General features: G+C 70.3%; 52 protein-coding genes (1 of these 52 only partly in view). 15 read left to right on the top strand and 37 right to left on the bottom strand.

Annotated features, from left to right (window positions below; all coding sequences use genetic code 11):
* From ACZ5NH_RS11815 to ACZ5NH_RS11740, 16 genes are all read right to left on the bottom strand, one after another.
* On the bottom strand, window positions 1–73 hold the beginning of the coding sequence (locus ACZ5NH_RS11815) for a cytochrome P450 (RefSeq protein WP_468774542.1). It extends 1,412 nt beyond the left edge of the window; the window shows 73 of its 1,485 coding nt (coding positions 1–73); it begins with the start codon at window positions 71–73; the stop codon falls past the left edge of the window.
* 46 nt (window positions 74–119) lie between these two features.
* Complete coding sequence (locus ACZ5NH_RS11810) at window positions 120–740, bottom strand: GTP-binding protein (protein ID WP_468774540.1); 621 nt, start codon at window positions 738–740, stop codon at window positions 120–122.
* Window positions 721–1,143, bottom strand: a complete 423-nt coding sequence (locus ACZ5NH_RS11805; protein ID WP_468774538.1) for a DUF742 domain-containing protein — start codon at window positions 1,141–1,143, stop codon at window positions 721–723. Before ACZ5NH_RS11805 ends, ACZ5NH_RS11810 begins: the two co-directional genes overlap by 20 nt.
* Window positions 1,140–1,544 carry a roadblock/LC7 domain-containing protein gene (locus ACZ5NH_RS11800; RefSeq protein ID WP_351242683.1) on the bottom strand — a complete coding sequence of 135 codons (405 nt, stop codon included), beginning with the start codon at window positions 1,542–1,544 and terminating at the stop codon, window positions 1,140–1,142. The genes ACZ5NH_RS11805 and ACZ5NH_RS11800 overlap by 4 nt, the downstream gene beginning before the upstream one ends.
* On the bottom strand, window positions 1,541–3,208 hold the full coding sequence (locus ACZ5NH_RS11795) for a sensor histidine kinase (RefSeq protein WP_388626358.1): 1,668 nt from the start codon (window positions 3,206–3,208) through the stop codon (window positions 1,541–1,543). The genes ACZ5NH_RS11800 and ACZ5NH_RS11795 overlap by 4 nt, the downstream gene beginning before the upstream one ends.
* Before the next feature lie 344 nt (window positions 3,209–3,552).
* A complete protein-coding gene (locus tag ACZ5NH_RS11790; RefSeq protein WP_468774535.1) occupies window positions 3,553–6,405 on the bottom strand; it encodes a DEAD/DEAH box helicase in 2,853 nt (950 codons plus the stop codon).
* Between the two features lie 84 nt (window positions 6,406–6,489).
* Window positions 6,490–7,434, bottom strand: coding sequence for a twin-arginine translocase subunit TatC (gene tatC, locus ACZ5NH_RS11785; RefSeq protein ID WP_388626362.1), 945 nt, complete (start codon window positions 7,432–7,434; stop codon window positions 6,490–6,492).
* Between the two features lie 47 nt (window positions 7,435–7,481).
* Window positions 7,482–7,766, bottom strand: a complete 285-nt coding sequence (gene tatA / locus ACZ5NH_RS11780) for a Sec-independent protein translocase subunit TatA (RefSeq protein WP_388626364.1) — start codon at window positions 7,764–7,766, stop codon at window positions 7,482–7,484.
* Window positions 7,767–8,005: 239 nt separating this feature from the next.
* Window positions 8,006–8,200 (bottom strand): hypothetical protein, encoded by a 195-nt coding sequence (locus ACZ5NH_RS11775; protein WP_388626366.1) that lies wholly within the window; start codon window positions 8,198–8,200, stop codon window positions 8,006–8,008.
* Window positions 8,201–8,210: 10 nt separating this feature from the next.
* On the bottom strand, window positions 8,211–8,471 hold the full coding sequence (locus tag ACZ5NH_RS11770; RefSeq protein ID WP_388626619.1) for a hypothetical protein: 261 nt from the start codon (window positions 8,469–8,471) through the stop codon (window positions 8,211–8,213).
* Window positions 8,472–8,614: 143 nt separating this feature from the next.
* Complete coding sequence (locus ACZ5NH_RS11765; protein WP_388626368.1) at window positions 8,615–9,604, bottom strand: helix-turn-helix transcriptional regulator; 990 nt, start codon at window positions 9,602–9,604, stop codon at window positions 8,615–8,617.
* A 14-nt stretch (window positions 9,605–9,618) separates the two neighbouring features.
* Window positions 9,619–10,572, bottom strand: coding sequence for a helix-turn-helix transcriptional regulator (locus ACZ5NH_RS11760; RefSeq protein WP_451551906.1), 954 nt, complete (start codon window positions 10,570–10,572; stop codon window positions 9,619–9,621).
* 180 nt (window positions 10,573–10,752) lie between these two features.
* Window positions 10,753–11,124, bottom strand: a complete 372-nt coding sequence (locus tag ACZ5NH_RS11755) for an FKBP-type peptidyl-prolyl cis-trans isomerase (RefSeq protein WP_228618670.1) — start codon at window positions 11,122–11,124, stop codon at window positions 10,753–10,755.
* A gap of 111 nt (window positions 11,125–11,235) precedes the next feature.
* On the bottom strand, window positions 11,236–12,237 hold the full coding sequence (locus ACZ5NH_RS11750; RefSeq protein ID WP_468774531.1) for an FKBP-type peptidyl-prolyl cis-trans isomerase: 1,002 nt from the start codon (window positions 12,235–12,237) through the stop codon (window positions 11,236–11,238).
* Between the two features lie 144 nt (window positions 12,238–12,381).
* Window positions 12,382–13,743, bottom strand: a complete 1,362-nt coding sequence (gene pafA / locus ACZ5NH_RS11745) for a Pup--protein ligase (protein WP_055709514.1) — start codon at window positions 13,741–13,743, stop codon at window positions 12,382–12,384.
* 9 nt (window positions 13,744–13,752) lie between these two features.
* Window positions 13,753–15,012 (bottom strand): MFS transporter, encoded by a 1,260-nt coding sequence (locus tag ACZ5NH_RS11740; RefSeq protein WP_468774529.1) that lies wholly within the window; start codon window positions 15,010–15,012, stop codon window positions 13,753–13,755.
* Between the two features lie 93 nt (window positions 15,013–15,105).
* Between ACZ5NH_RS11740 and ACZ5NH_RS11735 the strand changes: the two genes are divergently transcribed.
* Window positions 15,106–16,122, top strand: coding sequence for a LacI family DNA-binding transcriptional regulator (locus ACZ5NH_RS11735; RefSeq protein WP_388626375.1), 1,017 nt, complete (start codon window positions 15,106–15,108; stop codon window positions 16,120–16,122).
* A gap of 86 nt (window positions 16,123–16,208) precedes the next feature.
* Here ACZ5NH_RS11735 and prcA read toward each other — a convergent pair whose 3' ends face one another.
* The 6 genes from prcA to arc all read right to left on the bottom strand — a co-directional run bounded on the left by prcA (window position 16,209) and on the right by arc (window position 22,341).
* Window positions 16,209–16,964, bottom strand: a complete 756-nt coding sequence (gene prcA / locus ACZ5NH_RS11730) for a proteasome subunit alpha (RefSeq protein ID WP_388626376.1) — start codon at window positions 16,962–16,964, stop codon at window positions 16,209–16,211.
* A gap of 62 nt (window positions 16,965–17,026) precedes the next feature.
* Complete coding sequence (gene prcB / locus ACZ5NH_RS11725) at window positions 17,027–17,872, bottom strand: proteasome subunit beta (protein ID WP_468774526.1); 846 nt, start codon at window positions 17,870–17,872, stop codon at window positions 17,027–17,029.
* Window positions 17,824–18,057 (bottom strand): endonuclease VII domain-containing protein, encoded by a 234-nt coding sequence (locus ACZ5NH_RS11720; protein ID WP_468774524.1) that lies wholly within the window; start codon window positions 18,055–18,057, stop codon window positions 17,824–17,826. Before ACZ5NH_RS11720 ends, prcB begins: the two co-directional genes overlap by 49 nt.
* Window positions 18,058–18,440: 383 nt before the next feature.
* Window positions 18,441–18,659, bottom strand: coding sequence for a ubiquitin-like protein Pup (locus tag ACZ5NH_RS11715; protein WP_023551933.1), 219 nt, complete (start codon window positions 18,657–18,659; stop codon window positions 18,441–18,443).
* A 172-nt stretch (window positions 18,660–18,831) separates the two neighbouring features.
* Window positions 18,832–20,343, bottom strand: a complete 1,512-nt coding sequence (dop, locus tag ACZ5NH_RS11710; protein ID WP_450982415.1) for a depupylase/deamidase Dop — start codon at window positions 20,341–20,343, stop codon at window positions 18,832–18,834.
* 231 nt (window positions 20,344–20,574) lie between these two features.
* Window positions 20,575–22,341 (bottom strand): proteasome ATPase, encoded by a 1,767-nt coding sequence (arc, locus tag ACZ5NH_RS11705; RefSeq protein WP_468774521.1) that lies wholly within the window; start codon window positions 22,339–22,341, stop codon window positions 20,575–20,577.
* Window positions 22,342–22,862: 521 nt separating this feature from the next.
* On the opposite strand from arc, the gene ACZ5NH_RS11700 reads away from it, so the two are divergent.
* On the top strand, window positions 22,863–23,165 hold the full coding sequence (locus tag ACZ5NH_RS11700; RefSeq protein ID WP_351206632.1) for a ferredoxin: 303 nt from the start codon (window positions 22,863–22,865) through the stop codon (window positions 23,163–23,165).
* 19 nt (window positions 23,166–23,184) lie between these two features.
* Here the strand turns inward: ACZ5NH_RS11700 and ACZ5NH_RS11695 are convergent, their stop codons facing one another.
* The 3 genes from ACZ5NH_RS11695 to ACZ5NH_RS11685 all read right to left on the bottom strand — a co-directional run bounded on the left by ACZ5NH_RS11695 (window position 23,185) and on the right by ACZ5NH_RS11685 (window position 26,765).
* The gene (locus tag ACZ5NH_RS11695) at window positions 23,185–23,766 is read right to left on the bottom strand and encodes a hypothetical protein (protein WP_388626383.1); all 582 of its coding nucleotides are present in this window, start codon (window positions 23,764–23,766) and stop codon (window positions 23,185–23,187) included.
* Window positions 23,767–24,010: 244 nt separating this feature from the next.
* Window positions 24,011–24,910 carry a tRNA (adenine-N1)-methyltransferase gene (locus ACZ5NH_RS11690; protein ID WP_450982413.1) on the bottom strand — a complete coding sequence of 300 codons (900 nt, stop codon included), beginning with the start codon at window positions 24,908–24,910 and terminating at the stop codon, window positions 24,011–24,013.
* Window positions 24,911–24,986: 76 nt separating this feature from the next.
* Window positions 24,987–26,765 carry a site-2 protease family protein gene (locus tag ACZ5NH_RS11685; protein ID WP_468774518.1) on the bottom strand — a complete coding sequence of 593 codons (1,779 nt, stop codon included), beginning with the start codon at window positions 26,763–26,765 and terminating at the stop codon, window positions 24,987–24,989.
* Window positions 26,766–26,949: 184 nt separating this feature from the next.
* Here ACZ5NH_RS11685 and ACZ5NH_RS11680 point away from each other — a divergent pair, with 184 nt between their 5' ends.
* Together ACZ5NH_RS11680 and ACZ5NH_RS11675 are read left to right on the top strand one after the other, a co-directional pair.
* Window positions 26,950–27,981: a RecB family exonuclease gene (locus ACZ5NH_RS11680; RefSeq protein WP_468774516.1), complete on the top strand. Its 1,032-nt coding sequence runs from the start codon at window positions 26,950–26,952 to the stop codon at window positions 27,979–27,981.
* A 14-nt stretch (window positions 27,982–27,995) separates the two neighbouring features.
* Entirely contained in the window at window positions 27,996–28,667 is a 672-nt protein-coding gene (locus tag ACZ5NH_RS11675) for a response regulator (RefSeq protein WP_228618649.1), read from the top strand.
* 75 nt (window positions 28,668–28,742) lie between these two features.
* On the opposite strand, the gene ACZ5NH_RS11670 is transcribed toward ACZ5NH_RS11675, so the two are convergent.
* The 4 genes from ACZ5NH_RS11670 to metH form a co-directional block, all read right to left on the bottom strand.
* Window positions 28,743–30,320 carry an ABC transporter substrate-binding protein gene (locus ACZ5NH_RS11670; protein WP_468774514.1) on the bottom strand — a complete coding sequence of 526 codons (1,578 nt, stop codon included), beginning with the start codon at window positions 30,318–30,320 and terminating at the stop codon, window positions 28,743–28,745.
* 98 nt (window positions 30,321–30,418) lie between these two features.
* Entirely contained in the window at window positions 30,419–32,023 is a 1,605-nt protein-coding gene (locus ACZ5NH_RS11665) for an ABC transporter substrate-binding protein (protein WP_468774512.1), read from the bottom strand.
* A 432-nt stretch (window positions 32,024–32,455) separates the two neighbouring features.
* The gene (locus ACZ5NH_RS11660) at window positions 32,456–33,157 is read right to left on the bottom strand and encodes an HAD family hydrolase (protein ID WP_468774510.1); all 702 of its coding nucleotides are present in this window, start codon (window positions 33,155–33,157) and stop codon (window positions 32,456–32,458) included.
* Window positions 33,158–33,370: 213 nt separating this feature from the next.
* Complete coding sequence (metH, locus tag ACZ5NH_RS11655; protein WP_468774508.1) at window positions 33,371–36,886, bottom strand: methionine synthase; 3,516 nt, start codon at window positions 36,884–36,886, stop codon at window positions 33,371–33,373.
* Window positions 36,887–37,161: 275 nt separating this feature from the next.
* Between metH and ACZ5NH_RS11650 the strand changes: the two genes are divergently transcribed.
* The 7 genes from ACZ5NH_RS11650 to ACZ5NH_RS11620 all read left to right on the top strand — a co-directional run bounded on the left by ACZ5NH_RS11650 (window position 37,162) and on the right by ACZ5NH_RS11620 (window position 44,932).
* On the top strand, window positions 37,162–37,926 hold the full coding sequence (locus ACZ5NH_RS11650; protein ID WP_468774506.1) for an IclR family transcriptional regulator: 765 nt from the start codon (window positions 37,162–37,164) through the stop codon (window positions 37,924–37,926).
* A gap of 356 nt (window positions 37,927–38,282) precedes the next feature.
* Entirely contained in the window at window positions 38,283–39,077 is a 795-nt protein-coding gene (locus ACZ5NH_RS11645; RefSeq protein ID WP_388626402.1) for an MIP/aquaporin family protein, read from the top strand.
* A 63-nt stretch (window positions 39,078–39,140) separates the two neighbouring features.
* Window positions 39,141–40,679 (top strand): glycerol kinase GlpK, encoded by a 1,539-nt coding sequence (gene glpK / locus ACZ5NH_RS11640; RefSeq protein WP_388626404.1) that lies wholly within the window; start codon window positions 39,141–39,143, stop codon window positions 40,677–40,679.
* 48 nt (window positions 40,680–40,727) lie between these two features.
* Entirely contained in the window at window positions 40,728–42,344 is a 1,617-nt protein-coding gene (locus ACZ5NH_RS11635; RefSeq protein WP_451006979.1) for a glycerol-3-phosphate dehydrogenase/oxidase, read from the top strand.
* 167 nt (window positions 42,345–42,511) lie between these two features.
* A complete protein-coding gene (locus tag ACZ5NH_RS11630; protein ID WP_468774502.1) occupies window positions 42,512–43,057 on the top strand; it encodes an SMI1/KNR4 family protein in 546 nt (181 codons plus the stop codon).
* 45 nt (window positions 43,058–43,102) lie between these two features.
* Window positions 43,103–43,774, top strand: coding sequence for a FadR/GntR family transcriptional regulator (locus tag ACZ5NH_RS11625; protein WP_468774500.1), 672 nt, complete (start codon window positions 43,103–43,105; stop codon window positions 43,772–43,774).
* Window positions 43,775–43,948: 174 nt separating this feature from the next.
* Window positions 43,949–44,932, top strand: coding sequence for a PAC2 family protein (locus tag ACZ5NH_RS11620; protein ID WP_388626410.1), 984 nt, complete (start codon window positions 43,949–43,951; stop codon window positions 44,930–44,932).
* Between the two features lie 65 nt (window positions 44,933–44,997).
* Here the strand turns inward: ACZ5NH_RS11620 and mshC are convergent, their stop codons facing one another.
* The 4 genes from mshC to ACZ5NH_RS11600 form a co-directional block, all read right to left on the bottom strand.
* The gene (gene mshC / locus ACZ5NH_RS11615; protein WP_388626412.1) at window positions 44,998–46,227 is read right to left on the bottom strand and encodes a cysteine--1-D-myo-inosityl 2-amino-2-deoxy-alpha-D-glucopyranoside ligase; all 1,230 of its coding nucleotides are present in this window, start codon (window positions 46,225–46,227) and stop codon (window positions 44,998–45,000) included.
* A 102-nt stretch (window positions 46,228–46,329) separates the two neighbouring features.
* The gene (locus tag ACZ5NH_RS11610) at window positions 46,330–47,169 is read right to left on the bottom strand and encodes an SCO1664 family protein (protein WP_468774497.1); all 840 of its coding nucleotides are present in this window, start codon (window positions 47,167–47,169) and stop codon (window positions 46,330–46,332) included.
* Window positions 47,133–47,723 carry a DUF3090 domain-containing protein gene (locus ACZ5NH_RS11605; protein ID WP_388626415.1) on the bottom strand — a complete coding sequence of 197 codons (591 nt, stop codon included), beginning with the start codon at window positions 47,721–47,723 and terminating at the stop codon, window positions 47,133–47,135. Before ACZ5NH_RS11605 ends, ACZ5NH_RS11610 begins: the two co-directional genes overlap by 37 nt.
* A 97-nt stretch (window positions 47,724–47,820) precedes the next feature.
* Complete coding sequence (locus ACZ5NH_RS11600) at window positions 47,821–48,507, bottom strand: histidine phosphatase family protein (RefSeq protein ID WP_451556904.1); 687 nt, start codon at window positions 48,505–48,507, stop codon at window positions 47,821–47,823.
* Between the two features lie 62 nt (window positions 48,508–48,569).
* On the opposite strand from ACZ5NH_RS11600, the gene corA reads away from it, so the two are divergent.
* Window positions 48,570–49,565, top strand: a complete 996-nt coding sequence (gene corA / locus ACZ5NH_RS11595) for a magnesium/cobalt transporter CorA (protein WP_468774494.1) — start codon at window positions 48,570–48,572, stop codon at window positions 49,563–49,565.
* Window positions 49,566–49,577: 12 nt separating this feature from the next.
* Here the strand turns inward: corA and ACZ5NH_RS11590 are convergent, their stop codons facing one another.
* Entirely contained in the window at window positions 49,578–50,366 is a 789-nt protein-coding gene (locus ACZ5NH_RS11590) for a ferritin-like domain-containing protein (RefSeq protein ID WP_468774492.1), read from the bottom strand.
* A 165-nt stretch (window positions 50,367–50,531) separates the two neighbouring features.
* Entirely contained in the window at window positions 50,532–51,587 is a 1,056-nt protein-coding gene (locus ACZ5NH_RS11585; RefSeq protein WP_388626421.1) for an LLM class F420-dependent oxidoreductase, read from the bottom strand.
* 163 nt (window positions 51,588–51,750) lie between these two features.
* On the opposite strand from ACZ5NH_RS11585, the gene ACZ5NH_RS11580 reads away from it, so the two are divergent.
* Window positions 51,751–52,734, top strand: a complete 984-nt coding sequence (locus ACZ5NH_RS11580; protein ID WP_388626423.1) for an aldo/keto reductase — start codon at window positions 51,751–51,753, stop codon at window positions 52,732–52,734.
* On the top strand, window positions 52,731–54,974 hold the full coding sequence (locus ACZ5NH_RS11575; protein WP_468774489.1) for a helix-hairpin-helix domain-containing protein: 2,244 nt from the start codon (window positions 52,731–52,733) through the stop codon (window positions 54,972–54,974). Before ACZ5NH_RS11580 ends, ACZ5NH_RS11575 begins: the two co-directional genes overlap by 4 nt.
* Before the next feature lie 98 nt (window positions 54,975–55,072).
* Here ACZ5NH_RS11575 and ACZ5NH_RS11570 read toward each other — a convergent pair whose 3' ends face one another.
* Window positions 55,073–55,777: a hypothetical protein gene (locus ACZ5NH_RS11570; protein ID WP_468774488.1), complete on the bottom strand. Its 705-nt coding sequence runs from the start codon at window positions 55,775–55,777 to the stop codon at window positions 55,073–55,075.
* Window positions 55,778–55,824: 47 nt separating this feature from the next.
* On the opposite strand from ACZ5NH_RS11570, the gene ACZ5NH_RS11565 reads away from it, so the two are divergent.
* Window positions 55,825–56,013 carry a DUF5703 family protein gene (locus ACZ5NH_RS11565; protein WP_014671721.1) on the top strand — a complete coding sequence of 63 codons (189 nt, stop codon included), beginning with the start codon at window positions 55,825–55,827 and terminating at the stop codon, window positions 56,011–56,013.
* A gap of 77 nt (window positions 56,014–56,090) precedes the next feature.
* Here the strand turns inward: ACZ5NH_RS11565 and ACZ5NH_RS11560 are convergent.
* Window positions 56,091–56,808 (bottom strand): chaplin (locus tag ACZ5NH_RS11560; RefSeq protein ID WP_468774487.1); only part of this gene is annotated, 718 nt, incomplete at its 5' end.

Raw genomic sequence — 56,808 nt, 5'->3', positions numbered from 1 at the left:
GGTGCGCGGGGCAGCCCGGCGGAGGTCCGGGGGTGGGGTCTGTGTCGGTCAGGGACGGGGATTCAGACGTCACGGTGTCGCTCCGGAACGAAAGGGGGTGGGGGTCGGTCGGCCGGGGATCAGATCAGGGCGCGGGACAGGGCGATCGAGTGCAGGAAGCGCATCAGGGTCATCAGCACGTCCTTGCTGGAGGCCCGCCGGCGTACGTCGCACTCCGTGATCGGGATCTCCGGGGTCAGGTCGAGCGCGGTGCGCAGTTCCTCCACGGGGTAACGGGGCGCGTCGGGGAAGGAGTTGACGGCAACGACGAAGGGCACGCCGCGCTCCTCCAGCCGGCCCATGACGTCGAAGCTGACCTCGAGACGCCGGGTGTCGACGAGGACGACCGCGCCGAGCGCGCCCTCGAACAGCCCGTTCCACAGGAACCAGAAGCGTTCCTGGCCGGGGGTGCCGAAGAGGTAGAGCACCAGCTTGTCGGTGATGCTGATGCGGCCGAAGTCCATGGCCACGGTGGTGGCCGTCTTGGACTCGGAACCGTAGTTGTCGTCCACGCCGATGCCGGCCTGGGTCATGGTCTCCTCGGTGGTCAGCGGTCTGATGTCGCTGACGGAACCGACCATGGTGGTCTTGCCGACGCCGAAGCCGCCCACGATCACGATCTTCACCGCGGTCTCGGCCGTGTGCGGCAGATGATCCTCGGTGCGTGGTCCGGGGATGGTGTCAGAGCCGTTGAAGTCCATGCATCACCGCTTCGAGGAGTGAACGGTCGGGGAGCGCCCGGCGGACGATCGGGGCGCGCACCTGCACCAGTTCGGCCGTGATCAGCTCGGTGATCAGGACGGTCATCGCGCTGAACGGCAGATTCAGGTAGGCCGAGAGCTCGGCCACGGACAGGGGGTTGGCACACAGCCGCAGGACGGCGGCCTGCTCCGGTGAGGCGGCCATGTGCGGCGCGTCGCGCGCCACGATCAACGTCACGAGGTCGAGCTCGGCGCGTGCGCCGTCCTCGGATCCGGCGACGGTGTACAGCCGTTCGGGGTTCTTGGGCTCGGCCTCGCCGTCGGCCGGCCCCGGTGCCGGTGGCTGCGGGGGTGGAGGCGGTGGGGGCTTCGGCTCGCGCCGTTTGCGTCGTGGAGGAGTCATACGGTCTGCCCGTTCCGCCGGGGCGGACTGGTGAGGTGGGCTCCGATCCGGACGACCAGGTCGCGCATCATGCCGCTCATCCGGCCCGGCTCGCAGGTGACGTCGGCGAGTACGGCGAGGTAGGCGTTGTCGCCGGCGTTCATGAGGTAGAAGTAGCCGCCGTCGATCTCGAAGACGACGACCTGCATGTCGCCGGCGCCGGGGAGTTCCTTGATGATGGCGCCGGCCAGGCTCTGCACGCCCGCGCAGGCGGCGGCCACCCGGTCGGCGGCGTCGGGGTCGCCGCCGTAGCGGGCGATGCGCAGTCCGTCCGCGGAGAGGACCACGATCATCTCGATGCCCGGCACGCCGTCGTTGAGCTGCTTGAGCATCCAGTCGATGTTGCCTCGCTGCTGGATCACTTGAGGTCCCCCTCGTCGTCGGCCTCGGTGGTGCCCTCGACGGGCTCGTCCGCATAGTCGTTGAGCAGGTGCACGTACTTTTCCGGGTGCCTCGTGAAGTCGGTCAGCTCGGGCCCGGTGGCGCCCTCGGGCATGCCCTTGCGCAGGCCGTTCCAGAAGTCCTCGATCCCCTGGCCGAGCGGCCGCTCCATGAGCTTCTTGCGCACGGGGTCGATCTCGGGCTCCGGTTCCGGCTTGGGCTGCGACCAGATGGTGGGCCTGCCCTCGCGCTCGGCCTGCTCGATCTCGGCCTGCTCGGCGAAGCGCTGGCTGATCGGGGTCTTCATCCGGCTGCGGCGCTGCGGCAGGCCGCCCGCCGTCCACTCGGTGACCACCGGGACGTCGTCCTCCATGGAGATCCCGGCCGGGATCTTGGGGCTGGTGGGGCGGCGCCGCTTCGGCGGGCGCTTGGGTCCCTCGACCGCGCCGAGCGCGGGAATGGGGGTGCCGGTGGCACCGATGCCGTGGGCGGCGCCGACACCGGGCTCGGTGGTCGTCATCACGCGCGGCACGACGAGGATCGCGCGGCAACCGCCGTAGGCGGAGGCCCGCAGCGAGACCTCCATGTCGAACATCTTGCACAGGCGGCCGACGACCGCGAGGCCGAGGCGCGGGTTGTCGCCGAGGTTGTGGGCGTCGTCGAGGTTCTTGGCGTCCTCGATCATCTTCTCGATGCGGGCGCGGGACTCCTCGGTGAGGCTGACCCCGGCGTCCTCGATCTCGATGACGATGCCGGTCTGCACCTCGGTGGCGGTGACGTGCACCTTGGCCGTGGGCGGCGAGTAGCGGGTGGCGTTGTCGAAGAGCTCGGCGGCGGCGTGGATGACCGGCTCGACGGAGGTGCCCTTGATGTTGATGTTGACGATGGAGTTCAGCTGGATGCGGCGGTACTCCAGGATGCGCGACATGGCACCGCGCAGCGTGCTGTAGAGGGAGACCGGCAGCGGCCACTGGCGGCCGGGACGACCACCGCCGAGGACGGAGATGGTGTCGGCGAGCCGGCCGATCAGCGAGGTGCCGTGGTCGATGCGCAGCAGGTCGTCGAAGACCTCGGGGTTGCGGCCGTGGTCCTCCTCCATCTCCCGCAGTTCGTTGGACTGCTGGTGGACGATCGCCTGGACGCGGCGGGCGACGCTCACGAACGACTGCTCGGTGGCGTCACGCATGATGATCTCGCGCTCGGCTCCGCGCATCGCGGCGCGGAACATCTCCCGGTAGGAGTCGGGCAGGCTGCGCAGTCCGGGGTCGACGTCGTAGCCGTTGACCATCACGTCCCGCAGCGGTTCTCCGGCCCGCAGGCGCAGATGGCCGTGCGGGATGATGTCGCTCGCGAAGCGCCCGATCAGTTCGTCGTGGGCGGCGAGCCGGTGCTCCAGATACGCGGTGTGACGGGCGTGCTCGGCCTGTTCCTCGCGTAGTCTGCGGCCGCGGCGGGCGGCTTCCGCGCCTGTGACGAGGACCAGCAGCAGGGCCACGGCCCCGACCACGCCGACGACGATCCGGGCCGACGCCGGCCCCAGGGCGATGGCCGCACCGGTCGCGGCGACCATCAATATGGCCGGCGGCAACAGCACGCGAGCGTAAGGCCGTTCACGGCCACCGGGAGGCTTCTGAACACTCACCATGGATGCCTTCTGGGATGAATCGGCTGGGTGTCGGGGGAGCTTTTGCGGGGAAGGTTCATGGAACTGTCGGGATCTATCGCATGATTGGGAACAGGCGCACGAATTCACCTCAACTCGGTGCGCCGCGGGCGAGCTTAGTCCGACCGGATCATCGCCGTGTCATATTCAGCAAGCACCTGAAATCGCCCGTGCGACGGGAGTACGCTCGCTCCATTTACACGCTCAGCACGTATTCGAACACGTTTGGTCACGGCGTACGGGCGTGCGAAAGTGACTCACCGTGATAGGCGAATGGGGGCCCGAAAGGGCCCCCAATGCAGTCGTCCGCTCCGGCGAACCGGAGATCACCCGACCGACGAGTAGGCGACGACTCCCCGCAGCAACTGATCAACGGCCTTGCGCGCGGCCTTCGCCACGGTCGAGCCCTCGAAGGGGGCCGCCGCGGAGACCTGGCCCAGCACGTCGATGACCTGCTTGCACCAGCGCACGAAGTCTCCCGCGGGCATGTCCGCCTCGCGCAGCACCTCGTCGAGCCCCTTGCCCGAGGCCCACATGTACGCCGCCCAGGCGAAGCCGAGGTCCGGCTCACGCTGCCCGACGCCCTCGGTCTGGTTGATCCGGAACTCCTCCTCCAGAGCGTCCAGCCGGCCCCAGATCCGGACCATCTCAGCGAGCGCCGCCTTGGCCTTGCCCGAGGGCAGCTTGGGCGCCATCGCATCGTCGCCGACCCGTGCCTCGTACACCAACGCCGAGACGCAGGCGGCGAGTTCGGCGGGGCTGAGCCCCTCCCAGACCCGCTCGCGCAGGCATTCGCTGGCCAGCAGGTCCAGTTCGCCGTACAGCCGGGCCAGGCGCTTGCCGTGTTCGGTGACCTCGTCGGCGCGCAGATAGTCCAGCTCGGTCAGCAGGGCCACGATCCGGTCGAAGGTCCGCGCGATGGTGTTCGTACGGCCCTCGATGCGGCGCTCCAGCTGCGAGGTGTCGCGCAGCAGCCGGTGGTAGCGCTCGGCCCAACGGGCATGGTCCTCACGGTCGTTGCAGCCGTGGCAGGGATGCGCGCGGATCGCGGTCCGCAGGCGGGCGATCTCGCGGTCGTCCGCGGCCTGCGAACGCTTCTTGCGGGCCCGCTCCGGCGGGATGTGCCCGGCCTTGGTGCGCAGCGCGGAGGCGAGGTCCCTGCGGGACTGCGGCGAGCGCGGGTTGAAGGACTTCGGGATCCGCATCCGGTCCAGCGGCTCGACCGGCACCGGGAAGTCCATCGACGCCAGCCGCTTGACCTGACGTTCGGCGGTCAGCACCAGCGGGCGCGGGCCGTCGAGGTGGTCGAGGCCGCGGTGGCCGTTGGACCGGCCGGCGGGCAGGCCGGGGTCCAGCACCAGGGCCAGGCCGGCGTACTTGCCCGTGGGGACGTGGATGACGTCGCCCGGCCTGAGCCGCTCCAGGGCGCTGGCTGCCTCGGCGCGCCGCTGGTTGGCGCCCTGCCGGGCCAGCTCGGTCTCGCGGTCCTTCAGCTCGCGGCGCAGGCGCGCGTACTCCTCGAAGTCGCCGAGGTGGCAGGTCATGGAGGCCTTGTAGCCGGCCAGGCCCTCCTCGTTGCGCTGCACCTGGCGGGAGATCCCGACGACCGACTTGTCGGCCTGGAACTGCGCGAAGGAGGTCTCCAGCAGCTCGCGCGAGCGGTGCCGGCCGAACTGCTCGACCAGGTTGACCGCCATGTTGTACGACGGCTTGAAGCTGGAGCGCAGCGGGTACGTGCGCGTGCCCGCGAGACCGGCCAGGTGCTCGGGGCTCATGCCGCGCTGCCACAGCACGACCGCATGGCCCTCGATGTCGATGCCCCGGCGGCCGGCGCGGCCGGTCAGCTGGGTGTACTCGCCGGGCGTGATGTCGGCGTGCTGCTCGCCGTTCCACTTGACGAGCTTCTCCAGCACCACCGAGCGGGCGGGCATGTTGATGCCGAGGGCGAGGGTCTCGGTCGCGAACACCGCCTTGACCAGGCCGCGGACGAACAGCTCCTCGACAACCTCCTTGAAGGTCGGCAGCATGCCCGCGTGGTGGGCGGCGATACCGCGCTCCAGGCCCTCCAGCCACTCGTAGTACCCGAGGACGTGCAGATCCTCCGGCGCGATGTGGGCGGTGCGCTCCTCGACCAGGGCGCGGACCTGTTCCCGCGCATCCTCGTCGTTCAGCCGCAGGCCCGCGTACAGGCACTGCTGGACGGCGGCCTCGCAGGCGGCGCGGCTGAAGATGAACGTGATGGCCGGGAGCAGGCCCTCGGAGTCCAGGCGCTCGATGACCTCGGGCCGGCCCGGTGTCCATACCCGCGAGCGCTGTCTGCGCTCCCGCTCCCGGTCGGCCTCGCGCATCGCACGGCCGCGTCTGCGGTCCTGGTACGACGGCCGGGTCGCCTCCATGCGGGCGAGGCGGGCGAGGTCGGGGTTGACGGCCTTCTTGTGGCCCTCGCCCTCCTCGAACAGGTCGTACATCCGCCGCCCGGCGAGGACGTGCTGGAACAGCGGCACGGGCCGGTGCTCGGAGACGATCACCTCGGTGTCGCCGCGGACCGTGTCCAGCCAGTCGCCGAACTCCTCGGCGTTGGAGACGGTCGCCGACAGTGACACCAGGGTCACCGACTCGGGCAGGTGGATGATCACCTCTTCCCAGACGGCGCCGCGGAAGCGGTCGGAGAGGTAGTGCACCTCGTCCATGACCACGTAGCCGAGGCCGAGGAGGGTCTGGGAGCCGGCGTAGAGCATGTTCCGCAGGACCTCGGTGGTCATCACTACCACCGGGGCGTCGGAGTTCACGCTGTTGTCGCCGGTGAGCAGGCCGACCTTGCCGGTGCCGTAGCGGCGGCACAGGTCGGCGTACTTCTGGTTCGACAGCGCCTTGATGGGTGTCGTGTAGAAGCACTTCTTGCCCTGCTGCAGGGCGAGGTGGACGGCGAACTCGCCCACGATCGTCTTGCCCGAGCCGGTGGGGGCGGCCACCAGTACGCCCTTTCCCTCCTCGAGTGCCTGGCAGGCCTCGATCTGGAAGGGGTCGAGGCCGAAGTCGTACATCTCGCGGAAGGACGCGAGCGCGGTGGCCTGCTCGGCTGCCCGCCTGCGGGCTGCCGCGTACCGCTCGGCCGGAGAGAGGTCCTCTGTCATCGTGCTTTCGAGCGTACCGGGCCCCACTGACAACAGGACGATCATTATCCGGAACGTGCGCTGATCGGCAAAGCCGGATGCCCCCGACCCTGGGGGCGGGGGCATCCGGCGCGGTTGTGGTGCGGCGGCTCAGGTCACGTCGTCGTAGCCGTTGACCCGGTCCGTGCCCGTCTGCTCGGGCAGCGCCCGGCTGGCCGCGACGGGCTCGATCTCGCCGATGTCCTCGGGGGTGAGGTCCAGCTCGGAGGCCTCGTCGTCGGCGGGGCCCTCCGCCTCGCGTCGGGCCCGGCGGCGGTCGTTGAGCAGCGAGAAGCCCACAGCGATGAAGAACAGTCCCCAGATCGGCGCCGCCAGCGCCAGCATCGTGCCCGGGTCGGGGCTGGGCGTGGCCACGGCCGCGAAGGCGGCGATGCCGACGATCATGCCCCGCCACCAGCCGAGCATCCGCCGGCCGGACAGGATGCCGGTGAGGTTGAGCATCACCAGCAGCAACGGCATCTCGAAGGCGAGGCCGAACACGACCACCATGCGCGTGACCAGGTCGAGGAGCTCGTCCAGCGGGAGCAGGTTCTCCGTACCGCTCGGCGTGAGGTCGACCAGGAACTTCGCCGTCACGGGCAGCACGTGGTAGGCGAGGTAGCCGCCGACCAGGAAGAGCGGGAAACCGAGACCGACGAACGCGTAGGCGTACTTCTTCTCGTGCCGGTGCAGGCCCGGTGCGACGAACGCCCACAGCTGGTAGAGCCACACCGGCGCCGCCAGCACGACGCCGGCCGTCAGCGCGGTCTTCAGGGCCAGAGTGAACGGCCCCAGCAGACCGCTGACCGTGATGTGCGCGCAGTGGGCGTTCTTGGTCTTGACCAGCTGCCCGAAGGTCTGCCCGCAACCGACCGAGTCGAGCACCGGCCGGGTGATGAAGTTGATGATGTCCTTGTAGAAGAAGGCCGAGATCACCGCGACAACGACGATCGCCAGGACGCCCTTCGCGAGCCGGTTGCGCAGCTCACGCAAGTGATCCGCGAGCGGCATCCGCCCCTCGGGATCCTTCTCCTTGTTGCGGGCAGACTTGGGCAACCCACATCCTCATCTCGTGCAGCGGACCGGATGCCCCGGTCCTCGCGTCAGCGCTGGGTCGTGTCCGTCGGCTCGTTGACCGGCCGGGAGCTGGTCACATCGCCGGGCGCGGCCTGGATCGTGCGCTGAGCCGGGGACTGCTCCTCGGCGGGCTGGGCAGAGGTGGCGGGCTGCTTGCCCTCGTCCTTCATCGCCTTGGCCTCGCTCTTGAGGATGCGCGCGGACTTGCCGAGCGAGCGCGCCATGTCCGGAAGCTTCTTCGAGCCGAACACGAGAACGATCACCAGAACCAGGAGCACCAGGTGCCACGGCTCAAGTGCGTTGCGGAACATAGTCTTCACCTTCTCACTGAGGCGGGGCGGCGGGCTGTGTCCGGCCGGTCGGACATGTGTCCGAGCATCGTGCTGGCAGCGATCGTAACGCCCGGGGGTGAACACAGGACAATCCCCGTGCGTACTACCGCTCCCTCTGCGGACCGCGCCTTGTCATCCGGGCCGCGATCACCAGCGTACCTGGACGGGCCGGTCGGGTGACAGGGCGAAGTGACCCAAAGCGCACGGTCCTGCGGGTATTACAGCGCGTCCACCGCAGAGGCCGCGCTGACCGCGGCCCGCTCCAGATCCTCGGCCGCCCTGCTGATCCGGCGCGCGGAGTCCGCGACCTGCTGCCCGAGACGCCGGGCCTCCAGGAAGACCCGGACGGCGAGCACCCCCAGCACCGCGAGACCCAGGAAACCCATCGCTACCGCGAACATCGGCCAGAACATGACGTCGAGACTAGACGGTGCTGTGCAGCCGCAGCGTGCGCACCCCGCCACCGGTGAGCAGCTCGACGATGCGCTCCCCGGCGGGCTTGCGGACGGCGGCCCCGCACTCGGGGCAGGTGAAGGAGTAGAACGTCGTCCGGCTGGTGGCGCCGATGGCCAGGCGCAGCGCGCTCGCGGCGAGCTCGAAGCGGCCCCGGCAGTCGGGACAGCCCGCCTTGAACACCACGGGGACCACTCTCCGCATCCCGGCGAAGGCGGCCGCCACCGTCATCTCACCCGCACGCTCGCTCACAGCCCTCGCTCCTTCTTCTGGTCGTGCAGCGATCGCCGGCTTCGCCCGCGACGCCGTCGTGGCTGCGCCCACGCGGCAAAGCCGCATGTCCGACACAGCTCTGCGCCCTCGGGGGCGCTGCCTCACTGCGACGCCGTGTCGTACGCCGCCAGTGCCTCCGCCGCCGCTCTGCGGGCGCTGTCGGCCAGCTCCGGTGGGGAGACGATCCGGCCGTCGCGGCCGAGGCGCAGTGCCAGGCGGCGCAGGGAGGCCGGATCGGGGGTGCGCAAAGTGATACGGAGCCCGCCGTCGGGAAGCTCATCGGCGCTGTCGTGCGGGTAGTACTCGGCCACCCAGCGGCCGCCCGGGCCGACCTCGACCACCACCTCGGGGTCCTCGGCGGCCGGCTGCACCAGGGCCTCGGAGAGGTCGCGCAGCTCCACCTCGGGCGGCGCGGACGGCTCGTCCAGGATCCTGATCTCCGCGACCCGGTCGAGCCGGAAGGTGCGCCGGGCCTCGGAGCGGCGGCACCAGGCCTCCACATAGGTGTGGCCGACGCTGACCAGGCGGATCGGGTCGATCTCACGCTCGGTGACCTCGTCGCGGGCCGGGGAGTAGTAGCGGATCCACAGCCGGCGGCGCTCGGAGATCGCCCGGTCGACGTCGGCGAAGACCCCGCCCTCGGACTCGAAGGTCACCGACAGCCGGGCGCTGGCGCCGGCCGCCTCACCGGCAGCGGCCTCCACCTTGGCGGTGGCCCGCAGCAGCGCCTGACGGTCGCCCTCGCGCAGGCCCGGCAGGGTCGACACCGCGCGGGCGGCCACCAGCAGCGCGGTGGCCTCGTCGGCGGCCAGTCTGAGCGGCTCGGCCGCCTCCTCGCCGAGCGCCGCCGGGTTGTGCCACCAGATGCGCTCGCCGTCGGTGTCGATGTCCAGCAGATCACCGCCGCGGAAGCTGGTGCCGCACATGGGCAGCAGATCGAGGTCGGCGACCAGCTCGTCCTCGGTGATGCCGAAGGCACGCGCGACGTCCGCGATCCGGGCGCCGGGGCGCTCCCGGAGATAGGTCACCAGGGAGAGCATCCGCCGGGTCTGGTCGATGGCGTTCACGGGCCTGACCGGTTTGCCTGCCACAGTCCTGCTCCCCCTCAGCCCTTGGCCACGGCACGCAGCCGGTCCACCACGTCCGCGCGCAGCTCGGCCGGCTCCAGAACCACCACGTCCGGCCCGAACTCCACCAGCCAGGCGTCCAGGCCGTGCCCGTACGGAATCTCCAACTCGTCCCAGCCGTCGCCGAGTTCCCGCACCATGGAGGCCTTCGCCCGAAGGGGGTAACCGGCCCCGGAACGCAGCCGGATCAGCGCCGTACCGTCGGCGACCTCCCCCGCCCAGCTCGCCACGGTCTCGCGCACGGTGACGACATCGGGCACGGGCGCGGTGAAGCCCGTACCGCGCGAGCGGACCCGGCCGGTGATCCGGGACAGCCGGAAGACACGCTCGGCACCCCGGTCCCGGTCGAAACCGGCCAGGTACCAGTGCCCGCGCCAGCACTCCAGCGCCCACGGCTCCACATGCCGGGGCTCGGGGCGGGCCGCGGAGGCCTTGCGGTAGTCGAAGACGACCGGGCGGCGGTCCCGGCAGGCCAGCATCAGCGGCTCGAAGGCGGCCTCGTGCACCGGGATGCGCGGCTCCAGCGCGCCGTGCGCCTCGTACGGGTCGACGTCCTCGGGGAGGCCTGCGGCGCGCAGCTTCTGCAGGGCACCGCTGGCCGCGCCGGCGAGACGGGCCTGCTGCCACACCTTCGCGGCGAGACCGAGCGCCGCGGCCTCCTCGGCGTCCAGGGTGATGGGCGGCAGCCGGTTGCTGTCGCGGCGGGCTAGGTAGCCGACCTCGCCGTCGACGTTCTCCACGGTCGCGATGACCAGGCCCAGCTCGCGCAGATCGTCCTTGTCCCGCTCGAACATCCGGTTGAAGGAGTCGTCGGAGCCCGCCTCCAGGTAGGCCTCGATGGACTCCCGCAGCTCGCGCTTGCTGAGAGGCCGCCGTGTGCCGAGCAGACACAGCGCGAGGTTCATCAGCCGCTCGGCCTTGGCAATGGCCATCGACGCCCTTCGCCTTTCCTATGGTGCTTCCGACCGATGACCGTACCGCTCCCGGGTGCGGTGACAAAAGCCGAGGGCCCATGCCCGAACAGGCATGGGCCCCAGGTGATCGGAACCGGTCGGACACGACCGGTCGATCAGGTGTGGATCACGTGTGGATCACAGGGGACCGGGCGGGGATCAGACGCCCAGCAGGTCCACCACGAAGATCAGCGTCTCGCCGGGCTTGATCGCCGGGGTCGGGCTCTGGTTGCCGTAGGCGAGGTGGGCGGGGATGGTCAGCTGGCGACGGCCGCCGACCTTCATGCCCTGCACGCCCCGGTCCCAGCCCGCGATGACCCGGCCCGCACCCAGCGGGAAGCGGAACGGAGTGCCACGGTTCCAGCTGGCGTCGAACTCCTCGCCGGTGCTGAAGGCGACACCCACGTAGTGGACGGTGACGGTCTGACCCGCCTGCGCCACCGGCCCGTCGCCCTCCCAGATGTCCTTGATCTCGAGGTCCGCCGGGGGCTCGCCACCAGGGAAGTCGATCTCGGGCTTCTCGATGCTCACGTCAAAAGCTCCTGCTTGTGTACGACACGAAACGTGGACAGTCTTTCATCTCGGCAGCCCCGAAGCCCGCCACGGACCACCGGCGTCCCCACGGGCCACGGACACCACCGGCTACATCGCCGCGAGGATGTCCACCGTGTAGACGAGTGTGGAGTCCTTCTTGATGACCCCGCCGGGCGGAGTGGTGGCGTAGCCCAGCCCCGGCGGTACGACGACCAACACGCGGCTGCCCACCTTCTTGCCGGTCAGGCCCTGCGCCAGGCCAGGGACCACCTGCTGGATCTGCGCCAGCGAGAACTGGCTCAGCCGCCCCGAGCCGTACGTCCGCTCGAAGGTCTTGCCGCTCTCCCAGACCAGCCCCTGGAACTGGCACAGGACCGTCTGGTCCGCCTTGAGCTCGGGACCGTCGCCCTCCAGGACATAGGTGGACACGAGCTTCTTCGGCGGGTGCGGCTGCCGGATGGTGACCTTGGGAACCTTGCCGTCGGTGTTCGTGGCGACCTCCGGCAGCGCCGTGTCGGTCTGCGGGACCGGCTTGCCCTGGGAGGAGCTCTTGGAGTTGAAGACATCGATCAGGTCGACGACGAAGACCATCGTGTCGGTGCCCTTGATGCCCGCCTGCGGTTCACCCGACTTGCCGTAGCCCCAGGTGGGCGGCACCGCCATCAGGACACGGCTGCCGGCCTTCTTGCCCGCCAGCCCGTACCGCCAGCCGTCGATGCTGCTGCCCTGGGCGAGTTGAATGACCAGCGGGCTCTTGCGGTCGTAGGAGTTGTCGAAGACCTTGCCCGTGTTCCAGATCTGACCCAGATAGTTCGCCTGGACGAAGTCGTTCTCCGCGACCGTACGCCCACCGCCCGCGATCACCGTCTTCACCGTCAGGTTCTCCGACGGCTCGCCCGGCCCCTTGGCCACGGTCGGCTTCTCACCGAACTTGGTGCCCGCCGTGATCGCCGGCAACGGCCCCTCCACGATCTTCGGCGGAGGCACCGTAGACACCGACGGCGACGGCGAGACACTGGTCTTGCTCGAGCCGGACTTGCCGCCACCGCACCCGGCGAGCGTGACCAGTCCTGCGGGAACGGCGGCGAGGAGAAGTGAACGTCGGCGCACGGGAGAGCCTCGTAATCGATCGATCTTGCGGATGGCGTGCGCGCAACTCTACGACGCGAGAAGGGCGCCGTACGGGAAACGTACGGCGCCCGTGTGGCGTTCCGGCATTTCACCACCCGAAACGCTTGACTCACCCGCTTTCCGCTACATCCCGGCGATCAGCTTCTCCACCCGGTCGTCCACCGAACGGAACGGGTCCTTGCACAACACCGTGCGCTGCGCCTGGTCGTTGAGCTTCAGATGCACCCAGTCGACCGTGAAGTCCCTGCGCTGTTCCTGTGCCCGCCGGATGAAGTCACCGCGCAGCCGCGCCCGAGTCGTCTGCGGCGGGACCGACTTGCCCTCGAAGATCTTCAAGTCGTTGCAGACCCGGGCCGCCTGACCCTTCTTCTCCAGCAGGTAGTACAGGCCACGACGACGATGGATGTCGTGGTAGGCGAGGTCTATCTGCGCGACCCGCGGATGCGACATCGTCATGTTGTTCTTGGCCCGGTACCGCTCGATGAGCTTGTACTTCATCACCCAGTCGATCTCGGTGGCGATCCGGTCCAGTTCCTCGGTCTCGATCGCGTCCAGGGTGCGGCCCCACAGCTCCAGGACCTGCGCGACCGTACCGGTACGGATGCCCCGCCGGTCACAGAAGTCCACGGCCTTGTCGAAGTACTCCCGCTGCACCTCCAGCGCGGAGGCCTCCCGGCCGCTGGCCAGTCGCACCTTGCGCCGGCCCGTGATGTCATGGCTGACCTCACGGATCGCCCGGATCGGGTTCTCCAGCGTGAGGTCGCGCATCACGGTGCCCGCCTCGATCATGCGCAGCACCAGGTCCGTCGCGCCGACCTTCAGCAGCATCGTCGTCTCGGACATGTTCGAGTCACCGACGATGACATGCAGCCGGCGATAACGCTCCGCGTCCGCGTGCGGCTCGTCGCGGGTGTTGATGATGGGCCTCGAACGGGTCGTCGCCGAGGACACACCCTCCCAGATGTGCTCCGCGCGCTGACTCACGCAGTACACGGCACCACGCGGTGTCTGCAGCACCTTGCCCGCACCGCACAACAGCTGCCGGGTCACCAGGAACGGGATGAGGATGTCCGCGAGCCGCGAGAACTCCCCGTGCCGGGCCACCAGATAGTTCTCGTGGCAGCCGTACGAGTTGCCCGCCGAGTCGGTGTTGTTCTTGAACAGGTAGACGTCGCCCGCGATTCCCTCCTCGTGCAGGCGTCGTTCCGCGTCCACCAGGAGTCCTTCGAGAATGCGCTCGCCGGCCTTGTCGTGGGTGACCAGTTCGATCACGTTGTCACATTCGGGGGTCGCGTATTCCGGATGTGAGCCCACGTCGAGATAGAGCCGGGCGCCGTTTCGCAGAAAGACATTGCTGCTGCGGCCCCATGACACGACACGGCGGAAGAGGTACCGCGCCACCTCGTCAGGAGACAGGCGCCGCTGTCCCCTGAACGTGCACGTGACGCCGTACTCGTTCTCCAGCCCGAAAATGCGGCGGTCCATGACTGAACATTACGCCCGATCCCCTGAGCTGAAACGGGGTTCGACAGCACGATTTGGATCATTTTCCGATGAAGACGCAACGACCCCGCCCCGCGCGGGAGCTGCGAGGACCCGCCCCGTGGCGAGCAACACCAGCAACGACACGGCTCCCGCCGCCCCCGGAACCGCGAACCCCCACACCGTGCCACCCGCCTGGACCACGGGCCCCGCCACACCCGTGCCCACCGAGGCACCCACGGTGAACGTCGTCACAAGCCAGGAGAACGCCTCGGTGACCGTCCCGCTCGGCGCATGCCGGTCCACGATGATGAACGCACAGGCGATACACGGCGCGAGAAACACCCCCGAGACCACCGTGAGCAGCACCATCGCCGGCGCACCCGGCGTCAGCAGCAAAGGCAGGTAACACACCGCCAGAAGGGCCACGAGCACGCTCAGTCGCCGCTCGGGCGAACCACCCCACCGCCGCGCCCCGTACACGGTGCCGCCGACCAGCGCGCCCAGGCCCAGCCCCGCCATCATCCAGCCGTACACCGCGTCACCGCCATGACCGTCGGCGTACGACACCGACGCGACCGTGATCGAGCCCAGCGCGATCCCCACGAACAGGAAGGCACTCAGCAGGGCCAGCAGCCCCGGCGAGCGCAGCGCACCCAGCCAGTGCGCCTCACGCGGCGCCGACCGCCACGCGCGCGAGGGCGGCGACACGACCACGGAGAGCGCACCCAGCACCCCCAGCAGGTTCAGCACCAGCAGAGCGGCCCGCTCGTCCCACAGCGACACGCACAGCGTCACCAGCAGCGGCCCCACCGTGAACATGATCTCCTGCGCGACCGCGTCCATGGCGTACGCCGTGTGCACCTGCTCCCCCCGGCGCAGCACCGACGGCCACAGCGCCCGCAGGCCCCCCTCCAGCGGCGGCGCGAACAGGCCGGCCGCCGCCACGGCCGCGTACGCCAGCGGCAGCGGATCCGTGCCGAAGAACGCGAAGACCGCCATGGACAGGGCCGCGAGGACCGCCGCCGGCAACTGGACGCGCGGCTGGCCGTACAGATCCACGAGCCGGCCCAGCACCGGCTGCCCCACGGCGTTCGCGACGCCATAGACGGCGGCGAGGGCACCGGCGAGGCTGTAGGTGCCGCCCTCGGCACGCACGAACAGCACCAGGGCGATCGCGGCGGTCGCGTTCGGCAGCCGGCCCACCAGGGTGCCCGTGAGCAGCCGCAGCGCATGCCTCGCCCGGAGTATCTCCAGATAACCCGCGGCCATCCGCCGCCTCCAACCTCAAGTTTTACGTATAACGCCCCTCCCCATACGTACCATGTGCGCTGTTCGGAGTCCACACGAAAAGGCAGGCCCACGGTGGCACGCAGCAGCACGCGCCCGACCAGCCGCGACGTCGCCCACGCAGCCGGAGTCTCCCAGGCCGCCGTCTCCCTCGTACTCGGCGACAAATGGCGCGGACGCGTCTCCCAACCCGTCGCCGAACGAGTCCGCGAAGCGGCCCGCGAACTCGGCTACCGCCCCAACCTCGCCGCCCGCAACCTCCGCCTCGGCCACACCCGCACCGTCCTGCTCGTGGTACCGGCCCTCACGACAGAGTTCTTCGCCGGCGTCTACACCGGCGCCGCTCGCGTCGCCGCCGACAACGGCTTCGGAGTCGTCCTCTACCCCTCCCCCGAAGGAATCGGCCCGGCCCGCGACCCCTTCGCCTCCGCACAAGCCGCCCTCGACGGCGTCATCGCCTCCTCCATGGCCGCCGACGCCCTCACCGCCATCCGCGGCGACCAACTCCCCCTGGTGATGCTCGACAGCGACCCCCAAGGCAGCCTCGGCGCCGCCACCGTCAACCTGGACATCACCGACGGCATCCGCCAGGTCACCGACCACCTGCTCACCCTCGGCCACCGCCGCATCCTCCACCTGGCCGCCGACGTCCCCTCCTGGACCTTCGAGGTACGCGCGCGTGAACTCGCCGCACGCATGGCAGCCGTACCCGGGACGGAAGTACGCACAGCCCGCGCCCCCATCTCCATCGAAGGCGCCCTGACCGCCACCGAGACCGCACTCACCGCACCCGGCCCCCGACCCACCGCCGTCGTCTGCGACGACGACAAACTCGCCGCCGGCGCCTACAAGGCCCTGCGCCGCCTCGGCCTGCGCATCCCCGACGACGTATCGGTCACCGGCGTCGACGACCTCGGCCTCGCCACCGCCATCGACCCAGAACTGACCACCGTACGCCTCGACGCCGAACTCTTCGGCGAACGCGGCATGCAAGCCCTCCTCGCCGTCCTGGACGGCCGCGAGCCCGAGAGCGGGGACATCCCCGTCCGACTCGTCGTACGCGGCTCCACAGCCCCGCCACGCGCCGCCTAGCCTCCCCCCGGCCGGTACCGGAACGCCGTGTGCCCCGGCCAGGACAACGGCCGGGGCACACAGGAGCAGGCGATCAGGGCTGCGGGTCACTCCTCCTCGGAGCCGTCCTCCTCCTCCGAGCTCTCCGCCTCGGTGGCCGCACCGTCCGCCGCCAGCAGACGGGACAGCTGACGGCGGACGATGCGCTTGAACTTGCGCTTCTGCGGACGCGTACGGTCCAGCACCGCCACCTCAAGACGCTCCGCGGGAATCTCCCGCTCGCTGCCATTGGTGTCGCGGGACAGCGCCTGCACCGCCAGCTTCAGGGCCTCCGCCAGCGACATGCCGTCACGGTGACGCTGCTCCAGGAAACTGCTGATCTGCTCCGCATTGCCACCCACCGCGACCGAGCCGTGCTCGTCCACGATCGACCCGTCATGCGGCAGCCGATAGATCTGGTCACCCTCCGGGGTCTCCCCCACCTCCGCCACGACCAGCTCCACCTCGTACGGCTTCTCGGCGGCCGAGGAGAAGATCGTGCCAAGCGTCTGGGCGTACACGTTCGCCAGACCACGAGCGGTCACATCATCACGGTCATAGGTGTAACCCCGCAGATCGGCGTAACGAACACCACCGATGCGCAGGTTCTCGTACTCGTTGTACTTACCGGCGGCCGCAAAACCGATCCGGTCATAGATCTCGCTGAACTTGTGCAGCGCACGGGACGGGTTCTCACCGACGAACACAATGCCGTCGGCATACTGCAGCACGACCAGGCTACGGCCACGGGCGATGCCCTTCCGGGCGTACTCCGCCCGGTCGGCCATGGCCTGCTGGGGTGAGACATAGAACGGCGTCGACACCGGTTATCCGTCCCTTTCTGTCATGGTCACTGGATCACCTTGATAAGAACCGGGGCCCGCACTCAGAGCAGGGCGGCCTTCGGGCCGTCCGGCTCCTCCAGGCGCTTCTGCAGCACCGCACGAGCGATCTCGGAGGACTCGTCCTCCGTCAGCCGACGGAAACCGTCCTCGGTGATCACGGTGACGATCGGGTAGATCCGGCGGGCGACATCGGGACCACCGGTCGCCGAGTCGTCGTCAGCCGCGTCGTAGAGAGCCTGCACCACCAACGTGATCGCCTGCTCCTCGGTCAGGTCGTCACGGAACAACTTCTTCATCGCACCACGAGCGAAGATCGAGCCGGAACCCGTCGCCGCGAAGTTGTGCTCCTCGCTGCGGCCACCCGTGACGTCGTAGGAGAAGATCCGCCCCTTCTCCCGGTCCAGGTCATACCCCGCGAACAGCGGCACGACCGCCAGCCCCTGCATCGCCATGCCCAGGTTCGACCGGATCATCGTCGACAGCCGGTTCGCCTTGCCCTCCAGCGACAGCTGCGCACCCTCGACCTTCTCGAAGTGCTCCAGCTCCAGCTGGAAGAGCTTGACCATCTCCACGGCCAGACCGGCGGTGCCGGCGATGCCGACGGCCGAGTACTCGTCCGCCGGGAACACCTTCTCGATGTCCCGCTGAGCGATGATGTTGCCCATGGTGGCCCGACGGTCACCGGCCAGCACCACGCCGCCCGGGAAGGTCGCGGCGACGATGGTGGTGCCGTGCGGCGCCTCGATCACACCCTGCGTGGGCGGCAGCTGCCGGTTGCCGGGCAGCATCTCGGGCTGGTGCTCGGACAGGAAGTCCATGAAGGAGGAGGAACCTGGCGTCAGGAAGGCAGCTGGTAGACGCCCGGTGCCACGAGTATTGGCTTCCACGAGTTTCCTTCCAGATAGGCGGCGGCTCGGCGGACGGCAGCAGGGTCGTCCCTCAACAGACCGAGGCCGGAATTGCAGTTGAAGCACAGTACGCCACGGACCCTACCCGTGTTGTGGCAGTGATCCACATGCGCGGGCCGGGCAGCCAGACAGATCGCGCAGAGGCCGTACTGGGAGGCGATCATCGCGTCACGCTCGGCTTCGGTGAGGCCGTATTGGCGTCTCAGGTGGTGCCTGCGGTCGTCAACCGCACGGCAGGCCTTGCACCGCGAGGCTTTCCCTCGATGCCAGGCGGAGCGCGGCTTGACCTCTCCACAGCCCTGACAGTGCTTGTGGCCGTCCGGGACAGCTCCGCGCGGTGGAACTGTTCTACCCATGGCCTGCTGGCGCTTCCGGTCGGCCTCAGCCGCACACTCGCGGCAACGGTGCTGCAAGCCGTCAAGATTGCTTCGCTTGGCCGCGAAGGCTGCGCGCGGCTTGACCTCTCCACACCGCGCGCAGCGCTTCACTTCCGGCTCCCCCAACACTTCCGATCTCCGTTCGCCTTCGATTCGAAGGGAAAAGGGCCCTACTGCCCACCCTTCTGAACGAAGGAGCGCACGAAGTCCTCGGCATTCTCCTCGAGGACATCGTCGATTTCATCGAGGACGGAGTCCACGTCGTCGCTCAGCTTCTCGTGCCGCTCCTTGAGGTCCTCCGAAGCCTGCGCGTCCTGCGCCTGCTCCTCGACCTCTTCGGTCGCTCGCGTGGCCTTCTGCTGGCCGCCGCCGGTGTCCTTGGTTGCCATAACCCTCACCCCGCTCAGTTCGCCTGCCGATCGGTGATGATCAGACCCTACAAGCCGGGTCCGACATCGGCCCCGCAGTTTCTCCAACGTACGGGGGCCACCTCGATGATTCCCGGGCAGTCAGGGTTTCCACCCTGCCCGCCCGGGCCGCACCGTGCACCCCCTGGCCCGCTCACCCGCCTGACAGGACCCTGACCAGGTCTTCTGCGGTGCGGCAGCGGTCCAGCAGTTCCTTGACGTGATTTCGCGTTCCGCGTAGCGGTTCGAGGGTTGGAACGCGCTGGAGGGAGTCGCGGCCGGGGAGGTCGAAGATGACCGAGTCCCAGCTCGCCGCGGCGACGTCGTCGGCGTACTGCTCCAGGCAGCGGCCGCGGAAGTAGGCGCGGGTGTCCTCCGGTGGCTTGGTGCGGGCCTTCTCGACCTCGGACTCGTCCAGGAGGCGCTTGATGCGGCCGCGGGCGACGAGGCGGTTGTAGAGGCCTTTCTCGGCGCGTACGTCGGCGTACTGGAGGTCGACGAGGTGGAGGCGTGCGGCGTCCCAGTCGAGGTTGTCGCGGCGGCGGTAGCCCTCCATGAGTTCGCGTTTGGCGACCCAGTCCAGCTCGCCCGCCAGGCTCATGGGGTCGTTCTCCAGCCGGGTGAGGGTGTCCTCCCAGCGGGTCAGGACGTCCTTGGTCTGGTCGTCGGCGTCGGCCCCGTAGCGTTCCTCGACGTATTTGCGTGACAGCTCGTAGTACTCCATCTGGAGCTGGACGGCGGTCAGGGTGCGTCCGCTGCGCAGTGTGATCAGGCGCTTGAGGGACGGGTCGTGGGAGACCTGGTGCAGTGTCCGTACCGGCTGGTCGACCGCCAGGTCGACCGCGATGAAGCCGTCCTCGATCATGGACAGGACCAGGGAGGTCGTGCCCAGCTTGAGGTAGGTGGAGATCTCGGAGAGGTTGGCGTCGCCGATGATCACGTGGAGGCGGCGGTATTTCTCCGCGTCGGCGTGGGGCTCGTCGCGCGTGTTGATGATGGGCCGCTTCAGCGTCGTCTCCAGGCCTACCTCGACTTCGAAGTAGTCGGCGCGCTGGCTGATCTGGAAGCCGTGTTCGTGGCCGTCCTGGCCGATGCCGACGCGGCCGGCGCCGGCGAAGACCTGGCGGGAGACGAAGAAGGGGGTCAGGTGGCGCACGATGTCGGAGAAGGGGGTTTCCCGCTTCATCAGGTAGTTCTCGTGCGTGCCGTAGCTGGCACCCTTGTTGTCGGTGTTGTTCTTGTAGAGGTGGATGGGCTGGGCGCCGGGGAGCTGGGCGGCTCGTTCGGCGGCCTCGGCCATGATGCGCTCGCCGGCCTTGTCCCAGAGGACGGCGTCGCGGGGGTTGGTGACCTCGGGGGCGCTGTATTCGGGGTGGGCGTGGTCGACGTAGAGGCGCGCACCGTTGGTGAGGATGACGTTGGCGAGGCCGATGTCCTCGTCGGTGAGCTGGCTGGCGTCGGCGGCCTCGCGGGCGAGGTCGAAGCCTCGCGCGTCCCGTAGCGGGTTTTCTTCCTCGAAGTCCCAGCGGGCCCGGCGGGCCCGGTGCATCGCCGCCGCGTAGGCGTTGACGATCTGGGACGAGGTGAGCATGGCATTGGCGTTCGGGTGGCCGGGGACGGAGATCCCGTACTCCGTCTCGATGCCCATTACTCGCCGTACGGTCATGCGGCCCTCCTTGCCCGGCGGCACCCTCGGTCGTGGGGCCGCTCACGTACCGCTGGAGCTCCGGTGCGTGTGCGGTGCCCGTCCCCGCACTGCGCGACTCGGCGGTAGGAACGAGCCTAGAACGCCTTTGCGCTGGTGGGGAGATCATTTGCGTCATTGGCTGCTCCGGTCGTGGCCTGAAAAAGCGAGGGCTGCGGGTACCCGGCGAGGGCACCCGCAGCCGCCCTGCTGTTACAGGTACTGTCCGGTGTTCGCCACCGTGTCGATGGAGCGTCCGGTGTCTGCGCCCTGCTTTCCGGTGATGAGGGTACGGATGTAGACGATCCGTTCGCCCTTCTTTCCGGAGATGCGGGCCCAGTCGTCGGGGTTGGTGGTGTTGGGGAGGTCTTCGTTCTCCTTGAACTCGTCCACGCAGGCCTGGAGGAGGTGGGAGACGCGGAGGCCCTTCTGGTTCTTTTCGAGGAAGTCCTTGATCGCCATTTTCTTGGCGCGGCCGACGATGTTTTCGATCATGGCGCCGGAGTTGAAGTCCTTGAAGTAGAGGACTTCCTTGTCGCCGTTGGCGTAGGTGACTTCCAGGAAGCGGTTCTCCTCGGATTCGGCGTACATCTGCTCGACCGCCGTCTGGATCATGCTCTGGACGGTGGTGGCCTTGTCGCCGCCGTGTTCGCCGAGGTCGTCGGCGTGCAGCGGGAGGCGTTCGGTGAGGTACTTGCCGAAGATGTCCTTGGCGGCCTCGGCGTCGGGACGCTCGATCTTGATCTTCACGTCGAGCCGGCCGGGGCGGAGGATGGCGGGGTCGATCATGTCCTCGCGGTTGGAGGCGCCGATGACGACCACGTTCTCCAGGCCTTCGACGCCGTCGATCTCGGCGAGCAGCTGGGGGACGATGGTGTTCTCCACGTCCGAGCTGACGCCGGAGCCTCGGGTGCGGAAGAGGGATTCCATCTCGTCGAAGAAGACGATGACGGGGGTGCCCTCGCTGGCCTTCTCTCGGGCACGCTGGAAGACGAGGCGGATCTGCCGCTCGGTCTCGCCGACGTACTTGTTGAGCAGCTCGGGGCCCTTGATGTTGAGGAAGAAGCTCTTGCCGGCGGCCTGGCCGGTGACCTCGGCGACCTTCTTGGCGAGCGAGTTCGCGACGGCCTTGGCGATGAGTGTCTTGCCGCAGCCGGGGGGGCCGTAGAGCAGGACGCCCTTGGGCGGGCGCAGCTCGTGCTCCTTGAACAGGTCCGGGTAGAGGTACGGCAGCTCGACCGCGTCGCGGATGGCCTCGATCTGGTTGCCGAGTCCGCCGATGGCCTCGTAGCCGATGTCCGGGACCTCTTCGAGGACGAGTTCTTCGACCTCGCTCTTGGGTACGACCTCGTAGACGTAGCCGGAGCGGGGTTCGAGCAGCAGGGCGTCGCCGGCGCGGATGGTGACGTCCAGCAGTGGCTCGGCGAGCCGTACCACCCGTTCTTCGTCGGTGTGCCCCAGCACGAGGGCGCGCTCGCCGTCCTCGAGGATTTCCTTGAGGGTGACGATGTCGCCGACGCTCTCGAACTCCATGGCTTCGACCACGTTGAGCGCTTCGTTGAGCATGACCTCCTGGCCGCGCCGCAGGTCGTCGAGGTCGACGCTTGGGCTGACGTTCACCCGGAGTTTGCGGCCGCCGGTGAAGATGTCGGCGGTGCCGTCCTCGTTGGCCTGCAGGAAGACGCCGAAGCCGGCGGGCGGCTGGGCGAGCCTGTCGACCTCTTCCTTGAGGGCCACGATCTGGTCGCGGGCCTCGCGGAGGGTGTTGGCCAGCCGTTCGTTCTGGGCGGACACGCCGGCCAGGTTGGTCTGCAGCTCGACGATCCGCTCTTCGAGAATCCTCGTGTGTCGCGGAGAGTCGGCGAGCTTGCGTCGCAGGACGGCGATCTCCTGCTCAAGGTAGGCGATCTGCCCGGCCGGGTCGTCGGACCCTCGTCCCGGGCGGATGCCGCGGTTCATGTCGTCGTCGTGGGCTGCCACGGTCCTCACCTCCTCCAAGGGGAGCTGGACGCTTCCAGACCCTACCTGGGTGGGTGTCGATTGAAACCCCTAGATCACAGAGACTGTCAAGGTGTGTCGTCGGTCACCCGTTGCGCTCTCCCTCGCACGGAGGGGATACCCACTCAACGTGATACGGAAGCGGCTTGTTCCAGGCATCGCGTGGTCAAAACCCTTCAGGAGTGGCCGGAGTTGTCCGATCCGGGCGGGTGAGCCCGGAGATGGGCAGCCGGGAGCGCGCTTGCGTGTGTCATCACGCAGAGCGACGGTGCGGGCGGCGGGTGTCACGGCCGGCCTGGCCTGAAGTGGTGGGTGTCATAGCCGGGGGTGTGTCTGACCTGATCGAGCGCTGGTACCCGAGGGGGCGGGGGTGGAAACCCGGGGCCGGTGGAGGGTGGCCGGAATGCGGGCGGGGGTAGGGTCGGGGTGTTCAACAGCCGCTGGTGCGGACCCGGCTGGCCCTGGTGGTGCCGGTTCCGCGCGGCGTACCGACGGCAGGAGAGGTGACCGTGCAGCAGGAGGCCCCGGGCGGGGAGGCGCTGGAGGTCTGGATCGACCAGGATCTGTGTACCGGTGACGGGATCTGCGCCCAGTACGCCCCTGAGGTGTTCGAGCTGGACATCGACGGGCTGGCCTATGTGAAGGGCGCGGACGAGGAGCTGTTGCAGGCGGTGGGTGCGACGGTGCCGGTGCCGTTGCCGCTGCTGGCGGATGTGGTGGATTCGGCGCGGGAGTGTCCCGGCGAGTGCATTCATGTGCGCCGGGTTTCGGACAGGGTCGAGGTGTACGGGCCCGACGCGGAGTGAGTCCGGGCCGGGCCGGGTGTCAGACGCTGTGGGCGTCGGCGGGGGTGGAGCGGATGAACGCGGTGCCGTTCCAGTGCCACTTGGTCGGGGTTTTCAGGTCGGGGCAGCAGTTGGGGACGGCGTCGGAGGAGTAGCCGAGCAGGGTGGCGGCGACGGTGCCCGCGCGTATGGAGAAGTCGGTGACGGTGAGCCGGTTCTTGGGGTCGACGAGGGTGGCGACGACGCGTGGTTGGTCGCCGTCGGTGGAGCGGGTGAGGACGTAGACGCCGTCGGGTGGTGTGCCCATGGCGGAGTCGCAGTGGACTACTGCGACGGTTTCCGGTCTGCCGTCGCCGTCGAGGTCTCCGGTGGCTTTTTTGGCGACCACGGCTTTGACGGGTCCGCACTGGAGGGGGAAGTCCACGCCGGTGGTGCTGGGTGGTGCGATGGCGGCGGGGGCGGACTTGGTGGGTGTGCCGGTGGCGGACTGGGCGGCCGTGGCCGATCCGGGCTGGACGAAGGAGGAGAGGGCCACGACGCCGGCGACGGCCGTGGCGGTGGCGACCCAGTGGATGGGCCGGGTCTGGTCGTGAGCGAGCTCCGGAACGGCGGATTGCTGCACTAGGAGTGTCTCCTGTGAGGGCTGTGCCGGTGGGGGTGGCCAGCATGGTGCCACACGTCACAGTGCGGGGGAACGGCGGGGTCGGGGATTCCCGCGGGCGGGCCGCGCGCGTGCGGGGCGTACGCGCTGTGGGGGCCGGGGAATCGCCTGGTGCCCTGTCAACGAAGGGGCGCCGTGCCGGAGTTCCCGTCGGTCTGCGGGAACTCCGGCACGGCGCCGTTGCGTTGTGCTGTGTGCGGGTGGGTCAGCGGCCGGCGCCGTCGGCGTTGGGTCCGGCGTAGTCCTCGCCGTAGGCGCCCTTGGCGGGGCGGCGGCGGCGCATGGGGGGCTCGACGCCGTCGGCGAGGCGGCGGGCGGTGAGCAGGAAGCCGGTGTGGCCGATCATGCGGTGGTCGGGGCGGACGGCGAGGCCCTCGATGTGCCAGTTGCGGATCATGGTCTCCCAGGCGGTCGGCTCGTTGAAGCAGCCGATCTCCCGGATGGACTCCACGGTCCGGGCGAGCTGGGTGGTGGTGGCCACGTAGCAGCAGAGGATGCCGCCGGGGACGAGTGCCTTGGAGACGGCTTCCAGGCATTCCCAGGGGGCGAGCATGTCGAGGATGACGCGGTCGACGTCGGTGTCGGACAGGTTGTCCTGGAGGTCGCCGACGGTGAGCTGCCAGGCGGGGTGGGGGCCGCCGAAGTAGCGCTCGACGTTCTGCTTGGCGATCTCGGCGAAGTCCTCGCGGCGCTCGTAGGAGTGCAGCATGCCCTGGTCGCCGATGGCGCGCAGCAGGAAGCTGCTGAGCGAGCCGGAGCCGACGCCGGCCTCGACGACGCGTGCGCCGGGGAAGATGTCGGCGAAGGCGAGGATCTGCCCCGCGTCCTTGGGGTAGACGACGGCTGCCCCGCGGGGCATGGACAGGACGTAGTCGGGGAGCAGGGGGCGCAGCGCGAGGTAGGCGACGTTGCCGGTGGTGCGGACAACGCTGCCCTCGGGAGCGCCGATCAGTTCGTCGTGCGGGAAGGAACCCTTGTGGGTGTGGAAGTTCTTCCCGGCTTCGAGCGTGAACGTGTAGTGGCGGCCCTTGGGGTCGGTCAGCTGTACCTGGTCCCCGACCTTGAAGGGCCCGCGCCTGCGGGCGGCACCGGTCGGTTCGGACATGTGACCAGCCTACCGGGTCCCGTCCGGGGGTTTGGCCGACGGAGTGGTGGGGGGCGGCGGTCCGTTCCGCACGGCGTTATGAGGCGGGCCTTGCCATGGCCCTGACGAAGGCCCGCTCCACGTCCGCCGCTGACAGGACGCCGTAGATCTCGCCGGTCTCCTCGACGACGAGGTATTCGGTGGCGGGGGTGGCGCGCAGGACGTCGAGGAGCTCTTCGCCGGCGAGCTCGGCGGAGACGCGCATGCCGTCGGTGAGGTCCTGGGCGAGGCCGCTGACGGCGACCCAGGGGCGGCGGTGTTCGGGTACGCCGACGATGGCGGACTCGCGGACCAGGGAGAGGGGGTTGCCGTGGGCGTCGACGACGACGAGGGCGCGGGCGCCGGCGGCGTTGGCGCGGCGCAGGGCCTCCGAGAGCGGGGTGTCGGTCTCGACGGGTACGGCCCGCCGGGTGAGGGTGCGGGCGCGCAGTTCGGGGAGGTGTTCGCGCAGGCGGGCCATGCGCAGGCTGTTGCCGGCGCCGGTCCAGATGATGGCGGCGAGGATGGCGGCGAGCAGGGCGTCGGTGACGGTGTCCATGCCGCCCGTGTTCTCGCTGTTGCCGCCGAGGGCGCCGGACTGGTTGAGCAGCGGCAGGCCGATCAGTACGGCGACGGCGAGGGCGCGGCCGACCCAGGCGGCGGCGACGGTGCCGCTCATGGGTTTGCCGGTGATGGCCCAGACGACGGCGCGGAGCATGCGGCCGCCGTCGAGGGGGAGTCCGGGGAGGAGGTTGAAGATCGCCACGATGAGGTTGGAGATCATCAGGCCGGCCAGCAGGACGCCGGGTACGGTGCCGGGCTGGACGGGTTTCATGGCGAGGTAGAACAGTCCGGCGAGGACGAGGGAGAGCAGCGGGCCGACGAAGGCCAGGACGAATTCCCGGGCCGGGGTCTCGGCTTCCTTCTCGATCTCGGAGACGCCGCCGAAGAACTGCAGCTGGATGCGGCGGACCGGGAGCTTGAAGCGGATCGCGGCGACCGTGTGGGCCAGCTCGTGGACCAGCACGGAGGCGTAGAAGGCGACGGCGAAGAACAGGGAGACCAGGTAGCGGAGGGCGCCCAGCTCGGGCAGCACGCGGTCGAGCTGGCCGCCGAAGACCCAGGTGATGAGCGCGGCGACGAGGAACCAGCTCGGCGCGACGTAGACCGGTACGCCGAAGGGGCGGCCCATGAGGATGCCGCCACCGGGCTCTTTGGGTCGTGGCTGGGGCGGTTCGCCCTTGGCGATTCCGGAGTGGGCAAGGGTCCGGTGCTGCTCGGGCTGCGTGTCCGGCCGGCTCCCGGGCGGGACGGTCGTTTCGCGGGACGGGGTCTGCGAGCCGCCGGTGTGGCCGGTCGTGGCGGTGGTGCCGGTGGCCTCCGAGCCGCCGGTGCGCCCGTCGGCGTCCGCGCCACCACCGGGGCCGGTGACATCGGGGCGGCCCTCTGCGCCGGCCGCGTCCCAGCCGCCGGCGCCGGTCCCACCGGTGCCATCCGTCGCGCCGCTGGTGTCACCCGTCGCGCCGCCGGTGCCGGCCGGGCCGCCGGGGGTTCCCTCGGCGCCGCCTGTGCCGCCCGTCCCGGCCGGAGTCACAGCGGTGTCCGGACCGGCGCCGGTGCTGTCCGTGCCCTGCGCAGGAGCCGCGGCATCCGGACCGGCGCCGGTGCTGTCCGTGCCCTCCGGGTTCGGGGTGGTGTCGTGGTCCGCGGTGGGCGTCGCGGGCTGCGGCTCCGGGCCCGCATGGTCGGTGTGGTCGGTCGTCGGGGCCGTTGGACCTGCGGGGTGCTCGGCCGGCTTTTCGTTGCCGGACCGCGGCTGCCCGCTCCCGCCGCTCACGTCCACGGTGTCCCCTCGTTCGAAGCGTCTCCCGTACCTGCCGGACGGAAGGGTCTCTGGTCGATGGTATGCGGCCTTGGTGACGCGTTCCGCCCCGGCACCCCTTGTGTTTGCCCCGCGGACGCGGGCCGGACTCGGGCGGCGGCTGGGTCACTGTCAGTGGTGGGCCGTAAGGTCTGTGGACATGGACAGCAGCATCGAGGACGCGGGCGCCCTGTCGGGCAGCGCCGAGCAGACGGATCCGGCCGGGGCGCCGCAGCCGACGCCTGTGACGGCTTCGGTGCCGGGGCCCTCGACTGCTGCGGAGGCCGCCGAGCCGGATGCGGCGGTGCCGGCTCCGCCGGAGGCCGGTGCCGAGCGCGTCGCCATCCCGCCCTCCTCCCTGTCCCCGTCCCGGGCCAGTGACTTCATGCAGTGCCCGCTGCTGTACCGGTTCCGGGTGATCGACCGGCTGCCGGAGAAGCCGAGCGCGGCGGCGACCCGGGGCACCCTGGTGCACGCGGTGCTGGAGCGGCTGTTCGACGCGCCGGCGGCGGAGCGGACCGCGCCGCGGGCGAAGTCGCTGATTCCGGGGCAGTGGGACCGGCTGCGGGAGAGCAGGCCGGAGCTCGTGGAGCTGTTCGCGGACGATCCGGACGGGGAGCTGCTGGCGGGCTGGCTCACCGAGGCCGAGCGGCTGGTCGAGCGCTGGTTCACGCTGGAGGATCCGACGCGGTTGGAGCCGGCGGAGCGCGAGCTGTTCGTGGAGGCCGAGCTGGACTCGGGGCTGCGGCTGCGCGGGATCATCGACCGGGTGGATGTGGCGCCGACCGGTGAGGTGCGGATCGTCGACTACAAGACGGGGAAGGCGCCGCGGCCGGAGTACTCCGAGGGCGCGCTGTTCCAGATGAAGTTCTACGCCCTGGTGGTGTGGCGGCTGAAGGGGGTGGTGCCGCGGCGGCTGCAGCTGGTCTATCTCGGCAGCGGGGACGTGCTGACGTACGACCCGGTCCTCGCCGATCTGGAGCGGATGGAGCGCAAGCTGCACGCGCTGTGGGAGGCCATCAGGCAGGCCACGGAGAGCGGGGAGTGGCGGCCGCGGCCGACGAAGCTGTGCGGTTGGTGCGACCACCAGGCGCACTGCCCGGAGTTCGGCGGCACTCCCCCGCCGTATCCGTTGCCGGTGAGGGCGCGCGAGTCCGGGGGCGTGTCGCAGGGCAGAATGGGCCCGGACTAGCGAAGGAGTGTCAGGTGGCCATCCGTGTCCTACTGGTCGACGACCAGCCCCTGCTGCGTACGGGTTTCCGGATGATCCTGGAGGCCGAGCAGGACATCGCGGTCGTGGGCGAGGCCGGTGACGGCCTGCAGGCCCTCGATCAGGTGCGGGCCCTGCAGCCGGACGTCGTGCTGATGGACATCCGTATGCCGCGGATGGACGGGGTGGAGGCGACCCGGCAGATCACCGGGCCCGACCGGTCCGGTCCGGCGAAGGTGCTGGTGCTGACGACGTTCGACTTGGACGAGTATGTCGTCGAGGCGTTGCGCGCCGGGGCGAGCGGCTTTCTGCTGAAGGACGCGCCGGCCAATGAACTGGTGCAGGCGATCCGGGTGGTGGCGGCGGGTGAGGCGATGCTGGCGCCGAGCATCACGCGCCGCCTGCTGGACAAGTACGCCACGCATCTGCCCTCTGGTGAGGAGCCGGTGCCGGACACCCTGAACACCCTCACCGACCGTGAGGTGGAGGTGCTGAAGCTGGTGGCGCGGGGTCTGTCCAATGCGGAGATCGCCGCCGACCTGTTCGTCAGCGAGACCACCGTGAAGACGCACGTGGGGCATGTGCTGACCAAGCTGGGTCTCAGGGACCGGGTGCAGGCGGCGGTGTACGCGTACGAGAGCGGTCTGGTGCGTCCCGGCGCGCAGTGAGCGCGGACGCGTCCGCTGCGACGGCGAAGGGCGCCCCTCCCGTGTGGAGATGGGCGCCCTCGCTGTCAGCGGGCGTCAGCTCTTGCTGAGTTCCCAGAACCGGAACACCGTGGAGGCGTCCAGGCAGTACTCCAGGCCGTAGACGCCGTCGCGGACGACCGCGTACTGCTTGGCCTGCCAGACGGGCAGGACGGGCAGTTCGGTGGCGACGATGTTCTGCAGCTGCCCGAAGTCCTTGTCGGTGGCGGCCCGGTCGCTCTGTGCGGCGGTGTCGGGGATGAGGGTGCCGGTGATGGTGCGGTTGCTGTAGTTGTTGTCCAGTACGTTGCCCTTGCCGAAGAAGGGTGCGGTGAAGTTGTCGGCGTCCGGGTAGTCCGGGACCCAGCCCTTGACGTACACGCCGTACTTCCCGGCCGCGATGTCCTTCTCGTACTGGCCGAAGGCGACGGACTTGACGTCGGCGTCGAACAGGCCGCTGGCGTTGAGCTGTCCGGCGATGGCCTTCAGTTCCTCGTCGGTGGCGGGGCCGTAGCGCGACGGCGTGGACCACAGGGTGAGCCTGACCTTGCCGGTGATGCCGGCGGCGCGCAGTGCGGCGGCGGCCTTGGCCTGGGAGGGGCGGGCGCCGTAGGTGTCGAAGAAGGCCGTGTTGTGGCCGACGATGCCCGCCGGAATGATCGAGTACAGCGGGGTGGCGGTGCCCTGGTAGACGTTCTTGATGAGGGCGTCGCGGTCGACGAGGTAGGCCATGGCCTTGCGGACGCCGAGTTTTCCGGCGACCGGGTCGTTCATGTTGAAGACCAGGTGCTGGACTTCGGCGCTGCTGCCCTCGATGACGTCGACGCCCTTGCCTTCCTGCTGGTCGAGGCCGGCGATGTCGGAGGCGGACAGGCCTCGGTAGGCGATGTCGACCTTGCCGTCGAGGAGGGCCTTTTTGAGGGCGGCGCGGTCGTCGTGGAAGAACTTCAGGGTGACGCCGGAGTTCTTGACCTTGGCGGTGCCCTGGTAGTTGCCGTTGACGGAGAAGACGGCCTGGTCCTTGTCGAAGGAGTCCAGCTTGTAGGGGCCGGAGCCGATGGCCTTGTGGTCGGTGCGCAGGCCGTTCGCGTCGTACTGGCGGTGGTCGACGATGGAGCCGGCGCCGGAGGCGATCTTGCTGGGGAAGGTGGCGTCGGAGGACTTCAGGTGGAAGACGACCGTCTTCGCGTCGGGGGTGTCGACTCTGCCCAGCATCGGGAACATGATCGCGGGCCCCGAGGGGTCGTTGATCTTCAGCATGCGGTCGAAGGAGAACTTCACGTCCTTCGAGGTGAGCGGGTCACCGTTGCTGAACTTCAGGCCGTCCTTGAGCGTGCACTGGTAGACGGTGGCCCGGGAGTCGGTGAAGGTGCATTCCTTGGCCAGTTCCGGCTGGGGCTCGGTCCCGCCCTTGGGGAAGCTGAGCAGCGACTGGAAGACGTTGTCGAACAACAGCCAGGAGCCGGGGTCGTAGCCGGAGGCCGGGTCCGTGGCGAGGACGTCGTCGGACATCCCCATCACCATGGCGGAGCCGGTACCCCCGGAGTCACCGGATCCCGAGCCGCAGCCGGTCAACAGGCCGGAGGCCAGCCCCGCCACGATGGGCAGGACTGGCCACTGGTTGCGCATGTTCACTTGAAATGTGCCTTGTCGTCGGTTCGTCACCCCGGGGCCGCCGTCCTGGCCCCGGGCAGTCCGGGGCAGCCGTCCCTGGCCCCCGGACGAGAGAGCCGTCAGCCGCTCACACCACGGCCGAGCTCCCACAGCTGAAGCGTCGAGGAGGAGTTGAGGGCGTAGGCCACGCCCGTGATGTCGTCCCGTGCGGCGACGTACTGCTTGCCCTGCCACAGGGGCAGGACCGGGACGTCCTCGGCGACGATGTCCTGGATCTCCGTGAGGCTCTTGGCGGCGTTGAGCCGGTCGGCCTCGCGGCGGGACTCCGGGATCAGGGTGCGCTGGATGGTGCTGTTGGAGTACGGCGAGCCGAGGAAGTTGTCCTTGTCGAGGAAGGGCGCGAGGAAGTTGTCGGCGTCCGGGAAGTCGGGGAACCAGCCCATGCCGTAGACGTCGTACTGGCCCTTCTGCTCGGCGGGCCGGAAGGTGTCCCAGGAGTGGCCCTGGATGGACGCGTCGAACAGGCCGCTGTCGTTGAGCTGCTTCTGCAGGACCTCGAACTCCTTCTTCGTGGCGGAGCCGTAGTGGTCGGTGGTGTAGTGCAGGGTCAGCTTGACCGGCGCGGTGATGCCGGCCCCGGTCAGCAGGGCCTTGGCCTTGGGGACGCTGGGGTTGCCGTACTTGTTGAAGAACGAGTTGGAGTGGCCGGTGACGGTGGCCGGGACGAGCGAGTACAGCGGCTCGGCCTGGGTGCCGTAGACCTTGGAGAGGATTTCCGCGCGGTCGATGAGCTGGGCCATGGCCTGGCGCACGGCCTTGGACTTCACGCTGGGCGCGTTGGTGTTGAAGGCGAGGTAGCGGATTTCCAGGCCCGGCATGTCGACGAGGTCGACCTTGTTGGTGCCGCCGGCGTCCAGCTTCTGGATCTGGTCGGGCGACATGGTGCGGGTCATGACGTCGATGTCACCCTTGTCGATGGCGGCGCCCATGGCGTCGGCGTCGGTGAAGGAGCGCAGTTCGACCTTGTCGTTGTTGACCTTCACGGCCCCCTTGTAGTTGGGGTTCTTGGTGAAGGTCATGGCGGTCATCGCGTTGCCGCTGACGTCGCCCTGGAAGGTGTAGGGGCCCGACCCGTCGACCTCGAAGCCGCCGCGCAGCTTGTCCTTCTGGTAGTCCTTCGGGTTGATGATGCCCGCGACCGGGGTGGACAGCTTGTACGGGAAGGTGGCGTCGGCGGTCTTGAGGTGGAAGATCACCTCGCGGTCGCCCTGGGTCTCGACGGTGTCGATGGTGTTCAGCAGGGAGGACACGCCACTGCTGGACTTGAGGCGCAGGGCGCGCTCGATGGAGTACTTGACGTCCTGGGCGGTCACCGGGTCGCCGCTCGCGAACTTCAGGCCGTCGCGGAGCTTGCAGGCGTAGCGCTCGCTGCCGCTGTCGGTGAAGGAGCAGCTCTCGGCGGCGTCCGGGACGGGGTCGCCCTCGCCCTTCGGCTGGGCCATCAGGGTCTGCACGGTCTGGCGCAGGATGTTCCAGGTGCCTACGTCGTAGGCGTAGGCGGGGTCGAGGGGCGCCGGGGCATCGCTGGTGGTCGTGAACCGGTCCGTGGTACCGACGACGATGGCGTCACCGCTCTTGCTCCCGCTGCCGGATCCGCCACACGCGGCGAGAACCGGGGTGAGCAGGCCGGCCACCGCCGGCAGCACCAAAGTCTTGCGGTTCATGCGGGAGTTTCTCCAGAGCTGTTCGGGTCCGTGTATCCGGCATGCAGGGTGGTGCGGCGGATCACGGGGGGTTGCGGCGATGTTCTCGCGATGAGATTAGTCCGCGCCCGCAGGAGGGTTCACGGCCCCGTGAGTTGACCCCCCATCACGCAGTGGAACCAGGTGCGGACACACCGAAAACCCGACAGCGGCAGGATTAGTGCAGCATCCCATCAATCGGGACACAAAGACCCGTCCTTCCGGCCCGAACAGAGCCGTTCAGCACACTTGACGCGGGTTGTCGAGGGTGGCCGGGGTGGGGAACGTCACACTTTCAACTGTGCCGGGAGTCAGTGGAATTCGGCCGGACGACCGACCGTGAATTCCACTCGGGTGTACTTCCCCGGAAATTTGTCCAACCGGGCCAATGGACTTTTCACGCTGGGTGAACGGCTAGGGCATTTGCGTCATCAGGCCGCGCAGAAATGCCAGGTCGACCTCTTCCAGGGAGGTCACCACGGTGCGTCCGGCGGCCGGGCTGATGGGGGCGACGGAGGGTACGGCGACGACGCGGCAGCCCGCTGCCTCGGCGGCGGCGACACCGGTGGCGGTGTCCTCGACCACCGCGCATCTGTCCGGCCGGGCGTCGAGCCCCGCCGCGGCGAGCAGATAGGGGTCGGGGAAGGGCTTGGTGCGCGAGACCTCGTCACCGGCGATGGACAGGGCGAAGTGGTGCGCGCCGAGGATGCTCAGCACACGGTCGATGATGCGCCGGTGGGAGGCGGAGACCAGGGCGGTGGGGATGGCGTGCTCGTGGAGTTCGGCGAGCAGGCGGGCGGCGCCCGGCATGAGCGGCAGGGCCCGGTCGATGCGGTCCTCGAAGCCCTCGTTGAGCAGCACGGTGAGTTCGGCGAGGGTGATGTCGGCGCCGGTGGCCTCGATGAGGAAGCCGGCGCTGCGGGTCATGGGTCCGCCGACCACGACGTGCCGCCAGGACTGGTCCAGGGTGTGACCGAGGGCGGCGAAGACCTCGACCTCGACGTCCCACCAGAAACCCTCGGTGTCCACCAGGGTGCCGTCCATGTCGAGGAGCACCGCCTGCAGGGCGGAGCCTTCGGCCGTAAGGGTTCCGAGCGCGGGGACCGTGCTGGTCATCCTGGCGCACCTCCTTGAGGGACGATCAGGCCGGTTCCCGGACAGGGAACCGGCCTGGTGGACCGACCAGTGTACGTCTCCGGTGCGCAAAACGCCTCGTTTATCACTCGCGCCCGGGGGTATGCCGAAAATCACCCTTACGCAGGCCGGAGGGCCGTTGGTGTGTGCCGTGGAGCCGCCGGCGCTGCGGCTCGGGCCGAACCCCCGGAGGGCTCAGCGGGCGTTGAAGTACTTCGCCTCCGGATGGTGGATCACGATGGCGTCCGTGGACTGCTCGGGGTGCAGCTGGAACTCCTCGGACAGGTGGACGCCGATCCGCTCCGGCCGGAGCAGGTCCGCGATCTTGGCGCGGTCCTCCAGCTCGGGGCAGGCGCCGTAGCCGAGGGAGAAGCGGGCGCCCCGGTACTTCAGGGCGAACATGTCCTCCATGTCGGCCGGGTCCTCGCCGCCGAAGCCGAGTTCGGCGCGGACGCGTGCGTGCCAGTACTCGGCGAGCGCCTCCGCCAACTGGACGGAGAGGCCGTGCAGTTCGAGGTAGTCCCGGTAGGCGTTGGCCTCGAAGAGCTTCGCGGTCTCCTCGCCGATGCGCGAGCCGACGGTGACGACCTGGAGGCCGACGACATCGGTCTCGCCGGACTCCTCCGGGCGGAAGAAGTCGGCCAGGCACAGGCGCCGGCCGCGGCGCTGGCGCGGGAAGGTGAACCGGGTGCGCTCGTTGCCCCGCTCGTCCAGGATGATCAGGTCGTCGTCCTTGGACACGCAGTGGAAGTAGCCGTAGACGACGGCGGCTTCCAGCAGGTTCTCCGTCTGGAGCCGCTCCAGCAGTCCGCGCAGCCGGGGGCGGCCCTCGCTCTCCACGAGTTCCTCGTACGACGGTCCCTCGCCGGTGCGGGCCTGCTTCAGGCCCCACTGGCCCTTGAACAGCGCGCCCTCGTCGAGCCAGCTCGCGTACTCCTTGAGCTGGATGCCCTTGACGATGCGGGTGTCCCAGAACGGCGGGGTCGGCACGGGGTTGTCGGTGGCGACGTCGGAGCGGACGTGCCCTTCCTCGGGGCGTTCGGCGACCTCGACGGCGGCGGTGGCCCGCACCCTGCGCCGGCGCAGCTCGGGCAGCTTGGCGCCCGGCACGCCGCGCTTGACCCCGATGAGGGCGTCCATCAGGCGCAGGCCCTCGAAGGCGTCGCGGGCGTAGCGGACCTCGCCCTCGTAGATCTCGTGCAGGTCCTGCTCCACATAGGCGCGGGTGAGGGCGGCACCGCCGAGGATGACCGGGAACCGGGCGGCGAGGCCGCGCTGGTTCAGCTCCTCCAGGTTCTCCTTCATGATCACCGTGGACTTCACCAGCAGCCCGGACATGCCGATGACGTCGGCCCGGTGCTCCTCGGCGGCCTCCAGGATCGCGGAGACCGGCTGCTTGATGCCCAGGTTGACGACGTTGTAGCCGTTGTTGGACAGGATGATGTCGACCAGGTTCTTGCCGATGTCGTGGACGTCGCCGCGCACGGTGGCCAGCACGATGGTGCCCTTGCCCTCGGCGTCGGACTTCTCCATGTGCGGTTCGAGGTAGGCGACGGCGGCCTTCATGACCTCGGCGGACTGCAGCACGAACGGCAGCTGCATCTGCCCGGAGCCGAACAGGTCGCCGACCACCTTCATGCCGTCCAGCAGGGTCTCGTTGACGATGTCGAGCGCCGGGCGGTCCTGCAGGGCCTCGTCGAGGTCGGCTTCCAGGCCGTTGCGTTCGCCGTCGATGATGCGCCGCTTGAGGCGCTCCTCCAGCGGCAGCGCGGCCAGCTCCTCGGCCTTGCCGGCCCTCAGGGACTTGGCGGTGGCGCCCTCGAAGAGCTGCATCAGCTTCTGCAGGGGGTCGTAGCCCTCGCGGCGGCGGTCGTAGATCAGGTCCAGGGCCGTGGTGACCTGCTCCTCGTCGAAGCGGGCGATCGGCAGGATCTTGGAGGCGTGCACGATCGCCGAGTCCAGGCCCGCCTTCACGCACTCGTCGAGGAAGACGGAGTTCAGCAGGATGCGGGCGGCCGGGTTCAGGCCGAAGGAGATGTTCGACAGGCCGAGCGTGGTCTGGACGGCCGGGTGGCGCCGCTTCAGCTCGCGGATCGCCTCGATGGTGGCGAGGCCGTCCTTGCGGGACTCCTCCTGACCGGTGCAGATGGTGAAGGTCAGGGTGTCGATGAGGATGTCCTCCTCACGGATGCCCCAGTTCCCGGTCAGGTCGTCGATCAGCCGTTCGGCGATCTCGACCTTCTTCTCGGGTGTGCGGGCCTGCCCCTCCTCGTCGATCGTGAGCGCGATCAGTGCGGCGCCGTGCTCCTGGGCGAGCTTGGTGACCTTGGCGAACCGGGAGTCGGGGCCGTCGCCGTCCTCGTAGTTCACCGAGTTGATCACAGCGCGGCCGCCGAGCTTCTCCAGGCCCGCCTGGATGACGTCGACCTCGGTGGAGTCCAGCACGATCGGCAGGGTGGAGGCGGTGGCGAAGCGGCCGGCGAGTTCCTGCATGTCGGCGACGCCGTCGCGGCCGACGTAGTCCACGCACAGGTCGAGCAGGTGCGCGCCCTCGCGGATCTGCTCCCGGGCCATCTCCACACAGTCGTCCCAGCGGCCCGCCAGCATGGCCTCGCGGAACTTCTTGGAGCCGTTGGCGTTGGTGCGCTCGCCGATGGCCAGGTAGGAGGTGTCCTGGCGGAAGGGGACCGTCTGGTAGAGGGAGGCGGCGCCGGGCTCGGGGCGCGGGTCGCGGGCGGGCGGGGTGCGGCCCTGGACGCGCTCGACGACCTGGCGCAGGTGCTCGGGGGTCGTGCCGCAGCAGCCGCCGACGAGGGAGAGGCCGTACTCGCGGACGAAGGTCTCCTGGGCGTCGGCCAGCTCGGGCGCGGTCAGCGGGTAGTGGGCGCCGTCCTTGCCGAGGACGGGCAGGCCCGCGTTGGGCATGCAGGACAGCGGGATGCGGGCGTTGCGGGCGAGGTAGCGCAGGTGCTCGCTCATCTCGGCCGGGCCGGTGGCGCAGTTCAGGCCGATCATGTCGATACCGAGCGGCTCCAGCGCGGTGAGCGCGGCGCCGATCTCGGAGCCGAGGAGCATGGTGCCGGTGGTCTCGACGGTCACGGAGACGATCACCGGCAGGTCCAGGCCGAGGGCTTCCAGGCCGCGCCGGGCACCCAGGACGGCGGCCTTGGTCTGCAGCAGGTCCTGGGTGGTCTCCACGAGCAGCGCGTCGGCGCCGCCGGTGACCAGGCCCTCGGCGTTGCGCTGGTAGGCGTCGCGCAGGGTGGTGTACGGGGCGTGGCCGAGGGTGGGCAGTTTGGTGCCGGGGCCCATGGAGCCGAGGACCCAGCGGGTACGGCCGTCCTTGGCGGTGAACTCGTCGGCGACCTCACGGGCCACGCGGGCGCCGGCCTCGGACAGCTCGTGGACGCGCTCGGAGATGTCGTACTCGCCGAGGGCGGAGTGGTTGGCCCCGAAGGTGTTGGTCTCGACGCAGTCGACGCCCACGGCGAAGTACGCCTCGTGGACGGAGCGGACGATGTCGGGGCGGGTGAGGTTGAGGATCTCGTTGCAGCCTTCGAGCTGCTGGAAGTCCTCGAGGGTGGGGTCCTGGGCCTGGAGCATGGTGCCCATGGCTCCGTCGGCGACCACCACACGGGTGGCGAGTGCCTCTCGGAGCGCGGACACGCGGGTCCGGCTGTCGGCGGAAGGGGACGGTGGCAACGAGGCCATGAAGGGGCTCCCTAGGTGCGACGGCTGTCGGCTTTGCGGTGTCCCGGACAGGCGGGGAGGCCGCACGGCGCCAGAGTAGCCGGGAGTCGGCTTGGATGGGCACCGGCGTCCACGAGGCGGACGCCGGTGGGCCGTGCACCACGGGCAGGTCACGTGTGATGTAACAAGTGCCGACCGACCGTTAGCGGGAGGTCGTCATGGACCGGTAGTGTTCGACATTGCCGAACGGTGTTGAATGCCGTGCGGTAGTCGAAGGGGACGGAGGCAGGACGGCGATGGCACGGAACATCCAGTCGCTCGAACGGGCGGCCGCGATGCTGCGCTTGCTCGCGGGTGGCGAGCGGCGGCTCGGTCTGTCGGACATCGCCTCGTCTCTGGGCCTCGCCAAGGGCACCGCCCACGGAATTCTGCGCACCCTCCAGCAGGAGGGCTTCGTGGAGCAGGACGACGCCTCCGGGCGCTATCAGCTGGGCGCGGAGCTGCTGCGCCTGGGGACCACCTACCTGGACGTGCACGAACTGCGCGCCAGGGCCCTGGTGTGGACCGACGACCTGGCCCGTTCCAGCGGGGAGAGCGTGTACCTGGGCGTCCTGCACCAGCAGGGCGTGCTGATCGTGCACCACGTCTTCCGGCCGGACGACAGCCGGCAGGTGCTGGAGATCGGCGCCATGCAGCCGCTGCACTCCACCGCGCTGGGCAAGGTGCTGTCGGCCTACGACCCGGTGGCGCACAGCGAGGCGCTGGAGGCGGACCGGAAGCCTTTCACCGACTGCACGGTGTGCGACATCGAGGACTTCGAGCACCTTCTCGACATCACACGCGCGCGTGGCTACGCGGCCGACGTCGAGGAGACCTGGGAGGGCGTGGCGTCGATCGCCGCGCCCATCCACGACCGGCGCCGCATGCCCGTGGGCGCGGTCGGCATCACCGGGGCCGTGGAACGGCTGCGCCGGGACGGGGATCTGCGTCCCGAGCTGATCGCGGCGGTGCGCGACTGCGCCCGCGCGGTGTCGAGGGACCTGGGCGCGGGACGGTTCTGACCGCTGCCCCGAGGGGATGCCTGGGTTCCTCCCAGGGAGGACCGGAACGCCGGGCGGCGTTCCGGTCCTCGCCATACCCTGAAACCGACATATCAGGCTAATGCCCATGTCAGCATGCGAAGAGTGACAACCCGCAGCGATCAATAACGATCCTGTTTTCGATAACAGAACCCTTGACGCATGCGTAACGCCGAAGCAAGACTCCCGTCCATCGGTCGGCATTGTCGAACACCTACCGGCAATACGCGCTAGAGTGTGACAACGCCAAGGGCCGGCATCGCTCTCACCCCCGAGGGCGCCAGAACCCCGGCGGGACCCGGGGTTCGGCCCCTGGACGAAGGACAAAGGAGTCGCGGGTGTCCAGCTCCGACATCTTCATCGGCGAGACCATCGGTACCGCCATACTCATCCTGCTCGGCGGCGGCGTCTGCGCTGCCGTCACGCTGAAGGCCTCCAAGGCCCGTAACGCCGGTTGGCTCGCCATCACCTTCGGGTGGGGCTTCGCCGTCCTGACGGCTGTGTACATCTCCGGACCGCTCTCCGGTGCGCACCTCAACCCGGCCGTCACCGTCGCCCTTGCCATCAAGAACAGCGACTGGAGCAACGTTCCGGTCTACTTCGCCGGCCAGCTGCTCGGCGCGATGATCGGCGCGACCCTGGTGTGGATCGCCTACTACGGCCAGTTCCACGCTCACCTGACCGACAAGGAGATCGTCGGCGGTCCGGGCGCGCAGGCCACCGCGGCAAAGGCGGTCGAGGCCCAGGAGAAGGGCGCCGGTCCGGTCCTCGGCATCTTCTCCACCGGCCCCGAGATCCGGAACGCGGCGCAGAACCTCGCCACCGAGATCATCGGCACGGTCGTGCTGATCCTCGCGGTCCTCACGCAGGGCCTGAACGACAAGGGCAACGGCCTCGGCGTCCTCGGCGGTCTGGTCACCGCGTTCGTGGTGGTGTCGATCGGTCTCTCCCTCGGCGGACCGACGGGCTACGCCATCAACCCGGCCCGTGACCTGGGCCCGCGCATCGTGCACGCCCTGCTGCCGCTGCCCAACAAGGGCGGTTCCGACTGGGCGTACGCCTGGATTCCCGTGGTCGGTCCGCTGATCGGCGGCGCGATCGCCGCAGGCATATACAACGTCGCCTTCGCCTAGAAATCACTTCGAAGCACGCGCCGTACGCACCGCCCTATCACCACGGATCCTTTGGAGCACACAGTGACCGACGCCCACACCGCAGGCCCGTTCATCGCCGCGATCGACCAGGGCACCACCTCCAGCCGCTGCATCGTCTTCGACCGGGACGGCCGGATCGTCTCCGTCGACCAGAAGGAGCACGAGCAGATCTTCCCGAAGCCGGGCTGGGTCGAGCACAACGCCAACGAGATCTGGACCAACGTCCAGGAAGTCGTCGCCGGCGCCATCGCCAAGGCGGGCATCACGCGTGACGACATCAAGGCCATCGGCATCACCAACCAGCGCGAGACCACCGTGCTGTGGGACAAGAACACCGGAGAGCCCGTCCACAACGCCCTCGTCTGGCAGGACACCCGCACCGACGCCCTGTGCAAGGAGCTGGGCCGCAACGTCGGCCAGGACCGCTTCCGCCGCGAGACCGGCCTGCCGCTGGCCTCGTACTTCTCCGGTCCCAAGGCCCGCTGGCTGCTCGACAACGTCGACGGACTGAAGGAGCGCGCCGAGGCGGGCGACATCCTCTTCGGCACCATGGACACCTGGGTCATCTGGAACCTGACCGGTGGTGTCAACGGCGGCAAGCACGTCACCGACGTCACCAACGCCTCCCGCACCATGCTGATGAACCTGCACACCACGGAGTGGGACGAGAAGATCGCCGAGTCCATCGGCGTGCCGCTGCAGATCCTGCCCGAGATCCGCTCCTCCGCCGAGGTCTACGGCGAGGTCACCGGCGGCAAGCTCGGCGAGCTGCTCGGCGGCATCCCGGTGGCCTCCGCGCTCGGCGACCAGCAGGCGGCCCTGTTCGGCCAGACCTGTTTCTCCGAGGGCGAGACCAAGTCGACCTACGGCACCGGCACCTTCATGGTGATGAACACCGGTGACAAGATCATCAACTCCTACGCCGGTCTGCTGACCACGGTCGGCTACAAGATCGGCGACCAGCCGACGGTCTACGCCCTGGAGGGCTCGATCGCCGTCACCGGCTCGCTGGTGCAGTGGATGCGCGACCAGATGGGCCTGATCTCCACCGCCGCCGAGATCGAGACGCTCGCGCTCTCGGTCGAGGACAACGGCGGCGCCTACTTCGTGCCGGCGTTCTCCGGTCTGTTCGCCCCGCACTGGCGCTCCGACGCCCGCGGTGTGATCGCCGGCCTGACCCGGTACGTCACCAAGGCGCACCTCGCCCGCGCCGTCCTGGAGGCCACCGCCTGGCAGACCCGGGAGATCGCCGACGCCATGGTCAAGGACTCCGGCGACGAGCTGGTGGCCCTGAAGGTCGACGGCGGCATGACCTCCAACAACCTGCTGATGCAGACCCTCGCCGACGTTCTGGACGCACCGGTGGTGCGCCCGATGGTCGCCGAGACCACCTGCCTCGGCGCCGCCTACGCCGCCGGCCTGGCCGTCGGATTCTGGTCCAGCACCGACGAACTGCGCGCCAACTGGCGCCGGGCCGCCGAGTGGACCCCCCAGATGGACGCGGACACCCGCGACCGTGAGTACAAGAACTGGCTCAAGGCCGTCGACCGGACCATGGGCTGGATCGAGGACGAGAGCTGAGCCGCCCGACACAGCTCAGACATCTCTGACGAGGAGTAAGTACCCGACATGACCAGTCAGTCCACCCTGAGTTCCGTGCCTGCCCTGGGGACGCACCCGGCCTCCGGCTCCAACCCGAGCCGGGCCGAGACCAGGGAGCAACTCTCCAAGGCGTCGTACGACCTTCTGGTGATCGGCGGCGGCATCCTGGGCATCTCGACCGCCTGGCACGCCGCGCAGTCCGGCCTGAGGGTGGCTCTGGTCGACGCCGGCGACTTCGCCGGTGCCACCTCCTCCGCCTCCTCCAAGCTGCTCCACGGCGGTCTGCGCTACCTGCAGACCGGCGCGGTGAAGCTGGTGGCGGAGAACCACTTCGAGCGCCGTGCGGTCTCCCGCCAGGTGGCCCCCCACCTGGCGAACCCGCTCACCTTCTACCTCCCCGTGTACAAGGGCGGGCCGCACGGCGCGGCGAAGCTCGGCGCGGGCGTCTTCGCCTACTCCGCGCTGTCCGCGTTCGGTGACGGCGTCGGCCATCTGCTCTCCCCCGCCAAGGCGGCGCAGGACGTGCCCGAGCTGCGCACCGAGAACCTCAAGGCCGTGGCCGTGTACGGCGACGACCAGATGAACGACGCGCGCATGGCGCTGATGACGGTCCGCGCGGCCGTCGAGTCGGGCGCGGTCGTCCTCAACCACGCCGAGGTCACCGGCCTGCGCTTCACCAACGGCCGGGTCACCGGTGCCGACCTCAAGGACCGGCTGTCCGGCGAGGAGTTCGGCGTCAACGCCCGCCTGGTGCTCAACGCGACCGGCCCCTGGGTCGATCACCTGCGCAGGATGGAGGACCCGAACGCGGCGCCGTCGATCCGTCTGTCGAAGGGCGCGCATCTGGTCCTGAAGCGGACCTCGCCGTGGAAGGCCGCGCTCGCGACTCCCATCGACAAGTACCGCATCACCTTCGCCCTCCCGTGGGAGGACATGCTGCTGCTCGGCACCACCGACGAGGAGTACGAGGGCGACCCGGCGGACGTGTCCGTCAATGACAAGGACATAGCGCAGATCCTGGACGAGGCCGCGTTCTCCGTGCGCGACCAGCAGCTGCAGCGCGACCTGATCACCTACGCCTTCGCCGGTCTGCGGGTGCTGCCGGGCGGCCCCGGCGACACCGCCAAGGCCAAGCGCGAGACCGTGGTGACCGAGGGCAAGGGCGGCATGCTGTCCGTCGCGGGCGGCAAGTGGACCACCTTCCGGCACATCGGCCGTACGGTGATGCAGAAGCTGGAGGCGCTGCCGGGTCACCCGCTCGGCGACGACTTCGAGCCGATCTCCTCGCTGCCGAAGAAGCTGCCGCTGCCCGGCGTCGCCAACCCGCGCGCGGTCGCCCACCGGCTGCTCGTGGACCGGCCGGCTCCGGGTCCGCGGATGGCCGCCGACACCGCCAGGCACCTGGCCACCCACTACGGCTCCCTGGCCTTCGACATCGCCCGCCTGGCGAACGAGAACCCGGAGCTGGCCGAGCGCGTCCACCCCGACGCGCCGGAGATCTGGGCGCAGGTGGTCTGGGCCCGTGACCACGAGTGGGCCGAGACCGCGGACGACGTCCTGCGCCGCCGTACGACGCTGACGATCCGGGGCCTGGCCACGGACGAGGTCCGCGCGGGGGTGCAGGACCTGCTCGACAAGAAGTAGGCCCCGGTGGGGGCCGGTCCGCTCCCCTGACCGGGACCGGCCGCCACCGCAGCGCCGGACCGCCGCACCGGGTCCGGACGACCGAGAGGGGCGGCCCCACGCCGATGGGGCCGCCCCTTTCGGCTGCCCCGGGGGTGTTGTCAGTGCCGGGTGCTTCCATGGGGGGCATGAACAACGATCAAGCGGATCCCGGCGAACTCGCGGCGCTGCGGGAGGCCTTCGCGGTGGACGACGGCGGCGAGTCCGCTCTGGGCTGGGCGGCGGTGCGCGCGTTCGAGACGGAGCACGGGGTGGTGCTGCCGGAGCCGTACCGGACGTTCGTGGCGGAGGTGACGGACGGGTCGTACCAGGGGCCGCCGGAGTACGGGTTGGTGGGACTGGTCGAGGGCGGCGCGAAGCAGAAGCTGGCCGAGCCGTTCCCGCTCTCCGGCGCATGGCTGTGGGAGGAGGACGAGGGGCCTTACGAGGATCCGGACGCAGTGATCGAGCAGGTCGGCCGCGACGGCTCGCTCATGCTCGGCACCGATGGCTGCGGCATGGACTGGCATCTGATCGTCACCGGTCCCCACCGGGGCCAGATATGGCAGATCACCGGTGAGGGCGCGTTTCCCTTCGGGGCCGAGTTCGGGTGCACCACCGCCGAGTGCGGTTTCGCCGGCTGGGTGCGGCACTGGGCGGCGGGCAGGGAGTGGTTCGACGCGCCGCCCGCATAATGGCCGCTGAGACATCCGATGTCTGGGCGACCAGGGAGGCCGGTCATGGCAGTCACCGATGAGGCGATCGAGAAGATCAAGGGCATGATCGTCTCCGGTGCGCTGCGGCCCGGGGACCGGTTGCCCAAGGAGAGCGAGCTGGCCGCCGAGTTGGGGCTGTCGCGGAACTCGCTGCGGGAGGCCGTGCGGGCGCTGTCGCTGATCCGGATCCTGGACGTGCGGCAGGGCGACGGCACGTACGTCACCAGCCTCGATCCGCAACTGCTGCTGGAGGCGCTGAGCTTCGTCGTGGACTTCCACCGCGACGACACCGTCCTGGAGTTCCTCGCGGTGCGCCGGATCCTGGAGCCGGCCGCGACCGCGATGGCGGCCTTCCGGATCGGCGAACGGCAACTGGACGCGCTGTCCGCCCAGTTGGACGCCCTCGGTGACCAACCCTCGGTGGAGGAACTGGTCGCCGCAGACCTGGAGTTCCATCGCGGCATCGTGCGCGGCGCGGGCAACTCGGTGCTGTGCTCGCTGTTGGACGGTCTGTCGGGGCCGACCACGCGGGCCCGGATCTGGCGGGGCCTGACCCAGGAGGACGCGGTCGGCCGCACCCTGCGCGAGCACCGGGCGATCCTGGCCGCGCTGCGCGACCGGGACGCGGAGGCGGCCCGCTCCTGGGCGACCGTGCACATCGCGAGCGTGGAACAGTGGCTGCGCAGCACCCTGTGAGAGGGGGCAAGCGCCCGTGCGGATCCGCTCGGGCTCCGGTTGACGGCGGGTGTTCGACGGTGGCGAACGGGGCAGTGATCCGGTCACTGGCCCACGCAAAGGGGCTGCGGGCGCCCCCGCCGGACGCCGTAAGGTTGGTGAGTCAAGCGAGGGCACGTCGGAAGGAGGCACTGGGTGATCGAGCTGGAGGGGGTTCCCGAGCTGATCGACCCAGTCATGGTGGCCGCGTTCGAGGGCTGGAACGATGCCGGCGACGCCGCCTCCACGGCGGTCGCGCATCTGGAACGCGAGTGGAAGGGCGAGGTCTTCGCGGCGCTCGACGCCGAGGACTACTACGACTTCCAGGTGAACCGGCCCACGGTGTTCATGGACGCCGGTGTGCGCAAGATCACCTGGCCGACGACGAGGTTGTCGGTGGTGCGGGTCGGCGGCGAGAAGCCGCGCGACCTGGTGCTGGTCCGCGGCATCGAGCCGTCCATGCGCTGGCGCTCGTTCTGCAACGAGCTGCTCGGCTTCGCGCACGAGCTGGGCGTGGAACTGGTGGTCATCCTGGGCGCCCTGCTCGGTGACACCCCGCACACGCGTCCCGTGCCGGTCAGCGGGGTGACGTCCGACCCGGACCTGGCCCAGCGGATGGACCTGGAGGAGACCAAGTACGAGGGCCCTACGGGCATCGTCGGCGTCCTGCAGGAGGCGTGCACGCACGCCGGCGTCCCGGCGGTGTCGCTGTGGGCGGCCGTACCGCACTACGTCTCCCAGCCGCCCAACCCGAAGGCCACGCTGGCGCTGCTCAACCGGCTGGAGGACCTGCTGGACCTGCGCATCCCGCAGGGCGAGCTGCCGGAGGACGCGCGTGCCTGGCAGGTGGGCGTGGACCAGCTGGCCGCAGAGGACAGCGAGGTCGCCGAGTACGTCCAGACGCTGGAGGAGGCCCGGGACACCGCCGAACTGCCGGAGGCTTCGGGTGAGGCGATCGCCCGCGAGTTCGAGCGGTATCTGCGGCGCCGGGACGTCAGCCCGCCGGGCGGCCACGCGACGGCCGACGGCGGGGACGGTGGCGCCTTCCGCAGGGACAACCCCGGCGGAAGGAACCGGCCGCCGAAACCGCCCAGGCCGGATGCGGCCGAGGGTGACGACGAGGACAGCTCTGAGGAGTGAGACACCGGAAGGGGCGGTTCCCAAGGAGGGAACCGCCCCTTCCGCATCCATCGGAGGTGCCGGAACTAGAGCGCTACCCCCAGCAGCGCGTCCACCGCACGCGTGACCACGCCGGGCGCGCCCGTGTCAGTGCCCCCCTGCTCCTCCTGCCGGGCCGCCCAGCGGTCCACCGCCGCGAGGGCGGCGGGGGCGTCCAGGTCGTTGGACAGGGCCTCGCGGATCTCCTCGACCAGCGCGTCCGCCGGCGGGCCGTCGGGGCGGGAGACGGCCGCTCGCCAGCGGCCGAGGCGGGCCACCGCGTCCTGCAGGACCTGGTCGGTCCACTCCCAGTCGGCGCGGTAGTGGTGGGCGAGCAGCGAGAGGCGGATGGCGGCCGGATCGACGCCGTCCCGGCGGAGCTGGGAGACGAAGACCAGGTTGCCCTTGGACTTGGACATCTTCTCGCCGTGCAGGGCGACCATGCCGGCGTGGACGTAGGCCTTGGCCATGGGGAACTCGCCGGTGAGCACCTGGGCGTGCGAGGCGCCCATCTCGTGGTGCGGGAACGCGAGGTCGGAGCCGCCGCCCTGGACGTCGAAGCCCATGCCGAGGTGGTCGAGGGCGATCGCGACGCACTCGATGTGCCAGCCGGGCCGGCCCCGGCCGAGGGAGCCGCCGTCCCAGCTGGGCTCGCCCTCGCGGGCCGCCATCCACAGCATCGGGTCCAGCGGGTTCTTCTTGCCCGGGCGGTCCGGGTCGCCGCCGCGCTCGGCGGACAGCAGCCGCATGGCGGCCGCGTCGAGGTTCGAGACCTTGCCGAAGTTCGGGTCGGACTCGACGGAGAAGTAGATGTCGCCCTCCAGCTCGTAGGCCGCGCCGAGTTCCCGCAGCCGCTCCACGAGCGGGACGATGCCGGGTATCGCCTCCACGGCGCCTATGTAGTGCCGGGGCGGGAGCATCCGGAGGGCGGTCATGTCCTCGCGGAAGAGGACGGTCTCCTTCTCGGCGAGGGCAACCCAGTCGACGCCGTCCCGCTCCGCGCGCTCCAGCAGCGGATCGTCGACGTCGGTGACGTTCTGGACGTAGTGGACCTGCCGCTTGGTGTCGAGCCACACGCGCTGCACGAGGTCGAACGCGTTGTAGGTCGCCGCGTGACCCATGTGGGTCGCGTCGTACGGGGTGATGCCGCAGACGTAGATACGGGCGACGGGACCGGGGTCGAGGGTGACGAGGCCGCCGGTCGCGGTGTCGTGGATCCTCAGGTCGCGGCCCTGACCAGGCAGGGCGGGGACCTCGGAAGCGGGCCAGGCATGCATGTACATGAGCCTAACCGGCTGCCCGCCGCGTATACGAACGGGATCGCGGCCGATGGCCGGTTTCGCGGTCTTGTACATCGGCGCCCGATGTGCTGATCGCGCTCACACCGGCGGCCAGGGGATGGCGGGCCACTCGCCGTTCGGCTCCGGATGCACTCCCGCGGTGAGCAGCGCCTCGACACGCGCGCGTGTGGCGTCGATCTCGGCCGCGGTGATCAGTGCGGTCAGCCGCTCGCCCAGCGGCCCGCCGAGGGCCTCCCGCAGTCCCTGCAGGGCCTCGACGGCCTCGGCGGTCAGCGGCTCCCCGGCCCAGCCCCACAGCAGCGTGCGCAGCTTGTTCTCGACGTTGAAGGTGACGCCGTGGTCGATGCCGAAGAGCCGGCCGTCGGTGGTGGGCAGCAGATGGCCGCCCTTGCGGTCGGCGTTGTTGATCACCGCGTCGAGGACGGCGAGCCGGCGCAGCCGCTCGTCGTCGGCGTGCACGAGGAGCGCGGTGCGGCCCTCGCCGACCTCGGCCAGGCCGATCGCCTTCCAGCCCGGCTCCGGTTCCTCGGCGTCGACCAGGGCGAGCAGCTCCGCCTCGGCCTGGACGTCGATCCACAGCTGGCACATGCCCTCGCCGTACGGCCCGTCGCGCAGCACGGTCGGCGGGACGAGCCTCCAGCCGATGGCCTCGGAGACCTCGTAGGCGGCCACCTCGCGGCCGGCCAGGGTGCCGTCGGGGAAGTCCCACAGCGGGCGTTCCCCGGCCACCGGCTTGTAGATGCAGGAGGCTTCCCGGCCGTCCAGGGCGATGGTGCAGAAGAGTGCGGCGTTGGACGCCTCGCGGATCCGGCCGCGCACGGTCAGCTCACCGCGCGCGAGCAGCTCGGCGGCGGCCGAGTCGGCTGCGGCGTCGGTGGGCGTCACGCTCCGCGGCGGTATCCGTTCTGGCGCGGACATACGTGTCCTTCCGGATCGAGCGGGAGGCTGCACAGCGGACACGGCGGCCGCCCGGCGTTGACGACGTCGAGGGCGCGCTTGGCGAAGGCCCGGGCCTGCGCACCGGTCAGCCGGACCCGCAGCATCGGGGGCCCGTTCTCCTCGTCCTGGAGCAGGCGCTCCTCGGCCTCGGCGAGGTCCTCCTCGGTGTCGGCCTCCAGCTCCACCAGGGCCTGCGCCTCGACGATCATGCGCTGTTCCTCGCCGTCCCAGGCCAGCGCCATGGTGCCGACGCGGAACTCCTCCTCGATGGGGGTCTCCAGCGGCGCGGTGTCGGCGATCTCGGTGGGCGCCATGGCGGGGACGGCGGCGCTGCCGCCGCTGCGCCGTACGACCTCGTCGAGCAGTTCGTCCATGCGCTCGGCGAGGGCGGCCACCTGGGTCTTCTCCAGAGCCACGCTGGTCACCCGGGAGCCTGCGGTGGCCTGGAGGAAGAACGTACGGCGTCCGGGCAGTCCGACCGTGCCGGCCACGAAGCGGTCCGGCGGGTCGTAGAGGAACACCTGACGGGACACGTCCTGTCTCCATTGAGAGTGAGTTCGAGAGTTTCGGCGGTGCGGGCCGCCCACGGATGCGCGACTGTGGATCGCTTCACCCTACTGCGGCCGACGATCACGGTGCGCCCGCACCACCTCCGACCGGTGCGTCGCCCTCACCAGGTTCCTCGCGCGGGACGAGCGAAGCGAAATCCCCGGTGTCGCCGAGGCGAACGAGGAACGGCCGCAGCCGGGTGTAGCGGATCGCGGTGACGGAGCACGGTTCCACGGAGATCCGCTGGAACAGGTCGAGGTGGAGTCCGAGGGCGTCGGCGACCAGGGATTTGATGATGTCACCGTGGGAGCACATGAGGTAGACGGCGTCGGCGCCGTGCTCGCGCTCCACGCGCGCGTTCCACTCGCGTACGGCCTCGGCGGCGCGGGTCTGCATGGCGCGCATGGACTCGCCGCCGGGGAAGGCGGCGGCCGACGGATGGGCCTGGACGACCTCCATCAGCGGCTCGTCCTTGAGCTCGGCGAGCTTGCGGCCGGACCAGTCGCCGTAGTGGCACTCCCCGATCCGCTCGTCGGTGTGGGCGCGCAGGCCGGGGCGGGCCTCCAGCAGCGGCCGTACGGTCTCCTGGCAGCGCTGCAGGGGGCTGGTGACGACCTCGGAGATCGGCAGTGCGGCGAGCCTTCCGGGCAGCGCGGCGGCCTGGGCGGCGCCGCGCTCGTCCAGGGCGACGCCTGGCGTCCAGCCGGCGAGCACACCGGAGGTGTTGGCGGTGGAGCGTCCGTGCCTGACGAGGATCAGCGTGGGCATGCGGCCCAGGGTAGGCGTATCAGCACATGCACCGGGGACCGGGCGAAGGGAGAATGCGCTCCGTGATCGTCGACTGCGCCATCTACCGGCACGGGCACCGCACCGAGGGTCCGGAGGACCTGTCCGACGCGCTCTCGGAGGCGCGGGCCGAGGGCGGGTTCGTGTGGATCGGCCTGTATGAGCCGTCCGAGCGGGAGTTCGACCTGGTCACCCAGGAGTTCGGGCTGCATCCGCTGGCGGTGGAGGACGCGCTCAACGCGCATCAGCGGCCCAAGCTGGAGGTGTACGAGGACTCGCTGTTCATGGTGCTGAAACCGGTCGTGTACGAGGCGGAGAGCGACACCGTCTCGGCGGGCGAGATCATGGTCTTCGTCGGCGACGGTTTCGTGGTCACCGTCCGTCATGGTGAGGGCTCGCCGCTGGCCGCCGTACGGCGCCGGCTGGAGGAGGAGCCGGAGATGCTCGACAAGGGCCCGACCGCCGTGCTGTACGCGATCTCCGACGCGGTCGTCGACCACTATGTGGAGGTGGCGACGGAGCTGGGGACCGATCTGGAGGAGCTGGAGGCGGAGGTGTTCCTGCCGGACGGCGGCGGCTCGCGGGGCACCGCGTCCCGGATCTACGGCTTCAAGCGGCAGATCCTGGAGTTCCGCCGGGCCACCGGCCCGCTGGCGCTCCCGCTGACCCGGCTGGCCGGCACCGGACCGATGGGCGCGTCGGTGCCGTTCGTGCACGACAAGGCGCGCCCGTTCTTCCGGGACGTCGGCGACCACCTCACGCGTGTGAACGAGTCCGTGGAGGCCCTGGACCGGCTGGTGTCGGACGTCCTGTCGGCGCATCTGGCGCAGATGAGCGTGCGGCAGAACGACGACATGCGGAAGATCTCCGCGTGGGCGGCGATGGCCGCGGTCCCCACGATGATCGCGGGGATCTACGGCATGAACTTCGACCACATGCCGGAGCTGCACTGGTTGTGGTCGTATCCGGCGGTGATCCTGGCGATGGCGGCTCTGGAGGTGCTGCTGTACCGCCTGTTCAAGCATCGCGGCTGGCTGTAGGACCGGTGCGGCTCAGGCGAACTCGGGGGCTGGGGTGGCGGGGCCGCCGAGGGGGTCGCGGCGCTCGGGCATGCGGAGGGTGACCATGCGCCGCCAGCCGGCGAGGCGCTCGTAGGCGTACACCGCGTGGATGCCGGCCGCGAGGAGGGCGTACCTGGCCCTGGACCAGCCCAGGATGCGGCCCATGCGGGCCATCACGGCGAGGCTGACGTCCCGGTGGACGCGGATCTCGGCGAGGGCGCACTCGCGCAGGGTGCGCTGGATCAGCCGGCCGTGTCCGGCGGCGGCGAGCCGCAGCAGTTCCTCATGGGTGTAGGCGAGGTGGTCGTCCTCGTCGTCGGAGATCATGCGTAGGGCCCTGCCAACCTCGGGATGGCCGGCGAAGTGTCCGAGGAGCAGCGCCATCTGCTCGGCGGCACGCTGTTCGGTGACGCGGCTGTGGGAGAGGTAGACGACGATGTCCCGCTCGGTGAGCGGTTCGTCCCGCCTGAGCTTGTCGTGGGCGAGGCCGATGCCGTGCCGCTCCAGCAGCATCGTGTAGTCGGTCTCGGGCGGTACGGCGACGGGGGTGAGCCCGCGCTTCTTCATCAGGGCGGTGAAGATGCGTCCGTGCTTGTCCTCGTCGGCGCCGTGCCGGGCGATCTTCGGGGCGAGGGCGCGTTCGCCGGGCGGGACCAGCGCGGCGATGCGCCCGTTCTCCCAGCCGCCCTGGGACTCTCCGCTGGCGGCGATGGAGCAGAAGAGCCGGAAGGCCTCGTCGTTGTCGAGGATCTCCTTGAACAGACTCTTGGCCGAAAGCATGAATAGAGTCAAATGCGGACGGGGTGGGGCATGCAACAGCTGTGCGCGTCCGCTCGGCCAAAAGAATGAGTTCCCGGTCGTAACCGCGCGGCGCCTGGCGCGTTGTTCCCTGTGACGGCCGTGGCGGGGAAGACTCCCGAGCCCCCACCACGGCCGCTGAAGCTCCTAGGCCAGCCCGGCGCGCTCCAGGGCCTCGCTGCCGGCCCGCAGGGAGGCGAGCCGCTCGTCCAGGGTGAATCCGGCCGGCGACAGGCTGAGCGTGGTGACGCCGGCGGCGGCGTAGGCCTTCATCCGGTCCGCGATGCGGTCGACGGAACCGAGCAGAGTCGTCTTGTCGATGAGGTCCTGCGGGACCGCGGCGGCGGCCCCCTGCTTGTCCCCCGCCAGGTACTTCTGCTGGATCTCGGCGGCTTCCTTCGCGTATCCCATGCGCTGGGCGAGCTGGTTGTAGAAGTTCTGCTTGGCGCTGCCCATGCCGCCGACGTACAGCGCGGTGTACGGCCGGAAGGTGTCGGCGAGCCGGGCCACGTCCTTGTCGTCACCGACGGCGATCGGCAGGGTCGGGCAGACGTCGAAGCCGTCGAGGGTGCTGCCCGCCTTCTCGCGGCCGGCGCGCAGGTACTTGAGGGTGGTCTCCTCGAGGTGTTCTGCGGCGGGGAAGATCAGCAAGGCGCCGTCGGCGATCTCGCCGGTCTGCTCCAGGTTCTTCGGGCCGATCGCGGCGATGTACAGCGGGATGTGCTCGCGCTGCGGGTGCACGGTCAGCTTGATCGGCTTGCCCGGGCCGCCGGGCAGCGGCAGCGTCCAGTGCTCGCCCTCGTAGGTCAGCCGCTCCCGGGTCATGGCCTTGCGTACGATCTCCACGTACTCGCGGGTGCGGGCGAGCGGCTTGTCGAACTTGACCCCGTACCAGCCCTCGGAGACCTGCGGGCCGGACACGCCGAGGCCGAGCCGGAAGCGGCCGCCGGACAGCGAGTCGAGCGTCGCGGCCGTCATCGCGGTCATCGCGGGCTGACGGGCCGGGATCTGGAAGATGGCCGAGCCGACGTCGATGCGCTCGGTCTGTGCGGCGACCCAGCTGAGCACCGTGGCCGCGTCGGAGCCGTAGGCCTCGGCGGCCCAGCACACGGAGAAGCCCAGCCGGTCGGCCTCCTGGGCCACGGCCAGATTGTCCCCGTCCATTCCGGCACCCCAGTAGCCGAGGTTGATCCCGAGCTGCATGGCCGATTCCCCTTACCCATGAGTAACGTCCTTGTCGAGGCGACCCTAGCGCGGGGACGGAGGCCGGGGCAGGCACAGGGCACCTGAAAGCACCGTGCCACGGCCCGACGCGGTTATCCACAGGCCACCCACCGCACCGGTCCTGGCCAGTAATCTCGGCCGCATGGAGCAGAGGCATCTCGGCCGTACCGGCCTGCGCGTGTCCCGGATCGGGCTCGGCACCCTCACCTGGGGCCGGGACACGGACGAGCACGACGCCGCGGACATGCTGAAGGCGTTCTGGGAGGCCGGCGGAACCCTCGTCGACACCGCCGACGTGTACGGCAACGGCGAGGCGGAGTATCTGCTCGGGCAGCTGATGGACGGCCTGGTGCCGCGCCGCGACCTGGTGATCTCCACCAAGGCGGGCAGCGTCCCCGACCCCGACCGCCGCTTCGACGGCTCCCGCGGCCATCTGCTCGCCGCCCTCGACGCCTCGCTCGCCCGCCTGGGCACCGACCACGTCGACGTGTGGCACGTCCACGCCTTCGACCCCGGGACCCCGCTGGAGGAGACTCTCCAGGCCCTGGACATAGCGGTCAGCAGCGGCCGCGCCCGGTACGCGGGCGTCTCCAACTTCTGCGGCTGGCAGCTCGCCAAGGCCGCCACCTGGCAGCTCGCGGCGCCGGGCATCCGCACGCGACTGGCCAGCACGCAGATGGAGTACTCGCTGCTGCAGCGGGGCGTGGAGCGTGAGGTGCTGCCCGCCGCGCTGGATCTCGGCGTCGGCCTGCTGCCTTCCTCCCCGCTCGGCCGGGGCGTACTGACCGGGAAGTACCGGCACACCACCCCGCCGGACTCGCGCGGCGCCTCCGAGCATCTGGCGCCGTTCGTCGAGCCGTACCTGGACGACACGGCGACCCGCATCGTGGACGCGATCACGACGGCCGCCGACGGACTCGCCGTCACCCCGCTCCAGGTGGCCCTCGCCTGGGTCCGGGACCGGCCCGGCGTGGCCGCGCCGATCGTCGGTGCGCGCAACGCGCAGCAGCTCACGGCGGCATTGTCAGTGGAGGCCCTTAGTCTTCCTGACGAGATCTGCCGGGCGCTGGACGATGTGTCGGCGCCCGTGCACCGCTATCCCGATCACGACTGGAGCACGCTGTGAGCACGGAGCCGGAGACCACGGAGGAAGCCGGGCCGGGGACGCCGGACACGCCCGAGGGCCAGAGCAGCACGGGCGCAGGCGAGAGCGCGGGGGGCAACACGGGGACCGAGGAGACCGGCGCCGGCCGGGCCGACGGCGGTGACGGCGCGGGCAGCCCGAGCGGTGCCGGCGGTGACGGCGCCGAAGCAGCGGCGGGCGCGGGTGGCACCGAGGGCGAAGGCTCAGGCTCCGGCCGGTTGTCCGAGGCCGAGGCCGAGTTGACTGCGCAGCGGGTCGAGCGGGAGCGGATCGAGCGGCGCAAGGCCGAGAGGAAGGGCCCGATCGAGAGCGGCACCAAGCTCAGCGGCAAGGCTGCCGACCTGCTCGCGGCGGTGCGGGCGGTGGAGAACGGCGAGAAGCCGGTGGACACGGTGTTCGCCGAGCCCGCGCCGGCGCCGCGCCGCCCGGCTCCGGAGCCCGTACGCCGGCCGCAGCCCGCACCCGCCGCCGTCGCGCCCGGTGCCCCGGCACCGGAGACGGTGGAGGGTGTGCGCCGGGTGCTGGCGGAGGGCGGCGCGCCCGAGGCCCTGGCTCCCCAGGTGGCCGCGGCCCTCGGCGAGGGCGCCGACGCGACGCTGCGCGAGGACCCCTGGCAGCTGCTGCGGATCAGCGGGGTACGGCCCGACCAGGCCGACGGCTTCGCCAGGGCCCTGCTCGGCGCCGCCTGCGGCCCGGGCGACGAGCGGCGGACTCGCGCGATCACCGTCTGGCTGCTGGAGCAGGCGGCCCTGGCCGGGCACACCGCGCTGGAACTGCCCACGCTCACCGCGGCGCTGGACAAGCAGGGCGTCCCGGACCCGGACGCGGCGGTGCAGAGCACCCTCGCGGAGGGCGAGGCCCTGGCGTTCCAGGACGCTCTGGAGGAACCGGGAGCCGCCCCGCCTCAGGCGGAGGAGGAGGGCGAGGACGAGGAGGAGCGGCCGGTCCGGGTCCTCGTCGGCCTGGAGCGGTACGCACTGGCCGAGGAGAGCCTCGCCGACGGCCTGGCCCGGCTGGTCAACTCGCTGCCCAAGGAGACCGAGCAGGCCTGGCAGGCGGCGGTCGACGCCGTCTCCGGCGGCGCGGCCGAGCTGGTCCGCGCGGTCGCCGGACACGGCCTGGTGCTGCACACCGGCGGGGAGGCGGCCCGCGCCGAACCGGCCGCGCTGCTCGGTGCCGCCCGCACCGCGGGCCTGCGGGCCTTCGCCGTCTGCCACACGCCCGACGGACGCCACCGCCTCGCCGCCCTGCTGGGCGCGGACCCGGCGGAGCACGGCGTGGGCACGGTCGCCGGTCTGCTGTCAGGCGCCGAGGGACCGGGCCGGGACGCGGACGGCGCGCTGGAACTCGATCTGCTGATCGTGCTGGACGCGCCGCAGCTCGACGTGGAGAGCGCCGCGATGCTGGTGGAGTCGCTGCCCGACGGGGCCCGGCTGGTGCTCAGCGGCGACCCGGCTCTGCTGTGGTCGGCCGGACCGGGGCGGGTCTTCGCCGACCTGCTCGCCGCCCGCGTCTGCCCGCAGCTCGCCTCCCGCATCCCGGACCAGGGCCCGATCGGCGAGCTGGTCTCCGGCATCGGCATCGGCGAGCTGAACCAGGTCGCCGCTCCGGGCAAGGAGATCGTCATCGTCCCGGTGCGGGACGCGGGCGAGGCCGTGCACCGGACCGTGCAGCTGGTCGCCGACTCGGTGCCGCGTGCGCTCGGTGTCCCGGCCGACCAGACCGTGGTGATCACCCCGGGGCACGGCGGCGCCGCGGGGACCCGCGCCCTCAACTCCGCGCTGAAGGAGCGCCTCAACCCCGGCCCGGGCCGCTTCGGCGGCTTCGACCCCGGCGACCGGATCGCCTACTCCCCCGCCCCGGGCCGTGCGGTGCCGGGCGTGGTGGTGAAGGCCGACACGGACGGGCTGCACCTGTCGTGCGCGGGTGCCCCGGTGGTCGTACCGCGCGAGCGGGTGGAGGGCGCCCTGCGGCACGGCTGGGCGCTCACCGCGCACCAGGCGGCGGGCACGCGCTGGCCGGCGGCGGTCGTCGTGCTGCCCGGCGACGCCGCGCAGGCGCTCAGCAGACCCTGGGTGTACACGGCCTTCGGCCGCGCCGAGCGGCATCTGTCCGTGGTCCATGGCGTGGAACAGGCCCTGCCGAAGGCGGTGGCGGAGACACCGGCCAAGCCCCGCACGACCCGCCTGCAGTCGCTGCTGCGCACGCAGGTACCCGCATAGGTCGTCCGGATCTCCTTCCGCCGTGACGGCGGTCGGTCACAGCGGCGGAACCCGGCGGTGCCGTGCCGGCCTCAGGCCCACGGCACCGCCGGACACCCTCATCCCCGGGCGCCCTGGACCTGGTCCTCGACCTCGCCCTCGTCCGCTTCCTCGACGAACTCGAGATCTTCGTCCTCGTCCGCTTCCTCGTCGCCCTCGTCGTCGAACACCGCGCTCACATCGAACCGGCACACCACTCCTTGCGGATCGATGTGCTCGAACGGCGCCTCCAGCCACTCCCCCGCCTCGGGGGCCTCGTCCGCCGCGGTGACCCAGAGTGTGGAGTCGCCCTCCTCCAGGCCGAACTCCTTGTGCCGGGAGGCGATCTCGTCCGGTTCGAACTCGCCGAACAGGATGCCCAGCGCGCCCGGAACCGTACCGGCGGCGTCCTCGGCCAGGCCGCCCGCGGCCTCGTACTCCGCCGCCTCGACCCGCTGGGCCTGCGCCAGCAGGCGCTGGGGTTCCGCCACGGCGTAGTCGCGGCGGATCAGCACGCTGATCGCGTTCGGTTCCTCGGGGCCCGCGTACGGCGGCAGCTCCTCGGCACCGGGGATCTCGAAGGGCGTGACCTCGTCGTAGCGGTCGTAGAGCAGCTCGTCGTACGCCTCGGCGGCCGCGGCCAGCTCGTTGAACGCCTCCAGGACGGCCGGATCGTCCTCACCCGACCTGCGTTCGACCGCGGCCAGATGACGGTCGAGCGCGGTCTTGATCGCCTCGGCGGCGGCGCGTACCTCGGCAGCGGTGGGCTGCGCAGCATCAGACATAGTGCAGACGCTATCCGTACCGGGCCCCAGCCCGCACAATAGATGCGATGCCGGAATACGAATTTGTCGACGTGTACGTGCCTCGCGGGGTGTCCCGCAAGGAGGCCACTCGTCTGCTGACGGACCATGCCGAGTACGGACACTGGGAGTTGGACCGACTGAGCCTGCTGCGCGACGGCAGCCGCAGGGTGCGGTTGCGCCGGCGGATCATCCGCCAGGTGCGTGCCACATGGTGAGGTCGGTCACCTGACGGAGCGGGCCCCGCCGGTCTGGCAGGACCCGCTCCGGTTCCGGCCCGGCGTACCCGGGCCGGCTACGCGCTCGCCCGCGCCTTGCGGTAGAGCACCGCGCCCGCGAGCAGCGCACCTGCGCCGACCGGCAGCGCGAGGCCCAGCGGCAGGTCGCTTCCCGTGTGCGCGAGCTGGGCGTTGCCCAGGGGCTGGGCCGAGCGGCCGCCCGACTGCTTGACCTGGCTGGACCCGTGGGGCCCCTGGGGCGTGTGACCGCCCCGGCCGGGCGGGGTCGTCGGATTCCCCGGGTGGCTCGGCTTACCGGGGTGGCCGGGATGACCCGGGTGACCAGGGTGTCCGGGATGACCAGGGTGTCCGGGGTGTCCGGGGTGGCCCGGCTGACCCGGCGGGTTGCTGCGGCCGCCGCCCGGCGGCTGACCGTGGTGCTCGCCGCCTCCGTTGGCGCAGTCGTTGCCCATGGTGGCGTTGCCGGCCCCGATGACGTTCACGCTGTTGCCGCAGACGTTCACCGGGGCGTCGATCGGCACCTGCACGGTGTTGCCGGAGCCGACGCCGGGCGAGCCGCCGGTGTGGCCGCCCGCGTGCGAGCCGCCGGAGCCCGCCGAAGTGCCGCCGTGGTTGGCGCATGCATTGCCCACGGCCGGGTTGAGCAGCCCGACGACGTTCACGCTGTTGCCGCAGACATTCACCGGGGCGTCGATCGGCACCTGCACGGTGTTGCCGGAGCCGACGCCGGGCGAGCCGCCGGTGTGGCCGCCCGCGTGCGAGCCGCCGGAGCCC

It is taken from the genome of Streptomyces sp. NPDC031426 (assembly GCF_055581585.1).
The sequence above is the reverse complement of the archived record's forward strand: the minus strand, read 5'-3'. Positions and strand labels throughout refer to the sequence as shown.

Excerpts from the sequence above, each read along its gene's own strand:
- ACZ5NH_RS11630 (WP_468774502.1), top strand. The coding sequence starts at position 42,512 with ATGAACAACGATCAAGCGGATCCCGGCGAACTCGCGGCGCTGCGGGAG.
- mshC (WP_388626412.1), bottom strand. The coding sequence starts at position 46,227 with ATGCATGCCTGGCCCGCTTCCGAGGTCCCCGCCCTGCCTGGTCAGGGC.
- pafA (WP_055709514.1), bottom strand. The coding sequence starts at position 13,743 with ATGGACCGCCGCATTTTCGGGCTGGAGAACGAGTACGGCGTCACGTGC.
- ACZ5NH_RS11770 (WP_388626619.1), bottom strand. The coding sequence starts at position 8,471 with ATGACGGTGGCGGCCGCCTTCGCCGGGATGCGGAGAGTGGTCCCCGTG.
- tatA (WP_388626364.1), bottom strand. The coding sequence starts at position 7,766 with ATGTTCCGCAACGCACTTGAGCCGTGGCACCTGGTGCTCCTGGTTCTG.
- ACZ5NH_RS11580 (WP_388626423.1), top strand. The coding sequence starts at position 51,751 with ATGGAGCAGAGGCATCTCGGCCGTACCGGCCTGCGCGTGTCCCGGATC.
- ACZ5NH_RS11565 (WP_014671721.1), top strand. The coding sequence starts at position 55,825 with ATGCCGGAATACGAATTTGTCGACGTGTACGTGCCTCGCGGGGTGTCC.
- ACZ5NH_RS11600 (WP_451556904.1), bottom strand. The coding sequence starts at position 48,507 with ATGCCCACGCTGATCCTCGTCAGGCACGGACGCTCCACCGCCAACACC.
- ACZ5NH_RS11625 (WP_468774500.1), top strand. The coding sequence starts at position 43,103 with ATGGCAGTCACCGATGAGGCGATCGAGAAGATCAAGGGCATGATCGTC.
- ACZ5NH_RS11610 (WP_468774497.1), bottom strand. The coding sequence starts at position 47,169 with ATGTCCGCGCCAGAACGGATACCGCCGCGGAGCGTGACGCCCACCGAC.
- ACZ5NH_RS11585 (WP_388626421.1), bottom strand. The coding sequence starts at position 51,587 with ATGCAGCTCGGGATCAACCTCGGCTACTGGGGTGCCGGAATGGACGGG.
- ACZ5NH_RS11760 (WP_451551906.1), bottom strand. The coding sequence starts at position 10,572 with ATGGCCATTGCCAAGGCCGAGCGGCTGATGAACCTCGCGCTGTGTCTG.
- ACZ5NH_RS11680 (WP_468774516.1), top strand. The coding sequence starts at position 26,950 with ATGGACAGCAGCATCGAGGACGCGGGCGCCCTGTCGGGCAGCGCCGAG.
- ACZ5NH_RS11660 (WP_468774510.1), bottom strand. The coding sequence starts at position 33,157 with ATGACCAGCACGGTCCCCGCGCTCGGAACCCTTACGGCCGAAGGCTCC.
- ACZ5NH_RS11810 (WP_468774540.1), bottom strand. The coding sequence starts at position 740 with ATGGACTTCAACGGCTCTGACACCATCCCCGGACCACGCACCGAGGAT.
- ACZ5NH_RS11665 (WP_468774512.1), bottom strand. The coding sequence starts at position 32,023 with ATGAACCGCAAGACTTTGGTGCTGCCGGCGGTGGCCGGCCTGCTCACC.
- ACZ5NH_RS11635 (WP_451006979.1), top strand. The coding sequence starts at position 40,728 with ATGACCAGTCAGTCCACCCTGAGTTCCGTGCCTGCCCTGGGGACGCAC.
- ACZ5NH_RS11690 (WP_450982413.1), bottom strand. The coding sequence starts at position 24,910 with ATGTCCGAACCGACCGGTGCCGCCCGCAGGCGCGGGCCCTTCAAGGTC.
- ACZ5NH_RS11650 (WP_468774506.1), top strand. The coding sequence starts at position 37,162 with ATGGCACGGAACATCCAGTCGCTCGAACGGGCGGCCGCGATGCTGCGC.
- ACZ5NH_RS11715 (WP_023551933.1), bottom strand. The coding sequence starts at position 18,659 with ATGGCAACCAAGGACACCGGCGGCGGCCAGCAGAAGGCCACGCGAGCG.
- ACZ5NH_RS11790 (WP_468774535.1), bottom strand. The coding sequence starts at position 6,405 with ATGATCGTCCTGTTGTCAGTGGGGCCCGGTACGCTCGAAAGCACGATG.
- ACZ5NH_RS11570 (WP_468774488.1), bottom strand. The coding sequence starts at position 55,777 with ATGTCTGATGCTGCGCAGCCCACCGCTGCCGAGGTACGCGCCGCCGCC.
- dop (WP_450982415.1), bottom strand. The coding sequence starts at position 20,343 with ATGACCGTACGGCGAGTAATGGGCATCGAGACGGAGTACGGGATCTCC.
- ACZ5NH_RS11720 (WP_468774524.1), bottom strand. The coding sequence starts at position 18,057 with ATGATCGCCTCCCAGTACGGCCTCTGCGCGATCTGTCTGGCTGCCCGG.
- ACZ5NH_RS11805 (WP_468774538.1), bottom strand. The coding sequence starts at position 1,143 with ATGACTCCTCCACGACGCAAACGGCGCGAGCCGAAGCCCCCACCGCCT.
- metH (WP_468774508.1), bottom strand. The coding sequence starts at position 36,886 with ATGGCCTCGTTGCCACCGTCCCCTTCCGCCGACAGCCGGACCCGCGTG.
- ACZ5NH_RS11740 (WP_468774529.1), bottom strand. The coding sequence starts at position 15,012 with ATGGCCGCGGGTTATCTGGAGATACTCCGGGCGAGGCATGCGCTGCGG.
- ACZ5NH_RS11775 (WP_388626366.1), bottom strand. The coding sequence starts at position 8,200 with ATGTTCTGGCCGATGTTCGCGGTAGCGATGGGTTTCCTGGGTCTCGCG.
- ACZ5NH_RS11590 (WP_468774492.1), bottom strand. The coding sequence starts at position 50,366 with ATGCTTTCGGCCAAGAGTCTGTTCAAGGAGATCCTCGACAACGACGAG.
- ACZ5NH_RS11795 (WP_388626358.1), bottom strand. The coding sequence starts at position 3,208 with ATGGTGAGTGTTCAGAAGCCTCCCGGTGGCCGTGAACGGCCTTACGCT.